The 56,928-nt window shown below is 58.7% G+C and carries 55 protein-coding genes and 1 riboswitch (1 of these 56 running past the window's edge); of the genes, 29 read left to right on the forward strand and 26 right to left on the reverse strand.

Features of this window, described 5'->3' with window-relative positions; translation table 11 throughout:
- Positions 1–232: 232 nt before the first annotated feature.
- From ASU33_RS18190 to tsf, 7 genes are all read left to right on the forward strand, one after another.
- Positions 233–1,150: a LysR family transcriptional regulator gene (locus ASU33_RS18190; protein WP_059072237.1), complete on the forward strand. Its 918-nt coding sequence runs from the start codon at positions 233–235 to the stop codon at positions 1,148–1,150.
- A 79-nt stretch (positions 1,151–1,229) separates the two neighbouring features.
- The gene (locus ASU33_RS18195) at positions 1,230–2,255 is read left to right on the forward strand and encodes a YeiH family protein (RefSeq protein ID WP_434060538.1); all 1,026 of its coding nucleotides are present in this window, start codon (positions 1,230–1,232) and stop codon (positions 2,253–2,255) included.
- Positions 2,256–2,438: 183 nt separating this feature from the next.
- Positions 2,439–3,152 carry an RluA family pseudouridine synthase gene (locus tag ASU33_RS18200; protein WP_059072238.1) on the forward strand — a complete coding sequence of 238 codons (714 nt, stop codon included), beginning with the start codon at positions 2,439–2,441 and terminating at the stop codon, positions 3,150–3,152.
- A gap of 176 nt (positions 3,153–3,328) precedes the next feature.
- Entirely contained in the window at positions 3,329–3,781 is a 453-nt protein-coding gene (rplM, locus tag ASU33_RS18205; protein ID WP_059072239.1) for a 50S ribosomal protein L13, read from the forward strand.
- Between the two features lie 59 nt (positions 3,782–3,840).
- The gene (gene rpsI, locus ASU33_RS18210) at positions 3,841–4,227 is read left to right on the forward strand and encodes a 30S ribosomal protein S9 (protein WP_059072240.1); all 387 of its coding nucleotides are present in this window, start codon (positions 3,841–3,843) and stop codon (positions 4,225–4,227) included.
- A 21-nt stretch (positions 4,228–4,248) separates the two neighbouring features.
- A complete protein-coding gene (rpsB, locus tag ASU33_RS18215; protein ID WP_059072241.1) occupies positions 4,249–5,013 on the forward strand; it encodes a 30S ribosomal protein S2 in 765 nt (254 codons plus the stop codon).
- A 190-nt stretch (positions 5,014–5,203) separates the two neighbouring features.
- Positions 5,204–6,040, forward strand: a complete 837-nt coding sequence (gene tsf, locus ASU33_RS18220; RefSeq protein WP_059072242.1) for a translation elongation factor Ts — start codon at positions 5,204–5,206, stop codon at positions 6,038–6,040.
- Between the two features lie 90 nt (positions 6,041–6,130).
- On the opposite strand, the gene ASU33_RS18225 is transcribed toward tsf, so the two are convergent.
- Genes ASU33_RS18225 through ASU33_RS18240 form a run of 4 tightly spaced genes read right to left on the reverse strand, consistent with a single transcriptional unit; the run spans position 6,131 to position 9,434 of the window.
- The gene (locus ASU33_RS18225; protein WP_059072243.1) at positions 6,131–7,159 is read right to left on the reverse strand and encodes a DUF3089 domain-containing protein; all 1,029 of its coding nucleotides are present in this window, start codon (positions 7,157–7,159) and stop codon (positions 6,131–6,133) included.
- A 25-nt stretch (positions 7,160–7,184) separates the two neighbouring features.
- The gene (locus ASU33_RS18230) at positions 7,185–8,369 is read right to left on the reverse strand and encodes an SHOCT domain-containing protein (RefSeq protein WP_059072244.1); all 1,185 of its coding nucleotides are present in this window, start codon (positions 8,367–8,369) and stop codon (positions 7,185–7,187) included.
- Positions 8,370–8,402: 33 nt separating this feature from the next.
- Positions 8,403–9,146: a hypothetical protein gene (locus tag ASU33_RS18235; RefSeq protein WP_059072245.1), complete on the reverse strand. Its 744-nt coding sequence runs from the start codon at positions 9,144–9,146 to the stop codon at positions 8,403–8,405.
- 36 nt (positions 9,147–9,182) lie between these two features.
- A complete protein-coding gene (locus tag ASU33_RS18240; RefSeq protein ID WP_059072246.1) occupies positions 9,183–9,434 on the reverse strand; it encodes a hypothetical protein in 252 nt (83 codons plus the stop codon).
- A gap of 128 nt (positions 9,435–9,562) precedes the next feature.
- Here ASU33_RS18240 and ASU33_RS18245 point away from each other — a divergent pair, with 128 nt between their 5' ends.
- Entirely contained in the window at positions 9,563–9,748 is a 186-nt protein-coding gene (locus tag ASU33_RS18245) for a hypothetical protein (RefSeq protein WP_059072247.1), read from the forward strand.
- A gap of 58 nt (positions 9,749–9,806) precedes the next feature.
- On the opposite strand, the gene ASU33_RS18250 is transcribed toward ASU33_RS18245, so the two are convergent.
- The 4 genes from ASU33_RS18250 to recA all read right to left on the reverse strand — a co-directional run bounded on the left by ASU33_RS18250 (position 9,807) and on the right by recA (position 14,154).
- Positions 9,807–10,892 carry a sensor histidine kinase gene (locus ASU33_RS18250; RefSeq protein WP_059072248.1) on the reverse strand — a complete coding sequence of 362 codons (1,086 nt, stop codon included), beginning with the start codon at positions 10,890–10,892 and terminating at the stop codon, positions 9,807–9,809.
- A 183-nt stretch (positions 10,893–11,075) separates the two neighbouring features.
- Positions 11,076–11,792 (reverse strand): response regulator transcription factor, encoded by a 717-nt coding sequence (locus ASU33_RS18255; RefSeq protein WP_059072249.1) that lies wholly within the window; start codon positions 11,790–11,792, stop codon positions 11,076–11,078.
- 151 nt (positions 11,793–11,943) lie between these two features.
- The gene (locus tag ASU33_RS18260; RefSeq protein ID WP_059072250.1) at positions 11,944–12,771 is read right to left on the reverse strand and encodes a DUF3108 domain-containing protein; all 828 of its coding nucleotides are present in this window, start codon (positions 12,769–12,771) and stop codon (positions 11,944–11,946) included.
- A 294-nt stretch (positions 12,772–13,065) separates the two neighbouring features.
- A complete protein-coding gene (gene recA / locus ASU33_RS18265; protein WP_286130649.1) occupies positions 13,066–14,154 on the reverse strand; it encodes a recombinase RecA in 1,089 nt (362 codons plus the stop codon).
- 259 nt (positions 14,155–14,413) lie between these two features.
- Between recA and ASU33_RS18270 the strand changes: the two genes are divergently transcribed.
- Positions 14,414–15,460, forward strand: a complete 1,047-nt coding sequence (locus tag ASU33_RS18270) for a lipid A deacylase (protein ID WP_059072251.1) — start codon at positions 14,414–14,416, stop codon at positions 15,458–15,460.
- Here the strand turns inward: ASU33_RS18270 and ASU33_RS18275 are convergent.
- A complete protein-coding gene (locus tag ASU33_RS18275; RefSeq protein ID WP_160328237.1) occupies positions 15,457–16,014 on the reverse strand; it encodes a GNAT family N-acetyltransferase in 558 nt (185 codons plus the stop codon). The genes ASU33_RS18270 and ASU33_RS18275 overlap by 4 nt on opposite strands.
- A 186-nt stretch (positions 16,015–16,200) precedes the next feature.
- On the opposite strand from ASU33_RS18275, the gene ASU33_RS18280 reads away from it, so the two are divergent.
- Positions 16,201–17,085, forward strand: a complete 885-nt coding sequence (locus ASU33_RS18280; RefSeq protein ID WP_059072253.1) for an SDR family NAD(P)-dependent oxidoreductase — start codon at positions 16,201–16,203, stop codon at positions 17,083–17,085.
- A 71-nt stretch (positions 17,086–17,156) separates the two neighbouring features.
- Here the strand turns inward: ASU33_RS18280 and ASU33_RS18285 are convergent, their stop codons facing one another.
- The 9 genes from ASU33_RS18285 to ASU33_RS18325 all read right to left on the reverse strand — a co-directional run bounded on the left by ASU33_RS18285 (position 17,157) and on the right by ASU33_RS18325 (position 28,361).
- Positions 17,157–17,618, reverse strand: a complete 462-nt coding sequence (locus ASU33_RS18285; RefSeq protein WP_059072254.1) for a hypothetical protein — start codon at positions 17,616–17,618, stop codon at positions 17,157–17,159.
- 142 nt (positions 17,619–17,760) lie between these two features.
- Entirely contained in the window at positions 17,761–18,726 is a 966-nt protein-coding gene (locus ASU33_RS18290; RefSeq protein ID WP_059072255.1) for an AAA family ATPase, read from the reverse strand.
- Positions 18,727–18,826: 100 nt separating this feature from the next.
- Positions 18,827–20,200 (reverse strand): peptidylprolyl isomerase, encoded by a 1,374-nt coding sequence (locus tag ASU33_RS18295; protein ID WP_059072256.1) that lies wholly within the window; start codon positions 20,198–20,200, stop codon positions 18,827–18,829.
- A gap of 260 nt (positions 20,201–20,460) precedes the next feature.
- Positions 20,461–22,827 carry a peptidylprolyl isomerase gene (locus ASU33_RS18300; RefSeq protein ID WP_059072257.1) on the reverse strand — a complete coding sequence of 789 codons (2,367 nt, stop codon included), beginning with the start codon at positions 22,825–22,827 and terminating at the stop codon, positions 20,461–20,463.
- Between the two features lie 108 nt (positions 22,828–22,935).
- Positions 22,936–23,346 (reverse strand): ATP-binding protein, encoded by a 411-nt coding sequence (locus ASU33_RS18305; protein ID WP_059072258.1) that lies wholly within the window; start codon positions 23,344–23,346, stop codon positions 22,936–22,938.
- Positions 23,347–23,367: 21 nt separating this feature from the next.
- Positions 23,368–23,697 carry an STAS domain-containing protein gene (locus tag ASU33_RS18310; protein ID WP_059072259.1) on the reverse strand — a complete coding sequence of 110 codons (330 nt, stop codon included), beginning with the start codon at positions 23,695–23,697 and terminating at the stop codon, positions 23,368–23,370.
- A gap of 20 nt (positions 23,698–23,717) precedes the next feature.
- A complete protein-coding gene (locus ASU33_RS18315) occupies positions 23,718–25,799 on the reverse strand; it encodes a GAF domain-containing SpoIIE family protein phosphatase (protein WP_059072260.1) in 2,082 nt (693 codons plus the stop codon).
- A 184-nt stretch (positions 25,800–25,983) separates the two neighbouring features.
- On the reverse strand, positions 25,984–27,462 hold the full coding sequence (gene guaB, locus ASU33_RS18320) for an IMP dehydrogenase (RefSeq protein WP_059072261.1): 1,479 nt from the start codon (positions 27,460–27,462) through the stop codon (positions 25,984–25,986).
- A 95-nt stretch (positions 27,463–27,557) separates the two neighbouring features.
- On the reverse strand, positions 27,558–28,361 hold the full coding sequence (locus ASU33_RS18325; RefSeq protein ID WP_078063236.1) for a DUF2490 domain-containing protein: 804 nt from the start codon (positions 28,359–28,361) through the stop codon (positions 27,558–27,560).
- Between the two features lie 229 nt (positions 28,362–28,590).
- On the opposite strand from ASU33_RS18325, the gene ASU33_RS18330 reads away from it, so the two are divergent.
- Positions 28,591–29,433, forward strand: a complete 843-nt coding sequence (locus ASU33_RS18330; RefSeq protein WP_059072263.1) for an FRG domain-containing protein — start codon at positions 28,591–28,593, stop codon at positions 29,431–29,433.
- A gap of 14 nt (positions 29,434–29,447) precedes the next feature.
- On the opposite strand, the gene hrpB is transcribed toward ASU33_RS18330, so the two are convergent.
- Positions 29,448–32,000 (reverse strand): ATP-dependent helicase HrpB, encoded by a 2,553-nt coding sequence (gene hrpB, locus ASU33_RS18335; protein ID WP_059072789.1) that lies wholly within the window; start codon positions 31,998–32,000, stop codon positions 29,448–29,450.
- 40 nt (positions 32,001–32,040) lie between these two features.
- Positions 32,041–32,367 carry a rhodanese-like domain-containing protein gene (locus tag ASU33_RS18340; RefSeq protein ID WP_059072790.1) on the reverse strand — a complete coding sequence of 109 codons (327 nt, stop codon included), beginning with the start codon at positions 32,365–32,367 and terminating at the stop codon, positions 32,041–32,043.
- 137 nt (positions 32,368–32,504) lie between these two features.
- Between ASU33_RS18340 and pnuC the strand changes: the two genes are divergently transcribed.
- Genes pnuC through ASU33_RS18360 form a run of 4 tightly spaced genes read left to right on the forward strand, consistent with a single transcriptional unit; the run spans position 32,505 to position 35,037 of the window.
- The gene (gene pnuC / locus ASU33_RS18345) at positions 32,505–33,140 is read left to right on the forward strand and encodes a nicotinamide riboside transporter PnuC (RefSeq protein ID WP_059072264.1); all 636 of its coding nucleotides are present in this window, start codon (positions 32,505–32,507) and stop codon (positions 33,138–33,140) included.
- Positions 33,140–33,718, forward strand: coding sequence for an AAA family ATPase (locus ASU33_RS18350; RefSeq protein ID WP_059072265.1), 579 nt, complete (start codon positions 33,140–33,142; stop codon positions 33,716–33,718). The genes pnuC and ASU33_RS18350 overlap by 1 nt, the downstream gene beginning before the upstream one ends.
- Positions 33,719–33,728: 10 nt before the next feature.
- Positions 33,729–34,610, forward strand: coding sequence for an aldose 1-epimerase family protein (locus tag ASU33_RS18355; RefSeq protein ID WP_059072266.1), 882 nt, complete (start codon positions 33,729–33,731; stop codon positions 34,608–34,610).
- Entirely contained in the window at positions 34,597–35,037 is a 441-nt protein-coding gene (locus tag ASU33_RS18360) for a GNAT family N-acetyltransferase (protein WP_286130651.1), read from the forward strand. Before ASU33_RS18355 ends, ASU33_RS18360 begins: the two co-directional genes overlap by 14 nt.
- A gap of 5 nt (positions 35,038–35,042) precedes the next feature.
- Here ASU33_RS18360 and ASU33_RS18365 read toward each other — a convergent pair whose 3' ends face one another.
- On the reverse strand, positions 35,043–35,288 hold the full coding sequence (locus ASU33_RS18365; protein WP_059072267.1) for a hypothetical protein: 246 nt from the start codon (positions 35,286–35,288) through the stop codon (positions 35,043–35,045).
- 335 nt (positions 35,289–35,623) lie between these two features.
- Positions 35,624–35,725: riboswitch (TPP riboswitch) on the forward strand.
- Between the two features lie 60 nt (positions 35,726–35,785).
- Between ASU33_RS18365 and ASU33_RS18370 the strand changes: the two genes are divergently transcribed.
- The 3 genes from ASU33_RS18370 to secDF all read left to right on the forward strand — a co-directional run bounded on the left by ASU33_RS18370 (position 35,786) and on the right by secDF (position 42,015).
- A complete protein-coding gene (locus ASU33_RS18370) occupies positions 35,786–38,278 on the forward strand; it encodes a TonB-dependent receptor (protein WP_286130652.1) in 2,493 nt (830 codons plus the stop codon).
- 196 nt (positions 38,279–38,474) lie between these two features.
- Entirely contained in the window at positions 38,475–38,819 is a 345-nt protein-coding gene (locus tag ASU33_RS18375) for a hypothetical protein (protein WP_149867298.1), read from the forward strand.
- Positions 38,820–39,009: 190 nt separating this feature from the next.
- Positions 39,010–42,015, forward strand: coding sequence for a protein translocase subunit SecDF (secDF, locus tag ASU33_RS18380; RefSeq protein WP_059072270.1), 3,006 nt, complete (start codon positions 39,010–39,012; stop codon positions 42,013–42,015).
- A gap of 256 nt (positions 42,016–42,271) precedes the next feature.
- On the opposite strand, the gene ASU33_RS18385 is transcribed toward secDF, so the two are convergent.
- The 3 genes from ASU33_RS18385 to ASU33_RS18395 all read right to left on the reverse strand — a co-directional run bounded on the left by ASU33_RS18385 (position 42,272) and on the right by ASU33_RS18395 (position 45,926).
- Positions 42,272–42,895: a NifU family protein gene (locus tag ASU33_RS18385; RefSeq protein ID WP_059072271.1), complete on the reverse strand. Its 624-nt coding sequence runs from the start codon at positions 42,893–42,895 to the stop codon at positions 42,272–42,274.
- A 142-nt stretch (positions 42,896–43,037) separates the two neighbouring features.
- Positions 43,038–44,117, reverse strand: a complete 1,080-nt coding sequence (aroC, locus tag ASU33_RS18390; protein ID WP_059072272.1) for a chorismate synthase — start codon at positions 44,115–44,117, stop codon at positions 43,038–43,040.
- Between the two features lie 72 nt (positions 44,118–44,189).
- Positions 44,190–45,926 carry an APC family permease gene (locus tag ASU33_RS18395; RefSeq protein WP_059072273.1) on the reverse strand — a complete coding sequence of 579 codons (1,737 nt, stop codon included), beginning with the start codon at positions 45,924–45,926 and terminating at the stop codon, positions 44,190–44,192.
- Between the two features lie 228 nt (positions 45,927–46,154).
- On the opposite strand from ASU33_RS18395, the gene ASU33_RS18400 reads away from it, so the two are divergent.
- Both ASU33_RS18400 and ASU33_RS18405 read left to right on the forward strand, forming a co-directional pair.
- Positions 46,155–47,387, forward strand: coding sequence for an acyl-CoA dehydrogenase family protein (locus tag ASU33_RS18400; RefSeq protein ID WP_286130654.1), 1,233 nt, complete (start codon positions 46,155–46,157; stop codon positions 47,385–47,387).
- A 69-nt stretch (positions 47,388–47,456) separates the two neighbouring features.
- A complete protein-coding gene (locus ASU33_RS18405) occupies positions 47,457–48,185 on the forward strand; it encodes a hypothetical protein (RefSeq protein ID WP_059072274.1) in 729 nt (242 codons plus the stop codon).
- Positions 48,186–48,214: 29 nt separating this feature from the next.
- On the opposite strand, the gene ASU33_RS18410 is transcribed toward ASU33_RS18405, so the two are convergent.
- On the reverse strand, positions 48,215–48,676 hold the full coding sequence (locus ASU33_RS18410) for a DUF4268 domain-containing protein (protein ID WP_059072275.1): 462 nt from the start codon (positions 48,674–48,676) through the stop codon (positions 48,215–48,217).
- Positions 48,677–48,816: 140 nt separating this feature from the next.
- On the opposite strand from ASU33_RS18410, the gene ASU33_RS18415 reads away from it, so the two are divergent.
- Positions 48,817–49,158, forward strand: coding sequence for an HIRAN domain-containing protein (locus tag ASU33_RS18415; protein ID WP_160328238.1), 342 nt, complete (start codon positions 48,817–48,819; stop codon positions 49,156–49,158).
- 3 nt (positions 49,159–49,161) lie between these two features.
- Here the strand turns inward: ASU33_RS18415 and ASU33_RS18420 are convergent, their stop codons facing one another.
- Entirely contained in the window at positions 49,162–50,355 is a 1,194-nt protein-coding gene (locus ASU33_RS18420; protein WP_059072277.1) for an MFS transporter, read from the reverse strand.
- A gap of 183 nt (positions 50,356–50,538) precedes the next feature.
- Between ASU33_RS18420 and ASU33_RS18425 the strand changes: the two genes are divergently transcribed.
- The 8 genes from ASU33_RS18425 to ASU33_RS18460 all read left to right on the forward strand — a co-directional run.
- Positions 50,539–51,462 (forward strand): helix-turn-helix domain-containing protein, encoded by a 924-nt coding sequence (locus ASU33_RS18425; RefSeq protein WP_059072278.1) that lies wholly within the window; start codon positions 50,539–50,541, stop codon positions 51,460–51,462.
- A 70-nt stretch (positions 51,463–51,532) separates the two neighbouring features.
- Positions 51,533–52,303, forward strand: coding sequence for a DUF8737 domain-containing protein (locus tag ASU33_RS18430; RefSeq protein WP_059072279.1), 771 nt, complete (start codon positions 51,533–51,535; stop codon positions 52,301–52,303).
- 158 nt (positions 52,304–52,461) lie between these two features.
- Positions 52,462–52,893: a hypothetical protein gene (locus ASU33_RS18435; protein WP_059072280.1), complete on the forward strand. Its 432-nt coding sequence runs from the start codon at positions 52,462–52,464 to the stop codon at positions 52,891–52,893.
- A 105-nt stretch (positions 52,894–52,998) separates the two neighbouring features.
- Entirely contained in the window at positions 52,999–53,436 is a 438-nt protein-coding gene (locus ASU33_RS18440) for a DUF2267 domain-containing protein (RefSeq protein ID WP_078063238.1), read from the forward strand.
- A 218-nt stretch (positions 53,437–53,654) separates the two neighbouring features.
- Positions 53,655–54,704, forward strand: a complete 1,050-nt coding sequence (gene ruvB, locus ASU33_RS18445) for a Holliday junction branch migration DNA helicase RuvB (protein ID WP_059072281.1) — start codon at positions 53,655–53,657, stop codon at positions 54,702–54,704.
- 67 nt (positions 54,705–54,771) lie between these two features.
- Positions 54,772–55,896, forward strand: a complete 1,125-nt coding sequence (locus tag ASU33_RS21965) for a DUF4256 domain-containing protein (RefSeq protein WP_078063239.1) — start codon at positions 54,772–54,774, stop codon at positions 55,894–55,896.
- 401 nt (positions 55,897–56,297) lie between these two features.
- Positions 56,298–56,825 (forward strand): DUF2975 domain-containing protein, encoded by a 528-nt coding sequence (locus ASU33_RS18455; protein WP_078063240.1) that lies wholly within the window; start codon positions 56,298–56,300, stop codon positions 56,823–56,825.
- Positions 56,826–56,828: 3 nt separating this feature from the next.
- Positions 56,829–56,928: the 5' end (the start) of a helix-turn-helix domain-containing protein gene (locus ASU33_RS18460; protein WP_059072283.1), read on the forward strand. It continues 101 nt past the right edge of the window; 100 of the gene's 201 nt are visible here — the first part of the coding sequence; the start codon lies at positions 56,829–56,831; its stop codon lies beyond the right edge, outside the window.

The raw sequence follows: 56,928 nt of genomic DNA on the forward strand, positions 1-56,928 counted from the left end.
CGGCAACGGTTGCCCGCATGAAATGGATTTCTGGCCGCGAAACTAATTAGAGTGATTCTAAACAACGAAATTAAATAGAATTAATCTAAATAGTTTTTGATGCACACATGCCACAGTCGTTGAGACTCATCTCTGTACAGCACTGATCATCGCAGCTACAGCAGCACCCTAGGTGCTCTGGTGGATAAGACCGAACTACCAGCGGAGGCAGCAAGTCATTTACCTTGCGCCCATGTCCGATTTCCGCCTTCAAGTGTTTCAGGCAGTGGCCCGCCACCTCAGCTTTACCAAGGCCGCGCAAGAGTTGTTCATCACGCAGCCGGCCGTTACCAAGCACATTCGGGAGTTGGAGCGGAGTTATGATCAGCGTCTGTTCGAGCGGCGAGGCAACCGCGTTAGCCTTACCGAAGCTGGCCAATTGCTGCTGCGCTATGCTAACCACATAAGCGAGCTGCACCACCAACTGGCCGAGCAACTGCATACGCTGCACGATACCACTGCCGGCCGCCTACGCCTCGGGGCTAGCTCCACGCTGGCGCAGTACGTTATACCGCCTATTCTGCCGGGGTTTCAGGCCCGTTATCCGCGCGTCGAGCTGACCATGCACATTGGCAACTCCGAGCAGATTGCCGACGCCTTGCTGCGCGGCCAAATCGACCTAGGCTTTGTGGAGGGCCAGGTTAAAAACCGCGACCTGCACTACGAACTGCTGCTCCACGACGAGCTGGTAGCCGTGCGCTGTGCTTCGGCCGGCAAAGCGCCTGTTGCGCCGCTCTCTCTCGAAGCGGTGCTGCAACATCCGCTGGTGCTGCGCGAGCGGGGCTCGGGTACGCTCGAAGTGCTGGAGTTTGCCCTGCGGGCGCAAGGCATTCGGCTGGCACAATGCCGCGCCGCCATTTACCTCGACAATACTGAAGCCATTAAATCCTACCTAGGTGCCGCGCCCGAATGCATTGGGTTTGTGTCGGTGCGGGCCATCAGTAAAGAGGTAGCTGCAGGGCAGCTTGAGGTTGTGCCCGTGCAGGAGCTGCACCTAGCCCGCCATTTCGAGGCCGTGTGGGTTCAGGGGCAGCCGCTAATCAAAGCGGCTCAGCGTTTTCTGAGCTACGCGCACCTCGAGTTCGGTACACCTGTCAATAACTTTAAGTAATTGCTGATAAATATTATTGATAACTGTGGGGCAGGGGAGGAGCGTATTTTTGCATACACACTCCTGCTCCCGCCCACCCGTGAAATTCTCCTCAGCACACCTACCTGCGGCCCCAGCCGAAGAAGATTGTAGTAGCACCGTTCGCTTTTGGCACCGCCCACTGCGGGTTTGGCAGTGGTTAATTACACCGCAACAACTATTATTTGGCTTAGCACTGCTGCTGTGCTTAAGCCCGTGGGGCTCGGCCCCGCTTGCGCTTGCCTTAGGTCTGGCAGTGGCCTTGCTTGTAGGCAACCCCTTTCCGGCGCAAAGCAAGCGCTACACCAGCAAGCTGCTGCAGTGGTCGGTGGTCGGGCTGGGTTTCGGGATGAACGCCCATGCCGCTTGGCAAGCAGGCCAGGAGGGGCTGCTCTTCACCGTGGCTTCAATCCTGAGTACGCTGGTAGTAGGCTACTTCGTAGGGCGCTGGCTGGGCATTGCTCGTAATACCTCGCACCTGATTGCCAGCGGCACAGCTATTTGCGGCGGCAGCGCCATTGCGGCGGTGGGCCCAGTAGTAAAAGCTTCCGACGAAGAAATGTCGGTAGCCCTAGGTACGGTGTTCGTGCTCAATGCCATTGCCTTGTTTGCCTTTCCCATCATCGGCGAAGCGCTGGGCCTTTCGCAAAACCAGTTTGGTCTGTGGGCCGCCATTGCCATCCACGATACCAGTTCGGTGGTAGGTGCCGCCAGCCATTACGGCGACGAAGCTTTGCAAGTAGCTACCACCGTGAAGCTGGCCCGTGCCCTGTGGATTATACCCGTTGCCCTAGGTACCGCTGCGCTGTTTCGCACCCCGGGGGCCAAGGTTAAGCTTCCGTATTTCATCCTAGGATTCGTGGGTGCCATGCTGCTGGCTACTTACGTGCCGGCGTTGCAGCCTTTTGCCGGTGTAGCAGTCAAACTCTCGAAGCTCGGGCTTACACTAACCTTGTTTCTAATCGGCGCCAGCTTATCCAAGCAGGTTCTCAGGGCTGTAGGGCCCAAGCCCTTTATGCAAGGTGTGCTGCTATGGTTGAGTATTTCGGCCGCTTCGTTGTGGGTGATTTTGCACGCAGTTAGCTGATACAGCTCTTCGCACGGCTTCGCTACTGCAATTGCGGACTTTTTCTGATTCGCCAGGTGTTGGTAGCTGATTGCCGCCGGGCTTCGGTTCAACCCCGAAGCCGTACCTTCGTCGGCCTTTCTCCTTTCGTTGCGTACTGCCTCAAGCAGCCACGGCAGCGAAACCCGTCTGACTCAGCTATTCATGAAGCTGCCCGCATTCAAAGACCTCATCATCTACGAAGACGATAACTACATCGTCATCAATAAACCGCCGTTCCTGGCTACGCTCGACGAACGTATTGGCACCGCGCCCAACATCTTGCGCCTCGCCCGCGAGGAGTATGACGACGTGCAGGCTTGCCACCGCCTCGATAAGGAAACCTCCGGCGCTTTGGCATTGGCCAAGAACCCCGACGCTTACCGTCACCTCTCGATGCAGTTCGAAAACCGCGAGGTGAAGAAGGTGTATCACGCCGTAAGCTGGGGCGTACACAACTACGAAGGGCTGCGCGTTGAGCGTAACATCGAAACCACTACCAAGGGCAAGGCCCGCTTGGCCGTGAGTGGCAAACCCGCCGAAACGCTTATCCGCACCCTCGAAACGTACACCAAGCATACGCTATTCGAGTGTTTGCCCGTAACGGGCCGCATGCACCAGATTCGTTTGCATCTGATGTACCTCGATGCGCCCATTGTGGGCGATAAGATGTACGGCGGCGACGATTTCTACCTGTCTTCGCTCAAGCGCAAGTTCAATATGAAGCAGGGCGAAGAGGAGCAGCCGTTTATCAAGCGTTTTGCCCTGCATGCCCGGCAACTCACCTTTACGGGGCTGGAAGGCGAAACCATCAGCGTGGAGGCCGAATACCCAAAAGACTTCCGGGTGCTGGTTGAAAACCTGCGGCAATACAGCTAGATAGGTATCTCGAGTAATGCAATGGGGCTGCGCCAATCATACAAGCTTTCAGCCACTGCATTGCATATCAAGGAAAAAGCACTAATTTTGTGTCCGTTTTTCCCGAGCCATATGCTTTCAGCGGCTGGCTCGGGACTGACTTGCAAATACTTACCCAACCCACAAGAAACTGATCCATGGATCATCTGAGCTTTAAAACGCGCTCGGTGAACAAAGCCTCGGCCGAGAAGGCCTGGGTTATTGTTGACGCTAGCGCCGGCACGCTCGGGCGAGTAGCCAGCCAGATTGCTAACATTCTGCGCGGCAAACACAAGCCCTCGTTCACGCCGAACGCCGATTGCGGCGACAACGTCATCGTCATCAACGCCGACAAACTGCGCGTTACTGGCCGTAAGATGACCGACAAAATCTACCTCCGCCACACCGGCTACCCCGGCGGTCAGCGCAGCATCAACCTGCGCGACAAAATGGCGAAGAACTCGGCTTCGGTTATCGAGCACGCTGTGAAAGGCATGCTGCAAGGCAACCGCCTTGGCCGTGAGCAGTTCCGCAACCTGTTCGTGTACGCCGGTGCTGAGCACCCCCACGAGGCGCAACAGCCCACCGAGCACAAGCTCACCAACCTGTAAGAAACGACGTCGCCCTTCATCCATAAGGGCCGCGTTTTCATCGATTGATTGTTCAACTCATGGAAATCACCAACACTTCTGGTAGAAGAAAAACCTCGGTGGCTCGCGTGTATGTGCAAGCCGGGCAAGGGAATATCACTATCAACGACCGGGACGCGAAGTCTTACTTCAGCAACGAACTGCTAGAGGCTATCGTTAACCAGCCCTTCACCACGCTTGATGCCGTGGGTAAGTACGACGTGCGCGTAAACGTGCGCGGCGGAGGCATCAGCGCTCAGGCCGAAGCAATTCGCCTGGCTATTTCGAAGGCCTTGGTTGCCGAAAACGCCGAAGTTCGCCCTGCCCTCAAGAAGGAAGGCTTCCTGACGCGCGACCCCCGCATGGTGGAGCGCAAGAAGTACGGCAAGCGCAAGGCTCGTCGTTCGTTCCAGTTCTCGAAACGTTAATCTACCAGAAGAGCTCAAGTTATGGCATTGCCTACCTATAAAGATCTGCTGGATGCTGGTGCCCACTTTGGTCACCTCACCCGCAAGTGGGACCCGAAAATGGCGCCGTACATCTTCATGGAGAAGAACGGCATCCACATCATCGACCTGAACAAGACGCTGGCTTCGCTGGACCAGGCCTCTTCGGCCATCCGCAACATCGCCAAGTCGGGCCGCAAAATCATGTTTGTAGCCACGAAGAAGCAGGCTCAGGAAATCGTTTCGGACGAAGCGAAGCGCCTGAAAATGCCCTACGTGACCGACCGTTGGTTGGGTGGCATGCTCACCAACTTCGCGACCGTTCGTAAGTCGCTGAAGAAGATGAGCACCATCGACAAGATGGTAAAAGAAAACACGGCTTACGCTGCTATTGCAAAGCGCGAGCGTCTCATGCTGTCGCGTGAGCGTGAGAAGCTGGAGCGCGTACTGGGCGGCATCGCCGACCTGAGCCGCCTGCCTGCTGCTCTGTTCATCGTTGACGTGAAGCGCGAGCACATCGCCGTGAAAGAAGCTCAGAAACTGGGCATCCCGGTGTTTGCTATCTGCGACACGAACTCGAACCCCGAGCTGGTAGACTTCCCAATCCCTGCTAACGACGACGCCTCGAAGTCGGTGCAGCTGATCATCAACACGATCGGCAAGGCTATCGAAGAAGGCCTGTCGGAGCGCAAGGTTGACAAGGAAGACGCCGACCGTAAGCAAGCCGAAGAAGAAGGCATCCAGGAGAAGCAGAACGCCGACGAATAGTCCCGCACTGCCCCTGATTTGAGAGGAGGGAACATTCGAAGCACTAGGGCTCCGGTGTTCCCTTCTTCTTTAGTTGCCAAGTGTGAGATGTCGGCAGCCAAAGCCTAGGTGCTGTGTGCATTCCCGACAACCATCAGCTGGCAACTGCCCCTACCGAGAAACACTCATCAACCTCCCTAATTTCACAGCAATGGCAATTACCGCCCAAGACGTGAACAAGCTGCGCGCTATGACTGGCGCTGGCATGATGGACTGCAAGAAGGCTCTGACCGAAGCCAACGGTGACTTCGAGCAAGCAAAAGACATCCTGCGCAAGCAGGGTCAGAAAATTGCCGACAAGCGTTCTGAGAATGCTACTGCTGAAGGCCTGGTACTGGCAACCGTTAGCGAAGACGGCACCAATGGCAAACTGGTAGCTCTGGCCTGCGAAACTGAGCCGGTAGCGAAAGTTGCTGACTTCAAAGCTCTGGCCCAACTGGCCATCGAATCGGCTGTGAAGAGCAACGCTGCTACCAAAGAAGATCTGCTGGCTGCCACGCAAGAAGATGGCCGTTCGCTGCAGGAGCACATCACCGACCTGATGGGCAAAATCGGCGAGAAAATCGATGTGGTTGCTTACGAGTCGCTGACGGCTGAGAAAGTAGCTTCGTACATCCACTCCGACAACAAGAAGGGTGTACTGGTAGCCCTGAAGAACACCGGCGGTGTTGACGTAGCTGGCGTAGGTCGCGACGTGGCGATGCAAATCGTAGCCATGAAGCCCGTAGCCGTTGACAAAGACGGTGTTGATTCGGCTACCGTTGAGCGCGAAATCGAAATCGGCAAAGAGCAAGCTCGCGCCGAAGGCAAGCCGGAGGCTATGCTCGAGAAAATCGCTCAGGGCAAGCTGAACAAGTTCTACAAAGAGAACACCCTGCTGAACCAGGAGTTCGTGAAAGATAGCTCGGTGACCATCGCTCAGCTGCTCGACAAGACGTCGAAAGGCATGACGGTAACCGACTTCAAGCGCGTTGCTATCGGTGCTTAATTCGCTTGCAAGTGTGTAAAAAAGCCTGCTGGCGCAATGCCAGCGGGCTTTTTTGTTTTGTTCTTCAGGAGTAGCCTAGGTCAATAATCCTTATTGTGCTTGCTGCCGCTGCCAGGCTTGCACCCGCGCTACAGCATTGCGGCGCACGTTTAGATAGTATAAGCCGTAGTCGACGACGTGGAAGGAATGACGTAACTCGGCCCGGCCCGGTAGGTAAAAGCGCACATAGCCTTGTGGCTTAGGGGGGTGTACCCACAAAATGCCGTTGTGCACCTTGGCATCGGCCACGTGCGCATCAACTCTATCGAAGCCATAGGGCACGCTGCCACGATTTACCGCAGCCGAAGCTTGGGCCGTGTCGCTCGTCCAGGTTAGGGGGTTAACAACTGTGGCACCAGCGTACGGAGGGTAATCGATGCCCCACTCCGCGGCATTCCAACTTACGTAACAGCCGGTTTGCAGCGAATCTTGGCACGGACGAATTACCTGGTACGAACTAGGCTGAACCTTCAGGCCGACTAAGTAGGCCGCCACGAGGCGTTTGCGCAGCTCCGGATCTTTATCGAAGAACTCGCGCAGCAGGCGTTGCGCGTGGTAAGTGCCCTGGCTGTGCCCGGCTAGAATAATCGGCCGGCCTTGGTTATAGTGCTTGAGGTAGTACTCGAAAGCGGCCTTAACATCGGTGTAGGCAAGGGCTAATGCTTGCTTGCCATTGGCCGTGCTATCGAAGAACGCGTACAGAGCCGCCTGGCGGTAGCGCGGGGCATACACGCGGCCCGCCGCATTAAACACCGATGCCTGCTTGCGGATGCTAAACTGATCGGTAAAACGGTTGAGCTGCGCGTCGCCTAGGTCGCCATTCCACGCTTTGGGCTGAATGAGCGTGGTTAGGTGCACGAAGAACACATCGGCAGGGGCAGTGGCTTGCCCATCGCGCAGGCCAGAGTTGCGCGGCACGGCGTCGGCAGAATCGAGGCGCGTGGGCAGTGCGGCCCAACTGGTGGGTAAACTGTAATCGGGTGCCGCTGCCGGGGCACGCCGCACGTACTCGCCCTGCGGCTTGATAACTTTGATACAGCTACCTAGGCCGCTAGCTAGCACAAGCAGCAGAACGACCAAAGACCGGGTAAGGGTATGCACGCGACTACTCTTGGGGCGGAGTGGTTTCGGGGGAGGCAGGGGCCGCAGCCGGTGCTGCATCGGTAAAGGTGTTTTCGAGCAAGCGCTCCTGACGGAAGTAGGTAAGCTTGCCGTTGCGGTCGATGCGGGCTCGTACCTGCGCCAAAGTTTGCTGGTACTGGTTGCGCGATTTCCGCAGCGAGCGGCCACGTTCGTTGTAAGTCACCGTAACGGTGCCATCTTCGGTTACGGGGCTGATCTGGAGCGAAGCTGGATCGAAGCTGATTTGGCTTTCGGTAAACTCCGGAAAGTGGCTGCGGTTCAGCTCGGCCTCAATTGCACTGGGCGTGGTGTTTTGCAAGGTGTAAAAGCGCTCCACTTCGGAGGCGAAATGCTGGCTGGCATTGAAAGGAGCTGCCTGCATGTCGTTGTACAAGGCCGTGAGGGCGCGCTGTACGCGGCTACGAATAGCCGCCTCAGATGCGGCCGGGTCGACAACCGCATCTGAGGCGCTAGCACCAATTGGCGTTGTGGCCGAATCGGTGGGTTGGGCAGTTACCGGAATGTTGGGTTGTACCCGTATGGTTTCGGGGGCAGCGGCCGGCGGCAAGTCTAGCTGCTCGGCTTGTGGTCCTTCTTCAATTTGTACGGCCGTGGTATCGGCAGCTGTAATGGAGTTGCTGGTTAGGCGCTCCGATTCACGGTTGCCGAGCAACAGGTAGCCAATGATAGCTAACAAGGCAAGTACCCCAACTACAATAAGAACCGTGGCGAGCGGCTGACGACGTGGTTCGTCGGCGGGGCCGTCCAGCACTTCATCGTCAGCGGGTGGCACGCTGGTGTTGGGCGGAGTAACAACGGACTCGCGGCGGAAGTAATCTTCCTTAAGCACCACGGGCTCTACACGAGTGGCAGGCTCGTCGGTTACCACAGGCGGCAACAGTGGGTCATCTACCGGAGGCGGCGTAACATGGTGCTCAACGGTTGGCGGCACAACAGCCGCTGCAGGAGGCACGATGCTCGGCGTAGGCGGAGTTGCCGGAGCTACCGGCTCGGGGGACGTCGGTAGGCTAGGTGGCGTAGGCGAGTTTTCGCTGAAGAGGAGCTTGCGTTTAAGCGTCTCGAACTCTTGTGGCGTAATAGTACCCGCATCGAGCCATTCTTTGAGCTGGCGTAGGGTATCGAGCGGAGAAGCGTCGTTGTTATCCATTGGTAGAGCAGAGGAGTAGCCTGCGGATCAGTGCTACTTACTACGATCGAGAGCCGAAAGCCGGTCGCGGCGGCGTTGCAGTATTACTTTGCGGCGCTCGGTTTCGGTGGCGTTTTGCACCAGTTTTTGCTGGTTTTCCTTAATGTGGGTAGCGTGTTGCACGTTTTGCTCCTGCAGCTGTTTGATGCGGGCAATGTTGCTCACGGTGTCGGCAGCCAAGGTTTTGATTTCCTTTTCGAGGCGAAGCTTTTCTTTTTCGGCCTCTTGCAGCTGCTTTTCGGCTTGCTCAATGGCCATGCGCGCGTAGCGTGGGCGGTAGGCTTTAGCGTAGCCCTGCACCATGGTGCGCAGTGCCGAAAACTCCGAAGCGGTTTTGTCGGGGTCGAGCCAAGTAGTGCCATTATCAAAAGCAGCAAACACTTGCACCTCGGCGGTGCTATCGGAGGGCGCTACCACGTTGGTGTACAGATCGAGCAGTTTGCCCGAAATGCTCGAAACGGGCGTTTGCTTGGCCAGCATCACTTCTTTGTTGCCGCCAATGCCCAGTACCCCGCCCGATTTAATCCTGATGTTGTAACTCTCCTTCAGGTACTGCTGCCAGTACTCGCGGGCTTCCTTGGCGCTGCCTTCTACTTGTACCTTCAGCGCGGGTCGTTCGCGCTTATCAATATTGATGGTGCTGGTGCGCACATCGTAGAGCTGAGCATGGGCGCTACCTAGGGGCAGTACGAGAGCGGCCACGCACACCAGCAGCCAACGGGTAAGCAGATTAAGCATAATCAAAGCTGGAAGAGGGGGGAAAGCAAACGGCAGCTATACCAAATCCTGTCGCTCAAGCGCGGCGGCAAAGTCGGCGCGCATTTCGGCAAAGCGGCGCAGCACGGCTGCCACAAAAGCGTCATCGAGCAGCTTAGGTAGTTCGGCATCAGAGCCCAGCAGGTCCATTTCGCTCACCTTGTAGGTTTGCTCCAACGAGCCCTGCTCGCACTTCAGCAAATACTTGCCGTTCCACGCCAGCAGCGTGAGTTTCATGTCGGGGTGTGGGATGTCGGCAACGTGGCGCATAAGCAGCAATTATGAGGCGAAGATACCACGCCGTCGCTGAGTTGCCCTAGGTACTACAACTTGCTTGCGGCCCTGGCGTAAAAAGCATAGCCGCATACCTGTATGTCTCATCACCAACACCTACAGCCATGCCACAAGGAGATAAATCGAAATACACCGATAAGCAAAAGCGCCAGGCCGAGCACATCGAGGAAAGCTACGAAAAGAAGGGCCTCTCGGAAGACGAAGCCGAGCGCCGGGCCTGGGCTACCGTGAACAAGCACGACGGTGGCGGCAAGAAGCCGGGCGGCTCGGGTCGCCAGACCAATAAGTAAGCCTAGGTAATTTGGGCTTGAAGCGCAGCGGCCACCCACATTGTGGGTGGCCGCTTGCTTATGCCTGCTCGTGTTCGGGTAAGGCGTTTTTGGCGCGAGGCAGCTTAAACTCGAGTGTGGTGCCTTCGCCCACTGCGCTGCGCACTTTGATGGTGGATTTGTGCGCCTCTACAATGTGCTTGCTGATAGCCAAGCCTAGGCCTGAGCCCCCCGCATCGGCCGCGCCGCGCGCCCGGCTTTTGTCGATGCGGTAAAAGCGCTCAAAAATGCGGTTTTGGTGCTCCTTGGGTATGCCCTCGCCATCGTCTTGCACGGCAATGCGTACGGCTTTGGCCGAAGTACGCAGTTGCACCGTAATGTTGCCCTGCTCGCGCCCGTACTTAATAGCATTGTCGATAAGGTTGATGAGTACCTGCCGAATGCGGTTGCGGTCGGCTAGCACCTGCACGCCCTCAACGGGCAAGTCGTTGGGCAGCAGGTGCAGCGTCATTTGCCGTTTGGTGGCTTTCAGCTCTAGTTGGTCGAAGATTTCGTGCACGAGCAGCACTAGGTCGAAGCGTTGCTTGCGCATACGCACCACGCCTTTTTCGAGCTGCGAAATGGTAACAAGGTCTTGCACCAAAGCATCGAGCGCATCGAGGGCCGAGGCAGCCTTCAGCAAAAACTTCTCGCGGATAAACTCTTCGTCTTCGCCGGCATCGAGCACGGTATACACGAAGCCTTGCGCCGCGAAAATGGGCGTTTTCAGCTCGTGTGATACGTCGGCCAAAAAATCGGAGCGCAACTGCTGCAGGCGCTTCAAATCGTCGAGCTCCTTTTGGCGCCGCACGGCCATGTCGAGGATTTCCTCCCGAATGCGCTTCAGTGGCTCGGGCCGAAACAAAAAACGGTTGGAGAGCTTCCGAAACTCCTTGCGCTTTACCAGCTCGAGGCCCGCGTAGATGTTGTTGATTTCGCGAAACAACAACGCCTCGAACGACAAATACAGCAGCAGAAAGCAAGCCGCAATGGTTACGCCGCCCGCCAGCACGGCCTGCTGAAAGGGCAGGGTAGGGGCCGCAAAGGCAAACGTAGTAAGTACCCCCGCCACCAACACGGCAATGATGATGGCAATAGTGCGGGAGGAAAGATTAAGGTTGAACACAAACGGAAGCGCTGATTCCCGAGCAGAAAACAACGCGCCTTTGCGCTGGGGTTCAGCGGAGCCGGCAACTGCAGCTGACGCAGCTCGGTGGTTGTTTTTCACCGCTAAGATGGCAATTCCGATTGGGTTGGCTAAGAACGCAGCCGCCACGAGGCACCTAGGGCGCCCACGCCGCCTACAATCTTAATTATCGAGGTTGAACTTGTAGCCCACACCCTTGATGGTTTGGATGTGGTGTTCGCCCACCTTTTCGCGCACTTTGCGCACGTGCACATCTACGGTGCGGGCCAGCACAAATACATCGTTGCCCCAGATGTTCTGCAGCAGTTCGTCGCGGCCAAACACTTTGTGAGGTGAAGCGGCCAGGAAGGCCAGCAGTTCGAATTCCTTTTTGGGTAAGCTGATTTTGCGGCCGTCCTGGTACACGGCAAAGCCTGTGCGGTCGATGCGCAAACCGTTGATGTCGATAACGTCGGAAGTGGGGGCGCCGGTAGGCTCCAGGTCGCGCCGAACCACGGCGGCCAAGCGGCTCATCAGCGCCCTAGGTTTGATGGGCTTGCTGAGGTAGTCGTCGGCGCCGGCATCAAAAGCGGCCACCTCCGAAAACTCCTCCGAACGAGCTGTCAGGAACAGGATGTAGGTATCCTTGAACTTGGGCATGGCGCGCAGCTCGCGGCAAGCGGCAATGCCGTCGAGGTGCGGCATCATCACGTCGAGCAGCACGATATCGGGCGAAAACTGCTGCGCTACTTCCAGGGCCTTGCGGCCATCGGGGGCGGTAGCTACGTCGTAGCCTTCCTTGCGCAGGTTATACTCGAGCAACTCCACGATGTCGGGGTCGTCGTCCACTACCAGAATTTTGTAGGCAGTAGTGGCAGCAGAAGCGGCGGGCTGTTGCACAGGAGTAAAAGGCTAAGTGAATACCAAACGCATTACGGCTGCAAAAGTACCGTTTGCATCAACAGGCGGCGTATTACCTTTTTGTGAAGCACCAAGGCCTTAGGTAACAGCCCCTAAAACAACAGCGCCGCCCTAGGTGGGCGGCGCTGCGCTAGTTTTTGGCGACCATGGCCAGCTTATGTTTCAGGCCGCTATACTTGTACATGTCAATCTTCACCGAGCCCACAAACATTTCGGCCTCGAAGAGCACCGGAATCTTGTTGCGGTCGTCGGAGAAGTACACCGAAATGGCGTCTTCGCCACGGAAGAGCTTGTTTTTGGGCATGCGGGGCACTAGCCGAATGGCCCGTACCACACCGGATTTGGTTTCCACGTTCTGGCGGCCTTTGTAGGTCACCGTCATGTCAAATACCTCGTCGTCGAAGAAGCCCTGCACCTTAATCTGCTCGCCTACGCGGCGGTTGCTGAAGTCGACGGTACGCAGGAAGTAAAAGCCGCTTACCAAGTCCTGCACGTTGTCGGGCACTTTGTAGCTGCCGCGCTTTACGTCGTTCTTGTTCTTCTTGTGCGATTCTACAGCGGCCATGTCGCGGTAGTGGTCGAAATCGATGGTTTCGCGCTTGCGGTAGCTGTTTTCCTCGATGTTGCGGTAAAAGCGCTGCGGCAAAATGCTGGCCGTGTCGATGTAAGAACGCCAGGTGTCGCGCACCTTCAGAAACATATCAAATGAGCCGTTGGTACGGCCCGTAACAGTGGCACGGTAGCAGGGCCGGTCGTTTACGCGGTGGATATCGTCGGATACCTCAATGGTAGCCTCGGCAGCGTTGATGAGGCCGTAGTGAACTTTGTATTGCACCACCTCGCCGCGCCCAAAGCTTTCGTTACGCACGGTACGCGGCGCCTCGGTGGGCGCAAAAGCCGTAAGCCCCACGCTCAGCAGAACGGGCAAGGAAAGCAAAAGCCAGCGGCGACGTTTCATGTGAAGTAAAAAGAAATCCAATAAGAAGGGTGCTAACAGGTTACTACGCAAAGCGGGTGCCAAGCAAATATACCAAGCACCCCGAGCTAAGAAAAGAGCTCCATAGGCTTACGGCCCGAGAAAGTATGTAGCGTAACGGCAGGCGCCAAGGTTATCGTTCGAGCTGTGCGCAAATTGCTGTTTTAGTGCAAGTTGCTCTGTAATGGTAACAAACACCTAGGCTTTGGGTGCAACAAAAAAGCCCGCTGCAAGGGCAGCGGGCTTTTTCAATTTAATGGGCAGAACAAGCGCGGCTTAGAGGGTGTCTTCGCCGTCTTCGGGGCCGCTCATGTCAACCGGAATAGCAGCTTCCAGTGCTTCGGGCTCGCCCTTAGCCATGGCGCGTACTTTGGCTTCGATTTCGTCGGCCAGCTCGGGGTTGTCCTGCAGGATGGTTTTCACACCCTCGCGGCCTTGGCCCAAGCGGTTGCCGCCGTACGAGAACCACGAGCCCGACTTTTGGATGATGCCCATGTCGGTGGCGAGGTCGAGGATTTCGCCCACTTTCGAGATGCCCTCGCCGTAGATGATGTCGAACTCAACCACCTTGAAGGGCGGTGCTACTTTGTTCTTCACCACCTTCACCTTGGTGCGGTTACCGGTTACGTTGTCTTTGTCTTCTTTGATCTGGCCAATGCGGCGGATGTCGAGGCGTACCGAAGCGTAGAACTTCAGGGCGTTACCACCGGTGGTGGTTTCGGGCGAGCCGAACATTACGCCGATCTTTTCGCGCAGCTGGTTGATGAAGATGCACAAGCAGCCGGTTTTGTTAATAGTACCGGTGAGCTTACGCAGGGCCTGGCTCATCAGGCGGGCGTGCAAGCCCACTTTCGAGTCGCCCATGTCGCCTTCCAGTTCGCCTTTCGGCACCAGGGCAGCAACGGAGTCGATTACGCAGATGTCGATGGCACCCGACGAAATCAGCTGGTCGGCGATTTCGAGGGCTTGCTCACCGTTGTCGGGCTGCGAGATGATCAGGTTTTCGGTGTCGATGCCCAGCTTTTGGGCGTAAATGGGGTCGAAGGCGTGCTCGGCGTCGATGAAGGCCGCAATGCCACCCTTTTTCTGGGCTTCGGCAATAGCGTGCATCGTGAGCGTGGTTTTACCCGACGATTCCGGACCGTAAATCTCAACGATACGGCCTTTGGGCAAACCGCCAATACCCAGCGCAATGTCGAGGCCAAGCGAACCGGTGCTGATAGCGGGGATGTCGCCCACTTTGTTGTCGCTCAGCTTCATCACAGTGCCCTTGCCGTAGGCCTTGTCGAGCTTGTCCATCGTGAGCTGAAGCGCCTTGAGTTTCTCGGCGTTCTGGTTCACCGTTTTGTCAGTGGTTGCAGCCATTTGTGCGTGCTTTGTGGAGATATGATGTAGGTTTGATGTCGCTGTTGGGCGATGCCGCCACTTCAGTTACTAAGACTGGGAAAACCCCGCTAGCGTCCGTTGCAGGCAGCTTTTTCTAACACAGCCGAACCCCGTTTTGTGCCGACTTGGCAATAAATATATGAGAAAATATTTGCTAAAACTATTAGCCACTGGGGTTCTGTGTTTTATAAACTTATTAGCATGGGCGCAGCTAGATAACCGAGCGTTTCAGTACCGTATGACTGTACGTGCCGAGCACAATAGTCAGTTGCGCTTAGCGGTTCAGGCATTTCTTTTCTCCAAGGACAACGAGTATTTCAACAAGATATTCGAAGGCCGCACGTACTACGGCACGCAATTGGCGCCGCGCTTGGTGTACTACCCAAGTCCGAAGCTGAGGCTCGAGGCCGGCATCTTTCTGTGGAAAGATTATGGCACTCCACGCCTGCGCCAGGTACGGCCATTGTTTACGGCGTTGTACCAAACGGGCCCGCACCGCTTCTTGTTCGGCAATATCGAAGGCCACCTGAACCACGGCTACATCGAGCCCATCTTCGATTTCGAGCGTGTGATGCTAAACCGCTTGGAAGAGGGCATTCAGTACCAGCTAAAAACCCACCGCTTCAACGTAGATGCCTGGGTGGACTGGCAACGGCAGCAGTACCGGTTTAGCAACTTTCAGGAGGAGGTAGCCGGCGGTTTGGTGGCCGATGTAAACGTGGTGCGCGATACCACCGCTGGTTGGTTGGTGCGCGTGCCGCTGCAGTTTTTGGCTACCCACCGCGGCGGACAAATTGATACCATCGAAAAACCCCTGCAAACCTTGTTTAATGTAGCCAGCGGTTTGCGCGTGCGCAAAGAGCTGGGCGGTTCGTTTCTGCACAGCCTCTACGCCGATGGCTACGGAGTTTACTTTCACGATTACTCTTTCACGCGTGAGCTGGCCTTCAAGCGTGGCACGGGTTTGTACCTCAACCTAGGTGCCGATACCCGTCTGAGCAAAGTGCAGGTAAGCTACTGGCGTGGCAACGGGTTTGTGGCCCCGCAGGGCGGGCCGCTGTACCAGTCTATTTCTTATACTGTAAACGATGCCGATTACACCGAGCGCAACCGGCAGCTACTGATTCTGCGCTTTTTCAGCGACTACAAGCTTACCGACGGGCTAACGCTCTCGACGCGCTTCGAACCGTTTTATGACTTTACCAGCCGACAAGTAGAGTTTTCCTTTGGGGCATACATCAACTTCAACCGCGAGTTTTTCATCGCAACCCTGCAACGCGATTAGAACGCTGCGTGCCCTAGGTAACTCGTGCGGCTAAGGGTGTAGTGCCAAATGCTGGCGTCGATGTCGGCGGCGCGGCGGAAGCCGATGGCCTCGGCCGTGGCTTGGCTACGTACGTTGGCCGCACGGCAACGCAGCGTGAGCTGGCGCGCCTCGAGTTGCTCAAAGGCATAATCTACTACGGCACGCAAGGCCTCGCGAGCGTAGCCAAAGCCCTCGGCTGCGGCGGCCAGGTAGTAGCCAATTTCGCCCGAACGAATGCGGGGCGAATCGGGCTGCAGGCTGATGTCGCCTAGGTAGCAAGTGGCCGTGCTGTTCCAGATGCCCCACACCAGCAGGCGCCGCTGGCGCCAATTGTCGTGAAAGGTGCGCAGCGTACGTTCGGCGTCGGCCAGGGTACGAACCGACGTAACCCGACGCGGAAAGGCCGGCTCGAGGCGGTAGCGCTCGGCATTAAGCAAGGCAAAAAACGCCGGGGCATCGGAAAGCACATAGGGGCGGAGCAAGAGCCGCTCGGTGCGCAACGACGCCGGTGCGAGAGTGGGCAGCAAACTCATAGGCAGCAGAACTCTTTGCCACACGCAAGCCGCCCCCAAACGGTTGCACTGCGCAGCCCGCATCGGCGCAACTAGGGCAACCCCGTAGCTAATGGTTCGTTAGCCTGAAGCACTGCGCTAGCTATGCCTGCTCGGGCACCTAGGGCGGCGTGTTCTACTACATCAACCACACCAAAACACCACATTATGAACCGACTGCAAGGCAAAGTTGCCATTGTTACGGGCGGCGGGGCCGGTATCGGCGAGGCCATTTGTAAGAAGTTTGCCAACGAGGGCGCCGCCGTTGTTGTGTGCGGATTTCCGGAAGACCCCGTGCAGGAAGTAGCCCAGGAAATAATAAAAGCCGGCGGCCGGGCCGTAGCTTTTGCGGGCGACATCTCGAAGCAGGAAGAAGCAGAAGCCTGCGTAAAGCGGGCCGTGAAAGAGTTCGGCCAACTTGATATTCTCATTAATAACGCCGGCGTGTTTCCGGCTACCGCTACCATTGATGAATATCCCGTAGAGGCGTTTCAGTACATGGTGAAGAATAATATTTACTCGTGCTTCATGATGACGCGGGCTGCCATTCCGCAACTACAAAAAACCCGTGGCAACATCGTGTCGGCAGGTTCGGAGGCAGGCTGGATGGGCATTGCCGAAAACACACCCTATGGCGGTACCAAGGCCTTTATTCATGCGTTCATGAAAGGCGTGGCTACCGAACAAGCCAAGGAAGGTGTGCGTGCTAACTGCGTGTGCCCCGGCCCCGTTGACACCGCCTGGACACACAAGGAAACCGGCCCGATGTCGGCCAAAATGGAAAAGCAAACCGTGGAGGGCACCCCCATGGGCCGCCGCGGTACCCCCGAAGAAGTAGCCAACGTGTACCTGTTCCTGGCATCCGACGAAGCCAGCTTCGTTACCGGCGCGCTGTACTTCGTAGATGGGGGCGTAACCAACTCCAAAGGCCCGCACGGAGCCGAGGTACCGAGCAAGCTCAAGCAAGAACCCGAAGGCGAGCTTGACCTGCGCCACGACATGGACGGACACGCCGAAATACGGAAGCAAGATCAGTGGCAGCACCTAGGGTAGCATTGGTATACAACAGAAAGCCCCGGCTGCGCAGTGTGCAGACGGGGCTTTCTGTTGAAATCAAACTCGCACTAACGCTGTACCGGCAGCGTCGAGATAAGAGCGGCCTCCGAGAGGTGCGGGTGGCGGTACTGCGCCGGGCTACCTAGGGATTGTTGCGTGCGCATCACGTTTACCTGGCGAGCAGCTTCGTTGAAGAACTCGAGGCGGCGGATTAGCATTTCTTTGGTGAGCACGCGGCCTTCGGGCGTAAGCATGTAGGATTTCCAGTCGTCGAGAAAACGCTGCATAATGGCGTTGGCCTGATCAAAGCTGGCTTCGTACTGCTGCTTGAACTCGGCTACGCGCTGCAGCCCATCGGTGGTGAGCTTGATGGCAGCGCCGCCTTGGTTAAGGATTTCGCTGAGCACGTACACCTCCAGCGGCAGCGAGGTTTCGAGCGCCGTGGTGCGCAGGTCGAGGCCGGCGCGCAGGGCGTCGTCTACCATGTGCAGGTTGCGGGGAAAGCTTTCGTAATAGCCTTGAACTTCCATGGGGGTAGGGCAAAATAGCGCGGCGTGCCGAGTGCCACCTAGGCCGCTCGCGTGCCGACTTCAAGTAGCAAAGGTACTACCTAGTTACACATGCCAAATGCAGCGGCTACACGCGGCACAGCTTTTGGGCCGAATTAGCTGCCTACAGCAGTTCTTTTACAATCTGGTCGACGGTAATGCCTTCGGCTTCGGCCTTGAAGTTGCGCACCACGCGGTGGCGCAAAATGGCCGGCGCTACGGCGCGCACGTCTTCGATATCGGGCGAGTACTTGCCGTTGAGCAGCGCATTGCACTTAGCACCTAGGATGAGGTGCTGCGAAGCCCTAGGCCCGGCACCCCACTCGAGCAGTTGCGAAGCCCGTTGGGCAGCGCGCTCGGTGTTGGGGCGCGTTTTGTGCACCAAGCTCACGGCGTACTCAATCACGTTGTCGGTTACGGGTACGCGGCGCACCAAGTGCTGGAAGGCCTCAATCTCATCGGCGTGCAAAATCTTTTGCACGGTGGGCTTAATGTCGGCCGTGGTGTTCTTCACAATCTGCAGCTCGGCCTCGTAGCTGGGGTAGTCCAACGTGATGTTGAACATGAAACGGTCGAGCTGGGCCTCGGGCAGCGGGTATGTACCCTCTTGCTCGATGGGGTTTTGCGTCGCCAGCACAAAGAAGGGGCGTTGCAGTGGGTAGCGGCGGCCCGCTACCGTAACGGCGTACTCCTGCATCGACTCAAGCAGCGCGGCCTGCGTTTTGGGCGGCGTGCGGTTAATCTCATCGGCCAGGATAATGTTGGCGAAGATCGGCCCCTTCACAAACTGAAACTCGCGCTGCTGGTTCAGCGTCTCCGAGCCGACAATGTCGGAGGGCATCAGGTCGGGCGTAAACTGTATGCGGTTGAACGATAGATCGAGCGCGTTGCTGATGGTTTGCACCAGCAGTGTTTTGGCCAGGCCCGGTACGCCAACCAGCAACGCGTGGCCTTGCGCAAACACGGCCGTCAGCAGCAGCCGCACTACGTCGTCTTGTCCTACAATTACTTTTCCGATTTCCTGCCGCAGCGTGCGGTACGATTGGGCCAGCGCGTCGGCGGCTTCCTTATCCGATGAGTATGTGCGCATGCTTGCTTGTATAGTGAGACAGAAGACGTAATAAGTGCGGGGAGGTTGTACGGCCCAGCCGCTTCAACCTCCCCGCACTCGTTATACGTTGCTCGCGCGGTTACTCCGCATCCAGCACTTTGCAGCCGGCGTATTCTGGGTCGACCTCGATAAATACGGTGCCGCGGTTACGCAAAAACCACTCATCCAAGGCTTTGTTCTTTTTCTGGTTGAGTGCCGCCGTGGCAATCTTCTGGTAGTCGTCCTTCAGGTTGGCTTGGTGCGGCGGCGTATTCGATTTCAACCAAATAATCCGCACGGCATCCTTGCCGTCGTCGGTACGGTAGGGCAGGGGTTTGCTGATGCTGCCCACCTTCATGGTATCGATGGTGAAGAAGATGGCCGGGTCGAGCTGATCGAGCGGCAGGTAAGAGCTGCCGTCGCGGCGGTTTTGCAGCAAGCCGCCGTTGCCCGCCGATTCTTTGTCTTCGGAGAAGTCCTTAGCCGCCTTCGCAAACGTGATGCTGTCCTGCTGAATGCGCGTGCGCAGCTTGTTCAGCTCAGCCGTAGACGCATCCACATCAGCTGAGCCCGAGGTAGGCTTCATCAGGATGTGGCGCGAGTTGTAGCTGTCGCCTTTCCGCTCGATAAGCTGAATAAGGTGGTAACCAAACTGCGACTTAACAATGGGCGAAAGACCGCCGGGCTGCAAACGCAAGGCCGCGGCTTCGTACTCGGGCACCAGCTCTTTGCGCTTGAAAAAGCCTAGGTTGCCGCCATCTTTAGCCGATACGGGGTCTTCGGAAAACTGCTTGGCCAGCGTAGCAAAGTCTTCACCGGCCAAGATGCGCGCCCGTAGGTCGTTCATTTTGGCCAGGGTAGCCTGCTCGGCCTTTTGGTCGGGCTTGGCCAGCTTTACAATTTGGCCTACTTCAACCTCGGTGGAGTAGTAGGGCAGCGAGTCTTTCGGAATTTTGCTGAAAAACTGGCGCACCTCGCGGGGCGTCACCGTCACCTTGCCCGAAATCTGGTCCTGCATTTTCTGCTGAACCAGCTGCTCGCGCACCTGCACGCGCAGTTCTTCTTTCAGCTGCCGGATGGACTTGTTGTAGTACTCCTCAAGCTTCTTCTCCGAGCCAATTTGCTGGATAAAGTAGTTCATGCGGCGGTTTAGCTCGCCGTTTACCTGGTCGTCGGTTACGGTTACCGAGTCGGTTTCGGCTTTGGCCAGCAGCAGCTTGTTGAGCGTGAGCGACTGCAGAATGCGGCAACGCAAATCGGGCGGCAGCGGCTTGCCTTCGGCTTGCTGTTGCTGCTGCAGGTAAATATTCTCCAAATCAGAGCGCAGCACAATCTGGTTGTCCACCTTCACCAAAATGCCATCGGCCACGGGCTTGCCCGTGTTGCGCGATAGGCCGGCTAGCGCCTGGGCTTGGGCACCTAGGGTGTGAAGGGCCAGCAGCACCAAGGCCGCCAATCGAAGTAAGTGAGTCATGTCGGATAAAAAAGCAGCTACGGAGCAGGCTTGCCGGGCACTACGGCCCTAGGTGCGCACCTACCGCTCCGCTAGGCAAACGCTAAACGCGGCCGGTAAATTTCAGCATAAATAGCCGAGCGGGCAAAAAGCCTTCGAATTAGGCGCTTGCCAAGAGCAAGAGCCACCTAGGGGCCAATTGGGTTGCATGCCGCTTGGCAAGTAAAAACCCTGACCTAGGCCAGCCTAGGTCAGGGTTTCGGGAGTAGGGCAAGGAGCCGCTACTTGGTTACGAGTTTGTTTACCTCGGCTTCGTTCACCTTCACCGGGTACTTGGTGCGCAGTTCCTTAATCCACTCCTGCTCCAGGTAGTTCTGGTAATCGGAGGTGGCTTGACCGCGGGCTTCGTTCAGGCTCTTGGGGCCAGCGGGCAGTACTTTGTCGATGATAACGGCGTAGTAGCGGCCATCCTGTTGCACGTTGTAGGTGCCGGGCTGCTGCGGTACGCCATCCACCACTTTGCTGTCGCCTTTCGGGAAAGCGCGCTGCTGAATTTGCACTGCCAGCGGGTTGCTACGGTTCAAACGCTGCTCGATAATAGCAGGGTTGCGGGTGGAGCCTCGTAGGAATACGCCATTAACAGCAGCAGCGGTGCTGGCTTCTTTGCCGCCCAACTGCTGGCCTGCTAATACGCGTTTGGCCGGTACGCCTTTGCTGGTGAGGAAAGTGCGCACCTGCGTAGCGCGTTGGGCCGCCAGCGGAATGGCAGCGTTGGTTTTGGCGTAAGCCGTAGCCGTAATGCTCAGCGTGGTGTCGGCCAGCATTTGGTTGGCTAAGCTTTCAAGAGCCGACATGCCAGCCGCTGTGAGGGTAGCCGATTTGGCGTTGAACGCCACCGTAGCTGGAATGCCCTGGTCGGTAGGCATCGATGCCTCGGCAATGCCTTTGCCAGTGGGCTTGCTGAAGTACGTAACGGCCTGGCTGCGCAGCTGGGGCGTTGCCGCGCTGATGAGGGTGGCCTGCACGCGGGGCTCCCACTGATACTTAGCCTGATTGGCGGCGAAGTACTGCTTCAGGCCCACCGTATCCTCGATGGCTTTCGACCACACCTTCTCGTCCATCAGCTGGAACAGCAGAATACCATCGCGGTACTCCTTTACGAGCATGCGGTAGTCTTCGTACTTGGTTTCGAGGTTGGCGCGTTCGTAGTCCTGCAGGCTCTGATCGACGTACTGATCGTAGAGCAGCTGCATGGCGTGCTGCGGTGTAGCACCGGCGCGGGGCTGCTGGCGCTGCTCGGCAAACGTCAGGAGATCTTTAATGGTGTAGGGCTTCGCTCCGATGGTGAACAGTGGCGCTGTTGGCATCAAGGCAGTGCTCTTCTTGCCTTTGGCTGGTTGGCTAGCAGCCACCCGGTTCATAAAAGCATCGGCTTTCAGAGTGCCTTTAGTAACCGAGGTATCGGCTTGGGCAAGCAGTGCATCGCGCATGGCGGGCACTTCGGTAAAGCGGTTTTCGGTGCGGATACGCTTCAGGAAAGCCGTGCGATTGAGCTCGGAGCGCGAGTCGCGGGCTACCTTCTGCTTCAGGCTGGCTTCCATCTGCTCAAACGACGGAACCGATTGTTTCTCGATCAGCCGGATAATGTGCCAGCCGTACGGCGTTTGTACCGGAGCCGAAAGGTCGCCGGACTTTTGCAGCCGGAAAGCGGCCTCCTCAAACGACGGAATCATGCGGCCGGTGCCAAAAGGCGGTAGCTCGCCGCCACCCGAGGCCGAGCCCGCGTCCTCCGAAAACTGCGCTACCAGCTTTTCCCAGTTTTCGCCTTTGCGCAGGCGGCTGTACAGCTCGTCTACTTTTTTCTTGGCTGTCACCGAATCCGCTTTAGGCATGCCCGGCGTGGCCCGAATCATCAGGTGCGCTACTTTGATTTCGCCCTGCGCGGGGCGCATATCATTTACCTTGATGACGTGGTAACCAAACCGCGTACGCACCGGCTGCGATACCTGGCCAACCGGGGTTTTGTATGCTGCGGCCTCAAAGGGGTACACCATTTGCAGGGCCGTAAAGTACCCTAGGCGGCCGCCATTTTCGCGCGCCGAGGGGTCCTCGGAGGCTTCGCGGGCTACCTTCTCAAAGTCCTCGCCGCCGGTTACGCGCTGGCGCAGCGCCGTAATGCGCTGGTAGGCCGCAAGCGTATCCTTCGGGTCGGCTTCGGGCGTAATGCGCACCAGAATGTGCGAGGCGTTTACCTCCTTCTGCATGTGCTCGTAGGCCTCGCGCACCAACTGGTCGGTTACGCTCTTCTCGGTGAGGTAGGGCTGAGCCAACTGCTGCTTGTAGCCGTCCAGCTCACGCTTGAAGGCTTGCGTGGTATCGAGGCCGCGTTGTTCGGCCTCCAGCACCTTCAGCTTAAAGTTGGTGTACAGATCGAGGTACTCCTGCACGTTTTCGCGCGAGCCGGCATCAGGGGCAGAGCTGTTGTTTTTGCGGTATACATACGCAAACTCCGAAGCAGGCACCTCCTGGTTGCCGAGCGTCATGAGCACCGGCTGTTTGGTAGAAGCAGTGGGTTTAGTGCTTTGGCACGAAGCCAGAAACGCAGCCGCTAGTGCGGCGCCGGAAAGCAGAATGCGGTTGTTACGCATACAAAGTAAATGACACAAAAAAGCCGTCCGCATCCTGGTCGCGCCAGTTGCGGACGGCTGCTTGTTGCAATGTTAAGCAATTTTCGGATGCCGCCGAGGGGCTGAGGATCAGGCCAAGCGCTTGCGCAACCGACAGAAATTGCGGTTGCCAATGGTTGCGAATTCTACCTGATCCATTATGCGGTTGACGAGGGCAATGCCTACGCCTCCTTTCTTACCCATGCGGATGTGCTCCTGAATGTCGGGGTCTTGGTAAGCTGCGGGCGAAAACGACTGCCCATCGTCTTCGGCCTCAAACCGGAATTCGTCGTCGTCGATGGTCACCCGAATGTCGAGGTGCTTCGATTCGTCCTCGTGGTTGGAGTGGATGATGAGGTTGGCCACAATCTCATCGACGGCCAGAATAATCTGGTTTTGCAGAATATCCGACAGCTTATAAGCGGCTAGTACGCCAGCCACGAAGTCGCGCACCGTCTTCAGGTTACGGCGGCTGCAACTGATGCGGATGGCGTGCTTCATGGGCTCGATGGTGCTAGCAAACTAAATAGCCGTGGCTTCTTGCTCGGAGGGCACAATCGTCATAAGCGAATCCAGACCTAGGATTTCGAACACGTTGTGTACTTTCTCCTGCATGTTAAAGAACACCAGCTTCACGCCGGCATCCTGAAAGCGCTGCAAGTGCGAGATAAACACGCCGAGGCCCGCCGACGAAATGTAATTCAGGCGTTGGCAGTCAATCATCACCTTGCGGTAATTCAGAATTTCGGGCTTTGTGAGCTCGTTGTCGAGCAACACGGAGGAGCTGGCGTCAAGCTCGCCGTCGAGGCCGAGCGTTAAGGTATCGTTGGCTGCGTTCTGTACAATTTTCATAGGATATGTCTACGAGGCAGCTACGCCATGGGTTGAGCGTTCTTAAACTTGATGATCAGTAGCGTCTGGTCGTCGAAGGGCGGCAGGCCCCGGCTGAACTGTTCTAGATCGTTGATAATGGCTTGTTTAATGTCCTCGGCCTCCAGGTAGTGCGAGCGAGCCAATAGTTGGCGTAGGCGCGCCTCGCCGTACTCCTCGTCCTCGGCATTACGCGCCTCAACAATGCCGTCGGTGTACATCACCATTACGTCGCCAGGGTTGTAATCGTAGTACATATTCTTGATGCGCTTCTCGTACGAAGCGTCGCGAATGATGCCCAAGCCCAGGCCTTCGGTCTGGAAATAGAAGGTTTCCTCGGTAATGGCGTTGTAGTACAGCGTATGGCAGTGCCCCGCGCGGGCAAAGGCAAAGCCGCGCTCTTTGTAATCGATGATGTAGAACGAGGCCGTAATAAACGAGCTGCGCTCGAGGCAGTGGCTCAGGGCCTGGTTGGCCATGGCCATAAACTTGCTGGGCTGCAGCGGCTGGCCCTTTTCGGGGCGGTCGAGCAGCATCAGCGAGTGGAAGATACCTTTCATCTGGGCCACGTGGAAAGCCGCCGTGGTGCCTTTGCCCGATACATCGCCGATTATGATGGCAATACGCGACGAGCTTAGCTGCAAAAAGTCATAAAAGTCGCCTCCTACTTCGCGGGCCGGCAGGCTGTGCCAGCGAATCTCAAACCAGCTGTCGGCGGGCAGCGTCTTCGGAATAAGGCCCTCCTGCACCAAACTGGCAATCTTGAGCTCCTCTTTCACGCGCTCGTTTTGGAGCGAGTCTTCGAGCAGCCGCAGGTTTTCAATGCTGAGTACCGTTTGGCTGGTAAAGATTTGGAGCAAGCTCAGGTTTTCGCGGTCGAAACCCTGGCGGAAGCGCTTGAGCAGGTACAGCGTGCCGTAGTGGTGCTTGCTCGAGCGCAGCGGCATCACAATCAGCGAGCAGTACCCAAGTCCTAGGGCCCTGAAGCCCGCGCTGTGGGGGAGGTCGTTGTTGAGGTACTCGATGTGGCCGATGTTGTAATCGGATAGCAGCTGGCAAATGCCCTGGCGGGTATCGGCATCTACTTGGTACTCGAGCAGGGGGGTGGGGTTATCATCGGCAAGGTCAAGCCAAGCAGCATCGGCCTCCACGGTTTGCACCGACGAATCGAAGAGCAGGTTGTAAACCTCTTGCTCGCTTTGGCCCTTCTGAATAAGCTGGGCCAAGCGTTGCATGCTGAGAATTTCCTCGCGCTTTTGCTCAAACACACCAGCTGTGGGCAGGTTAAACAGCGTTACCAGCAGGCCCATTACGGCATAAAAAGCCGCAAAAAAACCAGTTAGTAACAGGAAAGCATGTTGCGCCAAAGGTCCGGCCAAGCTGGGCTCACGCTGCAGCCGCAAGAAGTACACTAGGCACACCGCCATACCCCCCAAAATGGCCGCTTGCAGAAATACCACTTCCCATTTCTGCCGGCGGTTGAGGTAGGCCACCCATTGCTGATGGGCACTGAGGTAAACGCCCAAACCTGCCAGCACGGCCATTACAGGGAGCAAAGGCCAATGCAGCTCGCGGCCCTGCACCAGCCTAAACAGCAGCGTGGCACCTAAGAGCAACTCAAACCACTCCCACTCGCGGCGGGTAGAGGGCTGTGCCCGGAAGTGCACCAACGAACGCCACGTGTAGCACGTGCGGGCCAGAAAGTAAACAAACAGCCCTAGGTTAATGGTATAGAGCGTGTTGAGCAGGATTGGTTGATTGCCAATGGTTTCGGGTAGCAACCAATGCCCCGCCAGGTGTAAGCCAACCACCGCAGTGGCCAACAGGCCAGGTCCAAGTAGCAACTGCCGCAGCAAGGGTACAAATTCGGCCCCGCGCAGGCGGTCGGGGCGGGAGCGTTCGTACACAAACACACCGGCCGCAAAGGCCGCTTGCGTAGCCAGGATAAGCCAATCGGGCGGGGTACCCCATTGCGCAGCAGCCGGCTGATGAGCCCGCAACAACATGCAAACCAACAAAGCCAACCAGCTCAGAACCGCGAGGGGCAATGCGGCTGGAAGAAGCTTTTCGCGGAATGCAATCATGCAAGAGGGGAGAAGAGAAAACCAAGCCGCAGGCCAATAGCAGGAAGGCCAAACGGATGCCCAAGATACGAACGCCACGCAAAACCCGGACAGTGGAAGCTGCCCCGAGTATGGCAAAACACAGCCGCCGCCCTAGGTGGGCGGCGGCTGTGGGCTATTAACAGCAAACAGGCCGGGGAGGTTGCTAGCGCGAGCTGTAGTTGGGGGCCTCCCGCGTGATCTGAACGTCGTGGGGGTGCGACTCGCGCAGGCCAGCACCCGTAATGCGCACCATCTGGGCCTGTTGCAAAGCGGGCACATCGGCGGCGCCTACGTAACCCATACCGGCGCGCAGGCCGCCTACCAACTGGTACAGCACCTCGGCCACACCGCCCTTAAAAGGTACGCGCCCTACAATGCCCTCCGGCACCAGCTTCTTCACGTCGTCCTCGGCGTCCTGGAAGTAACGGTCCTTCGAGCCTTCTTCCATGGCTTCTACCGAGCCCATGCCGCGGTACGTCTTGAATTTGCGGCCTTCGTAGATGATTACCTCGCCCGGCGCTTCTTCGGTGCCGGCCAACATCGAGCCAATCATTATTGAGGAGGCACCGCCAGCCAGGGCCTTCACCGCGTCGCCCGAAAATTTAATGCCGCCATCGGCAATAACGGGTACGTCGGTTCCTTGCAGGCCGCGCACAGCCTCCATCACGGCCGAAAGCTGTGGCACGCCAATACCGGCAATAATGCGGGTGGTGCAAATGGAGCCCGGGCCGACGCCTACTTTCACCGCATCGGCACCAGCGTCGGCTAGGGCGCGGGCGCCGGCGGCAGTGGCTACGTTGCCAGCAATCAGCTCGAGGTTCGGGAACTGCTCTTTCACGCGGCGCACCATATCAAGCACGCCTTTGGAGTGGCCGTGGGCCGTATCGATGCTGATCACGTCAACGCCGGCATCAACCAAGGCTTTCACGCGCTCCAAAGTATCGGGCGTTACGCCCACGGCAGCGCCTACGCGCAGGCGGCCAAACTCGTCTTTGCAGGAGCGGGGGCGCGAGCGGCGCTTGCGGATGTCGCGGTAGGTAATGAGGCCTTGCAGACGACCATCGGCATCCACCACGGGCAGCTTCTCCACGCGGTTGTTCTGCAAAATGGTTTCGGCCTGTGTCAGGTCGGTGCCCACGGGCGTGGTGATAAGGCGCTCGGCCGGCGTCATGACGGCGGTTACTGAACGCGTGAAATCCTTCTCGAAGCGCATGTCGCGCGAGGTAAGGATGCCGCGCAGGCGCCGGTCGCCGTCGACAATTGGGATGCCACCAATTTTGTTGTCGCGCATCAGCTTTTGCGCATCGGCCAGGGTGGCCTGCTCGCTAAGCGTGAGCGGATCGAGCACCATGCCGCTTTCGGAGCGCTTAACGCGGCGCACCAGTTCGGCCTGCGCCCGAATGCTCATGTTTTTGTGAATGATGCCGATGCCGCCCTCCTGAGCCATGGCAATGGCCAGCTCAGCTTCGGTTACGGTATCCATGGCAGCCGAGATGAACGGAATGTTCAGCTGAATGCGGCGGGTGAGGCGGGTACGGGTGTCGGCGTCGCGGGGCAATACCTCCGAGTAGGCAGGTAGCAGCAGTACGTCGTCGTAGGTCAGCGCCTCGAAGGCAATCTTGGCGGCAGGTTCGGCGGCCATAGCAAAAGGCTGGTTACGTGGTTGACTCCTTTTGCCACGCAAAGCTACGGCGAATTCCTGATTAATAAGCTGACCTAGGCCGGCATAACCAAAACCTAATCCGATGTTCCCTCAATCACAGGAGCTGGCGTGGGGGCCGCTGTGCCGGAGCGCAAATCTAGGTTTAGTACCACGCTGAGTTGCAGCGTATGATTATGCTCGAGCACGCGGCCGCTGCCCTGTTGTACCAACTGGTGCAAGTAGCCGCCCTCGAGGGTAAGTAGCTTGCTGGCCTGGTAGCCAAAACCACCGTACAGGCGGTTTTGGTCGAAGATATTACTGCGTACATTTTTGCCGAACGCAACAAAAATTTCGTCGGAGGCAACCAAGTAAGGCATACCGGGCTTCATCTCGCGGCCGAACAGCGGCAAGGCCAAACGAAGCTGGTAGCGGGCGCGGTTGGAATAAGTAAAATCCGATTCGTTGGGGCGCCGTATCCAGCGCTGCTCGAGGCGGTAGCGGTGCTGTACTTGCACGCGGCCATCGGTGTCGCGCAGTACTACTTGTTGGTAAATGCGGTTTTCGGGCGAGCGGCCAGCAGCCGGAAAGTCACCGTACGGAAACGACTTCTGGTAAGCGTAGCCGCCACTCAGCATCAGGTTTTTCGAAACATGATAATCGACAGCACCGCGTATGAGGTTTTGCTGCGGGTTGCTGCCAAAGCTGGCGCGGCGTATTTGAGCCTCCGTGTATACTCCCCAACGCTCCGACAAACGTACGCTGCCATTGTACACCAGCCACAAATGCCGGTTGTTATCGGCAATACGGCCGTCGGGCACTTGCGCATAAGCCGGAAGCGCACCTAGGCAACAGAGCGCCAGGCCAGCAAATAAGCTACGAAGGAAGGGGCGGGTAAGCACTGCTAGGTGGGGTAGTGTGTTAAGGGAAGGTTATCAAATATCGTCTTATGTTACCGGAATGTTACGCTAGGGCTTATTAAGTTTTTCGAACAGAAGGGTTAACCAACTGGCACGCAAGCCTAAATCAGCAGGGAGTGGCCCGCTACACTACTCGGGCTGCAGGACGGGCAGCATAGCAGGGTGTTTTCGCGTATGTACCGAGCCGCCCAACTTCTCCTAGCTTGCACTTGTGGAAAACACCGAAAACGAAATCGTGGTCAGTTCGTGGGAAGAGCTGCAGCACGCCTTGTTTCGCGACACCTGGGATGGCCGCATTGGCCGCTTTCGCTCACCGTTTGTGTACCGGGGCGTGCGCTCCACCAATTACAACCTGAGCACCAGCTTGCAGCGCCTAGGTGGTAACTACCACGAGCTGGAGCACCACCTGCTGCGCAACTTCCGGAAGTACGCCCACGATACTTCCATCCCCGATAAAGCCTCGGTTTGGGACTGGCTGGCCGTAGCGCAACACCACGGCTTGCCTACGCGCCTGCTCGACTGGACGTACTCGCCCTACGTGGCGCTCCATTTCGCTACCGACGACCTCGATGCTTTTCACGAAGACGGCGTGATATGGGGGCTGAACTACGTGAAGGCCGCCGAGTACATGCCCGCCCGCCTGCGCGATGCGCTGCGGGCCGAAGGCTCCAACGTGTTCACGCCTGAGTTGCTCGAGCCTGTGTGCCGCAACCTGCGCGAACTAGCCGACATGCAGCCCGACGAGCCGTTCCTGCTATTCCTGGAGCCTCCCTCGCTTGATGCGCGCATTGTGCACCAATACGCCTTGTTCGCGCTGATGTCGACGGCGCAAGCCTGCCTCGACGATTGGCTGAAGCACCATCCCGAGCTGTGCTTCAAGATTATTTTGCCGGCGCGACTTAAGTGGGAAACCCGCGACAAACTCGATCAAGCGAACATCACGGAGCGGGTGCTGTTCCCCGGCCTAGGAGGCCTGAGCCGCTGGCTGCACCGGCACTACAGCCCCGCCGAAAGCCACGACCCGCGCACCAAAAAACTGCCCGGCGACGATTAAGCCGGCGGTGCTGGCTACTGCCCGTTGCTTTGCTCGAAGCGCTTTTTGGTGAGCTTGGTGGGCACAGCCGTAAGCGGGTCGTCGGGCCAGGGGTGCTTGGGGTAGCGGCCGCGCAAATCTTTACGTACCTCAAAGTAGCCCGACTGCCAGAAGCTGCGCAAATCGCGGGTAACCTGCACGGGGCGCTGGGCCGGCGAAAGCAGGTGCATGGTAAGCGGCACGCGGCCGTTGGCAATGCGCGGTGTATCAAGCAACCCAAACACTTCCTGCAGCTTTACGGCCAGCACGGGTGCCGCCGGCTCGCCATAGTCGATACGCACGTGCGAGCCGCTGGGTACCTCGAGGTGCGAAGGAGCCAAGCGGTCGAGTTCCTGGCGCTGAGCCCAGCCGTTGGGCAGGCGCATGAGCAGCAACTCTGCTACATCGAGGCGTGCTACCTCACCTAGGCTGCGCAAACCTGCCAAATGCGGAGCCAGCCATTCGTCGGCGTCGGCGAGCAGGGCTTCGTCCGAAACATCGGGCCAATCGGCGGAGAAGTGCAAGCGCAAAAAGCCCAGCCGCTCGCGCAAGTGTTGGGCGTTTTCCGTCCAGTTCAGGTTGCGTAGGTCGGCGGCTTTCAGCGCTTCGAGCAACGCAACGGCAATTACTGCCGGGTCAGGGTTAGGTTGGTTTGTTTCGCTGAGCACCAAGGCGCCTAGGCGGCGCAAACGGCGGGCAAGTACGCGGCCGGTAGCTGCATCGAAGCGAACCTCGCTTTGCTCCTCCATTTGCTCAGCAAATAACTCCTCTACTTCGGCGCGGCTGAGCGGCGCGGCCATAGCCGCGCGAGGCGCGGCGGCGGTGCCATCGAGGTAAGCTGCGGCGAAGAAGGTGTCGTCGGCGGCGAAAAACTCACTTGGCAAAGCCACGCGTTGGCCCGTAACCAGCCGCAGCCGCTCGCCGCCTTCCCGCTGGCCTAGACGGTCGGGGTAGGCGAGGGCAGCCAGCAGGCCAGCGGTGTCGGGCTCGAGGTTGGCGGCTTTTACGCCAGCCCGGTTGCGTAGGGCTTGCGCGGCCTCACGTACGCGGCGCACACCGCCGGCATCGGCTACGAGGCCGGGCAGCGGAGCGCGGCCACTTTGCAGGGCTTCGAGGCGCAGGCGCAAGTCGGGCGGGGCGGGTTGGCCATCGGTAGCGCGCAGCACGTCGCGCTCAGCCAGCAGTGCGGCCAAAGCGCAAGCCGTAGGGCCGTGGCCTAGCTCGCGGCCGCGCACCACCAAATGCCCCAGGCGTGGCGGCAAACCCAAGCGGGCTAGCTCGCGTCCGTGAGCGGTGGGCTGCCCCGCGGGGGTAAGGGCACCTAGGCGCACCAGCAGCTCGCGGGCTTGCGCCAGGGCTGGGGCGGGCGGCACATCGAGCCACTGCAGCGCCGTGGCATCGGTAGCGCCCCATAAGGCCAGCTCAAGCGTAAGGCTGCTGAGGTCGGCGGTAAGGATTTCGGGTGCTAGGTGTGCCGGCAGCTGGTCGTGGTCGGCTTCCGTCCAGAGGCGGTAGCAGGTGCCCGGACCTAGGCGGCCGGCCCGGCCCCGGCGCTGGTCGGCAGCGGCTTGGCTAACGGGTACGGTTTCGAGCGTGGTAAGGCCGGTGCGCGGAATAAACCGGGGCACGCGGGCATAGCCGGCATCAACCACTACCCGCACACCCTCAATGGTAAGGCTGGTTTCGGCAATGCTGGTGGCCAACACCACTTTGCGGCGGCCCGCAGGCGCAGGGCGCAGGGCGGCATCCTGCTTATCGAGCGGTAACTCGCCGTGCAGCACGTGCAAATCCACTTCGTGGGGCAAGGCCGACTCGAGCCGTTCGCTTACGCGGCGCTGGTCGGCAAGGCCCGGCAGAAACACCAGCACGTCGCCGTCGTGCTCGGCTAAGGCTTGTCGCACGGTGGCGGGCGTTAGCTCGGCCATACGTTCGGCCGGGCGGTTGGGTAAGCCAGCGGCGCGGCGCGGGCTGAGGTAGTGCGTGGCTACGGGATGCATGCGGCCTTCGCTGGTAACCACGGGCGCCTGCAACCAAGTGCCCAGGCGTGCCGCATCAAGCGTGGCCGACATCACGAGCAGGCGCAAGTCGGGCCGCAGCACGCTTTGCGCATCGAGCGTAAGCGCCAGCCCTAGGTCGGCTTGCAGGCTGCGCTCGTGAAATTCGTCGAAGAGCACGGCGGCAATGCCTTCCAACGCCGGGTCGTCTTGCACCAGGCGCGTCAGGATGCCTTCGGTTACTACCTCAATGCGTGTTTGGGTTGATACTTTGTTTTCGAGGCGCACGCGGTAGCCTACGGTTTGGCCCACCGGCTCGCCCAGCAGTTGCGCCATGCGCGTTGCGGCTGCCCGGGCAGCTAAGCGCCGCGGCTCCAGCATCAGAATCTTGCCCTCCTGCCGCCAATCAGCCCCAAGCAGAGCCAGCGGTACCAAAGTGGTTTTGCCGGCGCCGGGCGGAGCTTGCAGTACCACCCGGTTGTGGGCTTGCAGCGCGGCCGTAAGCTCGGGCAAGGCAGCCCGGATGGGCAGATCGGGGAGGAAAAGCGAAGACACAGAAAGCAGGTATAAAGCAGGCGGCGCTCGGTCGCGCAAATCAGTAGATCGGTACCGACGGATCAACCTTAACCGACCAGGCGTGGATACCGCCGCGCAGGTTAAGCAAATTGGTTAGGCCGTGGCGGTGCTGTAGGTAGGCCAGCGCCTGCATTGAGCGCACGCCGTGGTGGCAGATGAGCACCACCGGCTCGTCGGCTTCAATCTCATCGGCACGGCGGGCCAAGTCGCCTAGCGGGATGAGCGTGCTGCCCTCAATGCGGCAGTAAGCGTACTCCTCAGGTTGGCGCACATCCACGAGGTGCAGGGTTTCGCCGGCGGCCAGTCGGTCGCGCAGTTGTTCGGGCGTTAGTTCGGGTAACGACATGGTAATAATTGCGGCCGTGGGCACCGAAACCCTTGGCTGCTTGTACAAAAGTAGCCTACACTACGTAGTTTTGGCCTCTGCCCACGTGCGGGCACCTGTTGATCGGTTTCATCTGCTTGGTTTATTGCTCCTAGGTTTTGTCGTGGTTTGAACTCTGGACGGCCGTAGCTGGCACCAACCCCACCGAGTGGGTAGCCTTTGCTACGGGCCTGGCCTGCGTGGCGCTAGCAGCAATTGGCACCATCTGGAATTTCCCGGTAGCTATTGTTAGCTGCGCGTTCTACGTGGTGGTGTTTCATCGGGCGCAGCTGTACTCCGACCGCAACCTGCAGTTCGTGTTCATTGCCATGAGCCTGTACGGCTGGTACGAATGGCTGCGCGGCGGCAAAAACCACTCGGCCTTGGTAGTTACCCGCACGCCGCAGCGCGAGTGGCCGCTGCTCGCCTTGGCCGCGGCAGCCTACACCGGCGGTTTTGGCTACTACCTGCACCAGCACACCGATGCCTCGTTTCCGTACCTCGACAGCTTTACCACCGCCATCAGCCTGGTGGCGCAGTACCTGCTTACCCGCAAGCGCCTCGAAAACTGGCTGCTCTGGATTGGCGTCGATCTGATTTACGTGCCGATGTACTGGGCCAAAAGCCTGCACGCTACCAGCGGCCTGTACGTGCTGTACCTAGGGCTGGCTGCCTACGGCTACTGGGAGTGGCGCCGCCTGATGCGCCAAGCCTCCATTGCCGAACTACAACCCGCTAACTCTGCCGCCCGCTAATGCTTCGCGTCGCGCTAACCGGACCCGAATCGACGGGCAAAACTACCCTCAGCCAAAAGCTAGCCGAGCACTACCACACCGCGTGGGTGCCCGAATACGCCCGCGAGTACCTCGAAACACGCCAGCTTGGCCTAAGCTACACCCTAGCCGACCTCGAGGACATTGCCCGGGGCCAGCTAGCTACCGAAGATGCCGCCGTGGCCGCCGCCGAGCGCTGCCGCCGCCCCGTGGTGTTTTGCGATACGGAGCTGCTCGTGATAAAAGTATGGGCCGAACACGCCTTTGGGCACTGCCCCGAGTGGATATTGCAAGAAATTGAGCGGCGCAGCTACGACCTGATTCTACTGTTGGGCATCGATTTGCCTTGGGAGCCCGACCCCTTGCGCGAGCACCCGCACCTGCGCCAGTATTTCTACGACTTGTACCGCAGCGAGCTAACGGAGCGCCTCTCCAACTTTGCCGAAATCGGCGGCACGTTCGAGCGCCGCCTCGATCAGTCCTGCTTCCTGATTGACGAGCTGTTGCGTAGCCATGGGTACGTGCCCGCCGCGCAAGCCGCCGCCGACCCCCAATCCTAACCTGCCCGCTATGAAAGCCTACTTCCTCGAAAACAGCCGTTGCCGCGTACAAATCAACGAACACGGCGCCGAACTCAGCAGCTTTGTGCGCCACGACCTAGGCGGGTTGGAGTACGTGTGGCAGGCCGATGCCGCCGTGTGGGCCCGCCATGCGCCGGTGCTGTTTCCGATAGTGGGCCGCCTGCCCGAGGACACTTACTACCACCTAGGGCAAACCTACAAGTTGCCGCAGCACGGCTTTGCCCGCGACCGGGCCTTTGCGCTAGTGGAGCAGTCGAGCACGGCCCTGCGCCTGCGCCTCACCGACGACGAGCAGAGCCGGCAACAATACCCCTTTGCGTTCGAGCTAACCATTGGCTTCCGCCTGCACGAAACTACCCTGCGCGTAAGCTGGGAGGTGCGCAACCCCGCCGCCAGCGAGGAGCTGCTGTTCAGCATCGGTGCGCACCCGGCGTTTCGGTGCCCGCTGTTGCCCGACGAGGCGTTCGAGGATTACGTTTTCCGCTTCGATCATGCGGTACAACTCGAGCGGCATTTGCTGCAAGGCGGCCTGCTGGATGGCCAAACCGAAACCGTGCTCGACAACGCCAACGAGCTACCGCTCACTTACGAGCTGTTCAGCCAAGATGCGCTGGTGCTCAAGCACTACGATTTTACGCGCATAGCCCTGGCGAGCCGCCGCTCGGAGCGGGCCGTGCAGATGCAGTTCGACGGCTTTCCGTACCTAGGGCTTTGGACGAAAGGCCCCGGCGCGCCGTTTGTGTGCATCGAGCCGTGGCACGGCATTGCCAGCTCGGTAGGCGGGCCCGTTGAGCTGCGCGATAAAGAAGGCATTCTGACGCTGGCGCCGGGCGCCGTGTTCAAGGCCAGCTACACCATTGAGGTGCAGTAGCATACAGGCCGAAATTCGCCGGATTAGCGCGGCCGATACCTACCCGCTGCGCCACCAAGTGCTTTGGCCCGATAAGCCGCTGGAGTACGTGCACGTACCCCACGATGCCGAAGGCTACCATTTCGGGGCTTACCGCCACGGCGAGCTGGTAAGCGTGGTATCATTATTTGTGCAGGGCCGCGAGGCGCGCTTCCGCAAGTTCGCTACCCGCCCCGATCAGCAGGGGCAGGGCATAGGCTCGGCGTTGCTGCGGCACCTAATGGCCGAGGCAGCGCGCCTGGGTGCTGAGGAGCTGTGGTGCGATGCCCGGCAAGAGGCAGCCGGTTTCTACCAGAAGTTTGGGTTTGCTACCGAGGGCAGCACGTTCTACAAGGGCACCATCCCGTACGTGCGCATGCGCTGCGCTTTGCCGCAGCCCACGGCCTAGGTGCGCTAGAGCAGCACCGGCTTGTGGGGCCGCACGGGGCGGTTGGGGCGCCGGTTGTACTCGGGCTCCCAGTCGTTGATGGGCCGCGAAATTCCCGGCGGCAAGTCGAGGTCGGGTAGGCCATCGTCGAGCGGTTCGCCGCCGTCGTCGTCGTTGTCGGCCGAGGGCGGGCGGGTAGCTGTGCGGCGCGGCATCACCATAAAGTAGGCCAACAAGGTGAGGACCACGAGCGTGTATACGAGGCTGATCATGGCGGTATTTGGCTGGTTGTGGGCTGGCCTTTGCAGGCCTGCTGCAGAAGAAGGTAACGGCACAAAGCCCGGCGTGGTTTTGCTCGAGCGCAGCTTTTTTCAACGGGGTTGCTTCTACAGTAATATACTTAACTGTAAGTGGTTAAGCTATGTTTTTGTGGGCTGATTGCCTGTTTGCTAAGGGCTGCTTTAGGTGCTGGCGTCGGTACGTTACGGGGCAAGCCAAGCCGCTTAAAATGGCCTTTTGGCACCCCGGTACCTAGCAAACTCGTGCATTCAGCAAGGGGCTTTTGCGCCCAACTGATTGCGTGCTGCCAAGAAGCGTTTTACTTTTGCCACGCGTTTAGGGGTGCTAGGCTTTCAGACCTAGCTGAGATGATACCCATTGAACCTGATCCGGCTAGTACCGGCGAAGGGAACAAACGGTCCGCGAACGGTAACACCATGGCTCCGACCCCTGGGGCTTGGTCTCGTTCCACTTTTTCCTACCACTTACCTTGTTTAAGTCTCGGATTTTGCCGGGGGCAGCGCTGCTAGCGTGGCTGCCCGTTGGCATGGCATGGGCGCAGGCGCCCGTGTCGGGTACCCTCACCGATGCCCGCAGCGGGCAGCCGTTGCCCGGTGCCACCATCGCCCTCGATGGCACCGCCGTAGGCACTACTGATGCCAATGGCAACTTCAGCCTGCCGGCCGTAGCCGCTGGCGCACACGAACTGCGCTTCACGTTTGTGGGCTACCAGCCGCTGGTGCGCCGCCTTGCCGGCCAGCCCACGGCGCAGCAACTCAGCGCCGCCTTGCAACCCGCCGATGTGCTTACCGGCGAGGCCGTAGTGACGGCCACCCGCGCCAACGAGCGCACCGCTACGGCCTACACCAACGTAAGCCGCGAGGAGCTGCAGCAGCGCAACTTTGGGCAGGATTTGCCTTACCTGCTCGACCAAACCCCCTCGGTAGTGGTTACCTCCGACGCCGGCGCGGGCGTGGGCTACACCGATATTCGTATTCGGGGCACCAGCAACACGGGCATCAACATGACCATCAACGGCGTGCCGCTGAACGACCCGGAGTCGCACGGCTCGTTCCTGGTAAATCTGCCCGATCTGGCTTCATCCATCAGTTCGCTGCAGGTGCAGCGCGGGGTGGGCACCAGCCAAAACGGTAGCGCTGCATTTGGGGCCAGCATCAACATCAGCACCCTCGACAACCGCCGCGAAGCCTACGCCGAAACGCAGAACTCGTATGGCTCCTTCAACACCTGGAAAAACAACGTGCAGTTTGGCACAGGGCTGATTGCGGGCAAGTTCACCTTCGACGGGCGCCTTTCGCGCATCGCCACCGATGGCTACATGAACCGCGCCTCTTCGGACCTGAAGTCGTACTACTTCGCGGGCGGTTATCAGCAGAAAAATACCCTGCTGAAGTTCATCACCTTTTCGGGCCGCGAGAAAACCTACCAAGCCTGGAACGGCGTGCCCGAACCCGCCATTACTGGCGACCGGGCCTTGCTGCAAACCTACGTTGATAACGGTGAGCTGTCGGAAGCTGATGCGGCGCGCGTGTTGCAAGAAGGCCGCCGCTACAGCTACTACACCTACGACAACCAAACCGACAACTACCAGCAGAACCACTACCAGTTGCACCTCTCGCAGGGCTTTGGGCCGAACTGGAACCTAGGGGCCGCCCTGCACCTTACGCGCGGCTTTGGCTACTACGAAAGCTACCGCGCCAACCGGCGCCTCTCGGCCTACAACCTGCCCAACGTGGTGCTCGGCGATACCACCATCCGGCGGACCAATCTGATTGACCAGAAGTGGCTCGACAATTACTTCTACGGCGGCACTTTCGCGCTTAACTACCAGCCCGCCAACAACGACCGCCTGCAGGCCACGGTGGGCGGCGGCTGGAACCACTTCGACAACGACCACTACGGCGAGGTAATTTGGGCGCAGTTTGCCTCCACGGGCAACATGCGCCACCGCTACTACTTCAACACGGCCGATAAAACCGACTACAACACCTACGCCCGCGCTACCTGGCAGGTGCTGCCGCGCCTAGGTGTGTACGGCGATGTGCAAGTGCGCCACATCGATTACCGAATCAAGGGCGTGGAGGACGACCAAAACGACGTGACCACCAGCGCCAGCTACACCTTCTTCAACCCCAAGGCCGGTGCTACCTTCGCGCTGGGCGAAGGCCAGCAGCTGTATGCCAGCTACGCCGTTGGCCAGCGCGAGCCCGTGCGCTCCGACTTTACCGACCGCCCCGCCGGCGACACCAGCGCCAAGCCCGAGCGCCTCAACGATTTTGAGGGTGGCTACCGCTTGTCGTTGCCGAATACTGATTGGCTGGGCCGCAACACGGCCGTGCGTTTCGAGGCCAACTACTTTTTCATGAACTACCGCAACCAGCTGGTGGCTACTGGCCAGCTGAACGATGTAGGAACGCCCCTGCGCACCAACGTGGCCAGCAGCTACCGCACTGGCGTGGAGCTAACAGGCTTTGCTTCGGCCAACAACAAAGTAAGCCTGAGCAGCACCCTTACCCTGAGCCGCAACCGCATTCGCAACTTCCAAGAGGTCAGCTACGATGCTGATTTTAATCGGGTAGTAGGGGAGCGGCGCACCTCCACCATTTCGTACTCGCCGGCGGCCGTTTCGGCCCATACGCTGGAGGGACAACCACTGCCGGGCTTGCGTGTGGCGCTGCTCTATAAAACCGTGAGCCGCCAATACCTCGACAACTCTGAGAACCGCCGCCGCAGCCTTGACCCATACCAAGTGATGGATTTGCGGGTGCGCTACACCATTCGCCCCGCATTCGTGAAGGAAATCGAGTTAGGCTTATTAGTAAGCAACCTGCTCAATCACCGTTACGAAGCCAACGGCTACACTTACAGCTACGTGGGGGCCAGCGGCCGCCCCGAAACCTTTAACTGGTACTACCCGCAAGCCACGCGCAACTTCCTGGCTTCGGTGGGCGTGAAGTTCTAACCAAGTCTTTCTGAGCTATTGAAATCCTTAACCCGGCGCCGCCAACAGCGGCGCCGGGTTTTTTGCGCCGTTCCGGAACGGTAAGCCCGATAAGTCCTGTTTGGCCCTGCTGAATGGAATGCGGCCTTTCTCAACGCATAGGGATTAACTATATTTGTAGCTCCCACTTTCTATTGTGCTGTTTTTCACCGCCATATTGCCTCGCCTTCGCTTTAGCCTGCTAGCGGCCACTTTGCTGCTGATTGTAGGGCTAAACAACCAGGCTGTGGCCACCTTCCGGGTGCCGGTAAAAGCCGCGACTACGCGGGTTGCTGGTGCGCCCAAAGGCACGGTGGTGAAGCAAAAAGTAACGCTGGAAGCTACCGCGCAGCTTGGCCCCTGGCTGCTGCCCGTGGCCGAAGCCTGGGAGCCCTCTGTTCCTGCACAGTACCCCCGAATTGCCAGCCATCGGGACGCTGCCCCCGCTGTACGGCCCTCCGCCGTACCCGATTGGTTTCGCACACGCTTGCTGGTAGCAGCGTTGTCGCCGCACGCGCCCTAGGTAGCGGGCGTGCTGGCTAAGGCTGGCAGCTACGGCTGCCACTTTTAGTCGAGCCCATCGGAAGCAAGCCCGCCCGTAGGCTTGCGCAAAACCACACGGCGGCCCCAGGTCCGCGACCCTACCTCACTGGCCCGCACCTAGGGCTGTGCTACGGTAGCCCCTCAACAGCAATTCATTTTTTCCTTTTTCAATGCGTAATAAAGGTTTAGTCATTACGCTGACGCTTATCGTGTCGGCGTTGTGCGTCTACTTCCTCTACTTCACGTTCGTGTCGAGGCGCGTGCAGGACGATGCCGTCCGCTACGCCTCGCGCAACGGTGTGGTCGATCAGGCCAAGCGCCAGCGCTACCTCGACTCGGTGTGGCGCGCCCCGGTTACCAACGTACTTGGTGCCGAATACACTTACCGCGACGTGCGCGCTTCGGAACTGGGCCTTGGCCTCGACCTGAAAGGCGGTATGCACGTAACCCTGGAAGTATCGCCGGTGGAGATTGTGCGTGCCATGTCGGGCAACTCCAAAGACCCGAAGTTTAACGAAGCCCTGCGCCGCGCCCAGGAATTGCAGCGGCAAAACCCGAGCACCTCGTTCACGGCCCTGTTTGCGCAGTCGTTTCGCCAGGTTGCTCCCGGCGACCGTCTGGCCCGCATCTTCGCCAACACTACCAACCGTAGCCGCGGCATCGATGCCAGCTCGACGGATGAGAAAGTGCTGCGCGAAATCAACACCGAAGTGGAAGAAGCCATCGAGCGCGCCTTCCGCATCCTGCGTACCCGCGTCGATAAGTTCGGTGTAAACCAGCCCAACATTCAGCGCGTAAAGGGCACCGGCCGCATCCAGATTGAGCTGCCCGGTGTGGATAACCCCGACCGCGTACGCAAACTGCTCCAGGGCCAGGCTAAGCTCGAGTTCTGGGAGGTATGGCGCCAAGATGAGTTCTTCCCGTACCTGCAGCAGCTCGACGAAGTGCTGAAGGCCAAAGAAGCCCTAGGTGGCAAAGCTGCCACTACGGCTGCTGCCACCCCGGCCGCCAACGACACGGCTGCTACGGCTGCCGCTGCTACCCCCGCCGACACTACCTCGCTGGCTAGCCAGCTGGCCAAGAAAAAGCCTGCCGGCGCTACTGCCGACTCGGCCCAGAGCGCACAGCAAGCCGGTTCGGGCTTGGCTAAGCTCTTCACGATGCCTGGTGCCCTGGGCGCCAACATCCGCGATACGGCCCGCGTGAATGCCGTACTCCGCTCGCCCGAAGTACGCGCCGTAATGCCCGCCAACCTCACGTTCCTGTGGGACGTGAAGCCCACCGTTATCGAGGGCCAGGAATACCTGCAGCTGAATGCCATCCGCAAATCGGCTGAAGGCACCGCGCCCCTAGGAGGCGAAGTAGTATCGGATGCCCGCCAAGACTACGACCAAGGTGGCCGCCCCGAGGTATCGATGCAGATGAACCCCACGGGTGCCCGCAAATGGGAGAAGCTGACCGGTGCGAACATTGGCCGCCAGGTGGCCATCGTGCTCGACGATTACGTGTACTCGGCGCCGGTGGTGCAGTCGGAAATTGCCGGCGGCAACTCGAGCATCTCGGGAAACTTCACCATCGAAGAAGCCCAAGACTTGGCCAACGTACTGAAGGCTGGTAAGCTGCCCGCCCCTACGCGCATCGTAGAAGAAGCCGTAGTAGGTCCGTCGCTTGGTCAAGAAGCCATTAACCAAGGCTTGTACTCGTCGCTGGCTGGCCTGTTGGTAATCATGATCTTCATGGCCGTGTACTATGGCCGTGCTGGTTTGGTAGCCGACGCTGCCCTGCTCTTCAACATGTTCCTGATTCTGGGTGTATTGGCCCAGTTCAGCACAGCCCTTACGCTGCCGGGTATTGCCGGTATGGTGCTCGTAATCGGTACTTCGGTTGACGCCAACGTACTGATCTTCGAACGCATCCGCGAAGAACTCAGCCACGGCCTGCAGGTGAAAGACGCCATCAACAAAGGCTACGCACGCGCTTTCTCGGCCATCTTCGACTCCAACGTTACAACGTTGATCGTAGCCATTATCCTGGGCTTCTTCGGTACGGGCCCGGTGCAGAACTTTGCCGTAACGCTGGGTATTGGTGTATTCACCTCGTTCCTGTCGGCCGTATTCGTGTCGCGCCTCATCATCGAGTGGCTCACGAAGGGCAAAGAGACCTCGGCCATTACCTTCTCCACGTTCCTGTCGCGCAAGCTGTTCCAAGGCGTGAATTTCGACATCGTGGGCAAGCGCAAGATTGCCTATATAGCCTCAACGCTTTACATCGTTATCGGCTTTGTGCTGATGGCTGTGCAAGGCGGCCCCAACCTAGGGGTTGACTTCCGCGGTGGTCGTGCTTACATCGTCAATTTTTCGAAGGTTGTGCCTGCCGACGAGGTGCGTTCTGCCTTGCTCGATGATTTCCAGAATGCAGGTACCGAAGTAAAGACGTACGGCGCGTCAAACCGTCTGCGCATTACCACAGGTTACCTCGCCGAGGATGAGTCGGTTGAGGGTGATGCCAAGGTGAAAGCAGCGCTTTTGCAAGGGTTGAAGCCTTACAACATCACGGCCGACAATATTCCTAGCGAATCGAAAGTGGGCGCAACCATCGCCGACGATATCAAGAAAACCTCGATCCTGAGCCTTGGTCTCACGCTGCTGGCCATTTTCGTGTACGTACTGTTCCGCTTTGAGAAGTGGCAGTACTCGATGGCGGCGGTAGTGGCCCTGTTCCACGATGCGCTGTTCATCATTGCTACTTACCCCATTGTTCGTGCCCTAGGTGTGAACTACGAAATGGACCAGGTATTCGTGGCGGCAGTGCTTTCGGTGCTGGGTTACTCAATGAACGATACCGTAGTTATCTACGACCGTATCCGCGAGTACCTGCACGAGAACCCCAAGCTGACGTTTGCCCAAGTGGTAAACCCAGCTCTGAACAGCACCTTCTCGCGTACGATGATTACGGCAACCACCGTACTGCTGGTGGTAGTGGTGCTGTACATCTTCGGTGGCGAAACGCTGCGTTCGTTCTCGTTTGCCATGATTGTGGGTATGGTTATCGGTACGTACTCGTCGCTGTTCATCGCAGCGCCGCTGATTCTCGATACCTATGGCCGTAAGGAGAAGGACCGCCTAAGCGAAGGTTCGGAAGCTGGCGCTCCGAAACTCTCGACGGCCGTGCAGTAATCCTACGGCATAAGCGTCATGCAACAAGGCCCGACCTGTGTAGGTCGGGCCTTGTTTTTATATATGGGTTAGCGTTCTTGGTTGGCCTGCCCATTTGAGGGACCTAGGTTTTTCTGGCGTGAGAAGGTCCTTCGGCTAGCGCCTCAAGATGACAACCAGATCGAGCCATAAAACAAACGGCCCGGGGCGCAAGCCCGGGCCGTTTTATCGTTTACAAAATCCGCGAATTCAGAAAATTCGCTTCAATGCAAGGTTTTTAGAAACCGCCGGTTACGCCTTCGGCTACTACTTCTTTTACCTCGGGTACCATGCGCTTCAGCAGGTTCTCGATGCCCGATTTCAGCGTAACAGTTGCCGAAGGGCAGCCCGAACATGAGCCTTGCAGGTTCACCGTCACGATGCCGTCGTTGTAGCTTTTGAAGGTGATGTTGCCACCGTCTTGCTCCACAGCGGGGCGCACGTAGTTATCAAGCAGGTCGATGATTTTTTGCGACGTAGCCTGATCCTCGGCCGAGCCTTCGGCACCGGCTGCAACCTGGGCAGCACGCTGCTCTTCGGCTGGGTCAACGGTGAAGATGGGGCCACCGGCCTCCACGTACGATTTCAGGAAGGTGCGCAGCTCCGGGATGAGCTGCGTCCAGGTGTGCTCGGTGGTTTTGGTTACGGTTACGAAGTTGGCGGCGATAAATACGCGGCCCACGTAATCGAACTTAAACAGCTCCTGAGCCAGCGGCGAGTGGGCAGCGGCTTCGGCATCGGGGTAGTCAACGCTCACACCCTCGCGCACAAGCTGCGAGTTGAGCACAAACTTCATCGACTCGGGGTTGGGCGAGGCTTCGGCGTAGATCGAAACCGAGCCGGCGGGGGCAGTAGTATTCATGGTGATACAGTGCTTCTTAGTACAAGGGGAAGGCCGCGCCGGAGCGCTTATGTTGTATAACCGCAATGGGCCGCCTACGGTTGCAAAAGTAGAGGTTTGCTGGCAGTTGCCGATGCCTGGTAACCCTGCTGAAACCTAGGAGCTACACGCGGCTGGCGCGGGCACGCAGCAGCATATCGGCCAGCACCAAGGCTGTCATGGCATCCACGATGGGCACGGCGCGGGGCAGCACGCAAGGGTCGTGGCGGCCACGGCCGGCCAGCTCAACGGCCTCGCCTTGGTTGTTGATGGTTTGTTGCGGCTGCAGAATGGTGGCTACCGGCTTGAAAGCTACCCGAAAGTAAATATCCTGCCCGTTGCTGATGCCGCCCTGGATGCCGCCCGAGTGGTTGGTGCGGGTGCGCACCTGCCCGGCCTCGTCGGTGTAAAACGCATCGTTGTGCTCCGAGCCGAACAAGAGTGTGCCCGCGAAGCCCGAACCGTACTCGAAGGCCTTTACGGCGTTGATGCTCAGCATGGCCTTACCCAGTTCGGCGTGTAGCTTATCAAATACCGGCTCGCCCAGGCCAGCCGGCACACCCGTGGCTACACCTGTAATAATGCCGCCCACGGTGTCGTGCCGGTCGCGGGTTTGCCGGATAAGCTCGGCCATGCGCTCGGCGGTTTCGGGGTGGGGGCAGCGCACCAAGTTCGAGTCGATCAGCCCTAGGTCGAGCTGCTCGTAGCCAACCGGCACCGCCACGGCACCCACCTGCGATACATAGCTGCGCACCTGTATGCCGTAGTGCTGCAGCAACTGCATGGCTACGGCGCCGGCCGCCACGCGGGCGGCCGTTTCGCGGGCCGAGGAGCGGCCGCCGCCGCGGTAGTCGCGGTGGCCGTACTTCTGATCGTAGGTGTAATCGGCGTGCGAAGGCCGGTAAGCGTTTTGGATGTGCGAGTAATCGTGGCTGCGTTGGTCGGCGTTGCGGATAAACAAGCCAATAGGCGTGCCGGTGGTTTGTCCCTCAAAAAGGCCCGATAGCACCTCCACTTGGTCGGCTTCGGAGCGCGGCGTAGTCAGCTCGGATTGGCCGGGCCGACGCCGATTGAGCGCAGCCTGAATATCGGCTACGTTTACCGCCAGCCCTGCCGGACAGCCATCGATAACCACCCCGATGCCGGGGCCGTGCGATTCGCCGAAGGTACTGATGCGGAACAGGGTGCCGAAAGAGTTGCTCATAGCGCGCAAAGGTAGTGCAGGGCTGTTGCTCCGCAGTAGCAATGGCCCTGTTGGCACCTAGGGCAGTGGGGGTCAGATAATGAGGCGCACGCCCCCTAATTCGGAAATCTGGTATGGAAAACGGTCGCCGGGAGAGCCGATGAACATGAAGTTCTTCGGAATGCCCCATTCCTGCGATAGTTCATCGATTAGTTGCGGGCCAAAGTGACCTTGGCGGATGACGAAATCAACCACAATTTCGGTGTACGCACGGTCAAGCACCCGCACATCGTTCAGCAATTGCTGGGGCACTTGCTCATTGCCCTCCACGAGCGTCACGATTTTGAGGCGGTTGGTAAATTCGTTTTCCACCACGTAGATCATGACTTTGTTGAGGTTGGAAACATTGTCGCCTTTGGTAAAAAACACGAATTCCTGCCGGTTCAACGCGTGCAGCATGCCCCGAATACGCTGCTGCGTAATGCCGAAGAAAGAGCCGTGCTTTTTGGAGTAGTTGCGTACGGCATGCAGCACCAATTTCAGAATAGCCACGCGCTCGAGCATTACTATCACCAGCAACATGGTGGGTACAAAGTATTGCAGAAACACCACCAGGTACTCGGGGTGCAACTTGATGTTGCCGTACAAGCCCATAAGTACCCCCAGCAGAGCGAGCGTAACGGTGAGCACCGAGGCGTATACGGGGCGGGGCAAGCGTGCACGCTTATTCTTCAGCAGGAAGTTGCCAATGGCGAAAAACGCCATTACGGCCAGGAAGGAAATCGTGTATACCCCGGCCAGCGGGCCTAGTTCGCCGCGCGTAATCAGCAGAATGCTCATGCACAGCAGAAAAAAGGCAATCAGGATGATGTAGTTGCTACCACGGCGGTTTTCCCGCAGAAACGACTGCGGCCAGATGCGGTCGAGTGCCATGCGCTTCATCAGTCCGCTCACGCCCACAAACGACGTGAGCACTGCGCCGCTGAGCACAGCTACCGCATCGATGGAAATTAGTGCGGCCAACCATTGCCCGCCGGCCACCTCGCCTAGGTGCGCCAGTATGGTAGCGGCATGTTCGCCCACCTGCACCAGCGGCAGCACGGCAATAAGCAAAAAGGCCAGCAGTGGGTTGAAGAAGGAAACCACCACCCACATGTTGCGCAGTGTTTTATTGAACACGCCCCCCGCTTGCTCCTCCACGAAGTTGGCCGAGCTTTCGAAACCCGAAATACCCAGCATGGCCGCGCTAAATCCGTAGAAAAGCGCCGCCGCAATACCGCCTTTTACCGGAGCCTGAAAGTTGAGCGAGAGTGTATCGGTGCCGTGCGTGGCTAAGTACCACACGGCTGCTCCGCTCAGCAGCGTCAGCGAGGCCAAGTGTACCAGGAATATGATGACGGCCACCTTGGCTGACTCGGACATGCCTAGCAGCGTGAGCACCAAAAACAAGCCCAGCAAGCCTACAGTAGCCGGCAGCACGGGCAGGCTGTGCCACAGCGTATGCAAGTAGTGCATGGCTTCGGAGGCCGATATAACGGCCGTGGCCATGTACGAAAGGATGGTAAGCGCCGCGGCCAGCGCCGCGTTGTTCTTGCTGGTGGTGTTGAGCAGCACGTTATAAGCGCCGCCGTTGAGGGGCAGCGCTCCTACCACTTCGCCGTAAATTTTGCGGAACAAGAACAACACCGCCCCCACCATAAGCAACGCCAGCCAGGCGTATTGCCCGGCGTAGGTAATGGCCAACCCCGACACGTACAGGCACGACGAGGAAATGTCGTTGCCGCAGATGGCGGTAGCTTCCAGTTCGTTGAGTTTCTTGTGGGTGCTCATGGCGGGTGGGGTTGAAGCAGCCGTAATGTAGCATTTGCACGCGGGCTGCAGTGCGGCTAACAGCCCTACGCAGAACCGACCAGCCAGGATGAGCAAACCCTAGGTGCCATTGGCGGAACCGCATCGGCGGCAAGGTGTTGTAGGTATGCGGCACGCGGCACAGGCCAAGCCGTTGGGCACACCCCGAAATCTTTATCTTTGAGCTTCCCACCCAATCCGTTTTCGCATATGTCCTCCCAAGCCGACGTACTCTCCCCGAAAGCGCAGGTACAGCAAAACAAAGGCTCCCTGAACGCCGCCGGTTTCACCGATTACTACGACATCGACGGGCTGCTCACCGACGAGCACAAGCTCATTCGCCAAACCATCCGCGACTTCGTGAAGCGCGAGATTTCGCCCAACATTGAGAAGTGGGCGCAGGACGGGCACTTCCCATCCGAAATCGTGCGCAAGTTTGGCGAGGTGGGCGCGTTTGGTCCCACCATCCCTACGGAGTACGGCGGCGGCGGCCTCGACTACATCAGCTACGGCCTGATTATGCAGGAAATTGAGCGCGGCGACTCGGGCATGCGCTCCACGGCCTCGGTGCAAGGCTCGCTGGTGATGTTCCCCATTTACCAGTACGGCTCCGAAGAGCAGCGCAAAAAGTACCTGCCCAAACTGGCCTCGGGTGAGTGGCTGGGTTGCTTTGGCCTCACGGAACCCGACCACGGCTCGAATCCCGGCGGCATGGTTACCAACATCAAGGATATGGGCGACTACTACCTGCTCAACGGCGCCAAGCTGTGGATCAGCAACTCGCCCGAGTGCCAGGTAGCCGTGGTGTGGGCCAAAAACGAAGAGGGCCGCATCAAGGGTCTCATCGTGGAGCGCGGCATGGAAGGCTTCACCACCCCCGAAATCCACAACAAGTGGAGCCTGCGCGCTTCGTGCACCGGCGAGCTGGTGTTCGACAACGTGCGCGTGCCCAAAGAAAACCTGCTGCCCAACGCCGATGGCCTGAAAGGCCCGCTGTCGTGCCTCGACTCGGCCCGCTTCGGCATTGCCTGGGGCGCTATTGGTGCCGCTATCGACTGCTACGAGTCGGCTCTGAAGTACTCGCTGCAGCGCGAGCAGTTCGGCAAGCCCATTGCCGCCTACCAGCTGCAGCAGAAAAAGCTGGCCGAAATGATTACCGAAATCACCAAAGCCCAGCTGATGGCCTGGCGCTTAGGTGTGCTGAAGAACGAAGGCAAAGCCACCTCGGCCCAGATTTCGATGGCCAAGCGCAACTCCGTTGACATGGCCTTGCACATTGCTCGCGAGGCCCGCCAAATCCACGGCGGCATGGGCATTACCGGCGAGTACCCCATTATGCGTCACATGATGAACCTGGAGTCGGTAATTACCTACGAAGGCACCCACGATATTCACCTGCTCATCACGGGCGCCGATATTACGGGCATTCAGGCGTTTAAATAAGCCGATCAATAAGTAAGAGAAACGGCCGTTCTTGCAGAAGAACGGCCGTTTTCTGTTTTGAGCTCAGCAATGATTTATCGGTACCTGGCCCTTGCATGTTTAAGTGCACTACTACTAGGATGCTCTGGCCGTAAGCCGCAGGGTAATGCTTGGTGGAACGGCACCAACAAAGTCGAAGAAAAACCAGCGCAACCTAAGTGGTTAAAGTGGGCTGAATGTAGACTGCTAGTACCCGACACAACGATTCACCACTTCCTGCGCGAGTTACTAGAGCAGGGCGAGGACGGCAAGGTGTTCATGGTAGGTTGGCCGCTGGGCAAGGTGTTAATCGACAAGCGTTCCTTATTTCTTCCTCTGTGGCCCGGACGCCCTAGACCCTGGAACAATCCGGAGCTAGGTGACAGTGCATTCATAGCGCTGGTTAGCCATGATCATCTGCTGACTGCCGCCGACACAGTGTTCATGCATCAGCAGATGGCAACATCTTCGGGGTTCAGGCTAGATGCTAAGTTGTTACCCGGCTATCTGGTAATACCTGAAGACACTCTGACGGAAACAACTAGGCGTTTGAGAGCCGTCGGTCAGAGGCCCGATATATTGGATGAAGTAAATAAGAGATACGGCGTATACGGGTACTCTTCCATCTCTATGCCGTTGTTCTCGCGCGATTATTCCACTGCCATAGTAGACGTGTGGCATTCCTGTGGAGGGTTATGCGGCAGGGGCGAAACGTTTGTTGTTCGTAAGAAGAATGGCAAGTGGAAAGTTATGAAGGTGATTACGGGATTTGTGGCCTAGGCATTCAGGGCAGATGTAACTCTTAGCCCTCACCGCAGCTCATCAAACGCGTACTGCGCGGTGCTCCAGAACTCATCCAACGCTACCAGCCGGGGTTTGAAAAACGAAATCAGCTCGGGCCAATGCTCGCGGTTGTACATGTTCACGCCGGGCAGCTCTTGGTAAATGCGGCTAAGCGGCTGCCCGTACTCGTCGGTGGCCTCCAACTTCCACACCCACGGTTCACCTAGGGTTTCCTCCAGCATCAGGCGCAGCTCCTTAAACTGCTCGAAGAACAGCTCGCGCAAGCCGGCGTCGGCGTGGGTTATTTCGATGCCGATGCTGGCCCGGCGCGTGTCGGCGTGCATGCGGAAGTACACGTTTTTGAGGCCGGTTTTGTAGTTTATCCAGGTCACGGGCAAGCCTTCCGACGACAGAATAGGGCGCATGTACTGGCCTAAGGCGGTCCAGAATGCTTGGCGGAGTTGAGCGGCTTCGGTTTTGCTGTACATAGACTAAGGGTGCGCCGAGCACCTAGGGAAACAAGCAAGCCCGGCAGCGGCGCAAAGAAACATACGTATGCCGAGGGCTACGCAGCGGTGCGATGAACCGCCGCGCCGCGTTACTTTGCAACTCGCTAGCCCTCCGCCACATGCCCACTAATACTTCTTCTACCGCGCCGCTGGTTATTCTGGAATGCTTGGTTGCGGGTACTTCGCACCGCGAAAACCTGGCTCAGTACGAGCCGCAACTCCACGAAGGCCAGCCGTTGGTGCTGCACCGCGAAGCCGACAGCCCCTACGACGATTGGGCCGTGCAGGTACGCACCCGCCCCGACGCCGGCGACGTGTGGCTGGGCTACCTGCCCGAAGGCCGCAACGAAACCGTAGCCCGTTTGCTCGATGCCGGTCGCAACATCACGGCGCAGCTCACCTACAAATCGTGGGAAGAAGATTGGCTGTACCTCAACATTGAGGTGCTGCTGCACGAGTAAGCACTAAGGCTTAGCGGCAGCAGTTTGCGGCACAATTTGGCGTTGGTTGGCTACCTGTGCAAGCAACCCCGCCGCCGGACCTAGGGCCAACACCAGGTACACGTTGTGCGGCCCTAGGTAGTCCACCAGCCCGCTAGCAACCTGAATGCTTACTACCGTAATGGCGAAGCCCAGGCAGTTGACGATGGTAAGCGCTGTGCCACGCGTAGCCTCCGGCGCGCTCTGCGCTACCAGGGTTGAGAACAACGGCGAATCGGCTACTACCACCAAGCCCCAGAAGAACAAAAAAGCGAACAGCAACGGCGGGTGGCTTACCCGTAGCAGCAGGGGCGAGGCCACGCAGCACAAGCCCGACAACGCCAGCGCACCTAGGGCCACTTTGCGGCCCGGCACCACCTGCGAGAGCAGACCGCTGCCCATGCAAGCGAGTGCGCCCCCGCCGATAATCAGAAACGAAAGCAGCGGCACGGGCAGCTCGGCCCCTAGGTGCGTGCGGTTGTAGGTGCTGAGCATGGCAGGTACAAACGCCCAAAAGGTGTACAGCTCCCACATGTGGCCGAAGTAGCCAAACGCCGCCGCCCGAAAGCGCGGCACCCGAAAGCCCTCCAACATAGCCGTAAAGCGCAGCCGCTGGCCGGCTCGGCGGTGCGGCCCATCGGGCACCAGCACTGCCATGGCCACGCCGCCCAGCGTAGCCAGCGCCGAGGTAGCCACCAGCACGTAGTGCCAAGGCAGCGCGGTAGTAGCACTCCGGAGCAAATGCGGAAAAGCCGTGCCCAGCACCAGCGCCCCCACCAGAAAACCCAACGATTTACCAAGGCCGGCTTGGTAGTAGTCAGAGGCGATTTTCATGCCCACGGGGTAAATGCCCGCCAGGAAGAAACCCGTCAGAAAGCGCAGGGCCAGCAGGTGCACCGGCCCGGTTGCGGCCATCAGTACGCCTAGGTTGCACAAAGCCGCCAGCAAGGCACTTACCAAAAACACCCGCGAGGGCGAAAAGCGGTCGGCAATGGCCAGCACGGCAAAGGCCAGCGTGCCGCTGATAAAGCCCAGCTGCACGGCGCTGGTAAGGTTGGCCACAAAATCCTCGGCCAACCGGAATTGCCGGGCTATGTCGGGCGCCACGGCGTTGCCGGCAAACCAAAGCGAGGTACAGCAAAACTGAGCCAGCACAATAACCTGCAGTACACGACGCATGCGGTGGGAAAAGGAGAGAGGTGTCGCGACCTAGGGCGCAGAAAACGGAGAGCCGCAATAACGCAAATCCTACCGCTGCTGCGGCACCTTAGCGGCTAGGCGAGCTGCAAAACAATTCTTTCCGAGCCGGACAAGAACACCTAGGGGCTGCAGGGGTGTATCTTGGGGCAGCACCCCCGGCCCATGTACCGCACCGATTTTCCCGAACTAGGCTGGCTGAAGCGCGAGGTAAACCGCCGCTTCGCCGATGGCAACGGTTGGCCCAGCGTCGTCATTCAGGCGCGGCCAACGGTGGCGGTGCATCGGCCCGATATCCGTGGGCCGCTGTCGTTGTTCATGAACTTGCGCGGCAGTAGCACGTGCGCGGTGGCGCAGCACCGCGTGCGCATCGAAACCGACACGTACTTTCTCACCAATGCCGCCGAGCATTACACGCTCGACATCGAGGAGCCTGGCCAAACCGAAACTTTCAACATCCACTTCGGCGAGCAGCTGGCCGAAACCGTACTGCGCGACAGTACCACCGCCGAGGCAACGCTGCTCGATGACCCCGCTCGCCCCGGCGCCGCGGTGCACTTCTTCACCAAGCTTTATTCCAAAGATGCAGCCCTGGAGGCGTGGGTGCGGCAGCTGCAGGCCCATGCTGCCGACTTCAACGCCCATAGCCTGCTGCGCGACCAACTACTGCTGGGCTTGCTGGCGCATTTGCTGCAGGTGCATCGCCAAACGCAGCGTCAGGCTGCCGAACTGCCAGCAACCAAGCGCGCCACGCAGCTGGAGATTTTTCGCCGCCTGAGCTGGTCGGTTGATTACCTGCACAGCTACTACCCGCGCGATTTGAGCCTCGAGGAGCTGGCTCAAGTGGCCTGCCTGTCCAAGTTTCATTACCTGCGCCTGTTTCGGGCCTTGCACGGCCAAACTCCCTACGCCTACCTGCGCGAGCTGCGCCTGCGCAAAGGCCAGGAGCTGCTGCGCACCGGGCAGCTGCCCGTGGCCGATGTAGCCAATCTAGTAGGCTTCGAGAGCAGCAGTGCCTTTGGGCGGGCGCTGTACCAAAGCACTGGCCGCTGGCCCATGGCATTTCGGCCCGGCGCCCTCGCGAATTAGCAATTTCGGTCAACGCTTGCGGTAGGATGCCGGGCTACTTTTGGCTATTCTCTCATCAAGCACAAACGCTATGGAAACGAACGCACTGCAGGGCGCCAGCGCCCTGTTCATCGGCTTGGTAGTGGCGCTGTACCTTTTGGTGCTGCGCGGTACTTACCAGGCCTTTCGCCAGCAAGGGCCGCAATCGGCGGCCACTGCCCGCAGCCGTACGCTGGTAGCGGCCGCCGTGCTATTGCTGTGGCTGGCCGTTTGCGCTGCCGTGGCTGGCTCGGGTTTCTTGTCCGACTTCAATGCACGGCCACCTAGGCTGATGCTGGTATTGCCGCTGCCGCTGCTAACGGCCGTATGGCTAGCCCGCTCCGAGGCCGTTGGCCGCCTGCTCGATGCCATGCCGCGCGCGGGCTTGGTTGCCTTGCAAAGCTTCCGGGTGCTAATGGAAGTGGTGCTGTGGCTGCTGTTTGTGGGCGGCGAAATACCCGTGCAAATGACCTTCGAAGGCTTGAATTACGATATCCTGACGGGCCTCACGGCGCCTATTATAGCGTACTTCTGCTTTGTGCGGCGCAGCTGGCCGTGGCAGGTGGCTTTCGGCTGGAACATCGCCGGCCTGCTGATACTGGTCAACATCGTCACCATTGCTTTTTTGTCGGCGCCGCTGCCCATCCGGTACTTCTTCAACGAGCCGGCCAATACCATCGTCGCGCGCTTTCCGATGGTGTGGTTGCCCTGCTTTGTGGTGCCGCTGGCCTACACGCTGCATGTGCTTTCGATGCGGCAACTACTGCGCCGGGCTGCCGCAGCTCGGGTGCCTACGCCGCCTCACGCCGCCAGTTTGGCCTAGGTAGCTCAGGCGCGGTCCTGGGCAAGGCTGCAACCACTCGTGGAGCTGTGGTAAAATGAGGCTGGCTGGGGTAGCCAAAGCAGGCTAATCAGCAGCTCGTCAGTACCTAGCGGGGCGTAGTGGTCGTATAGCATATCTCAACCAAGCACCAAACCACTATGTCGCAGAACGCAGATGAGCGCCGCCAAGAGCGCCGCGAAGGTGATAAAGAAAATTACCGCAACGCCCCCGAAAGCCGCTACCAGCCCGACCGCAACAACCCGTCGCGCCACCACGACCGCAACCCTAACGACGACGGCGACGCCACGCAGGACTTTAATACCATCGGCGACGACGGCACCTCCGATGGCATTGCCAAAACCTCGGCCGGCTCGGGTGCCAACAACCTAGGTTCGGGCGGCTTGGTGCAAGACACCAACACCCGCAGCCGCGACGCCGACCAGGGTGGCACGCAAGGAGGCGGCTCCAAGAGCGATGATCAAAGCCACCTGCGCACGCCCAGCGCCCAAGGCACGCACCGCTCGCAGGGCAACTCGCACGATGGCGGCCAAAGTGCCCAAAAAGGCTCGCGCAGCGGCAACCAAGTGTAGCGCCAGCCTAGGCTAATCAAGCTCATACCGAGCACCTATGCCGCCGGCGGTGCAGCACGCACCGCCGGCGGCCGTGTTGTCACTCCCACGCCAACGTTCAGCTGTATGTCGCTCAACTTCGAAAAGTACGTGGCCGAAGCCAATGCCTGGCTGCATGTGGTAGGTCGGCACCTAGGCATCCAAAACCGGGCCCAAGCCGGCCGTATCTTCAGGGCCGTGCTCCACGCCCTGCGCGACCGGATACCCGCCGAGAAAGCTGCGCACCTAGGGGCGCAGCTGCCCATTATCTGGAAGGGCATTTACTTCGATGGGTATAAGGTGCGGCGCGAGCCCATTGTAGTGCGGCACGCGCAGGATTGGCTCGTGTTCGTGGCCTCTTACGACGCCTTTGCCGAAGGCCACGATTTCCCGACGGCCGAGCACACGCGCCGCGCGTTCATGGGCGTAATGAATGCCTTGGAAGAGTTGCTCTCGCCGGGACAGTATTCGCAGGTAGTCGATGCCCTGCACACCGACATTCAGGAACTGCTGTATGTGCACTAGCGCCTAGGTAGCTCCGCAGCAAAGCCCGGTTCTGGCTTCCAGAGCCGGGCTTTTTTGTAAGCCGATCAGCAGGAACAAGTAACTTGGCTAATTATTTTAGTTGATGATCTGATGGCTACTATTTATTTGCTAAAAATATTGTGCACGCGAAATGTTTTCGCCCCGGCCGATGTTACCTTAGCTCTGAAACTCTGACCGCCGAACTACCTTCGTTTCGTATGCGCGAATCGTACCTGACAGGTGGAAACTCCCACATGGACGCCACCGATAAAGAAATTGACAAGGCCCTGCGCCCCCTTAGCTTCGACGACTTCACGGGTCAGGCCAAGGTGGTGGAGAACCTGAAAGTGTTTGTGGCGGCCGCCAAGCAACGCGGCGACGCCCTCGACCACGTTCTGCTGCACGGGCCTCCTGGCCTCGGCAAAACCACGTTGTCGCACATCATTGCCAACGAGCTCGGTTCGGGCATCAAGATGACCTCGGGCCCGGTGCTCGACAAGCCCTCCGACCTGGCGGGCTTGCTCACCAACCTCGATCCGCACGACGTGCTCTTCATCGACGAGATTCACCGCCTCAATCCGGTGGTGGAGGAGTACCTGTACTCGGCCATGGAGGACTACCGCATCGACATCATGCTCGACTCGGGCCCCAACGCCCGCTCCGTGCAGATTTCGCTGTCGCCGTTCACGCTCATCGGGGCTACCACGCGCTCGGGCATGCTCACGGCGCCGCTGCGCGCCCGCTTCGGCATTTCGTCGCGCCTGGAGTATTACGACGCCAAGCTGCTCACCGACATCGTGCAGCGCTCGGCCGAAATCCTGGGCACGCCCATCCACGAGGATGCGGCCTTCGAAATTGCCCGCCGCTCGCGCGGTACACCCCGTATCTCCAATAACCTGCTGCGCCGTACTCGCGACTTTGCTCAGATCAAAGGCACCGGCACCATCACCCGCGAAATTGCCCAGTTCGCCCTGAGCGCCCTCGATGTTGACTCGCAAGGCCTCGACGATATGGACAAGCGCATTCTGTCGACCATCATCGACAAGTTTAAGGGTGGCCCGGTAGGCATCACCACCATTGCTACGGCCTGCGGCGAAGAAGCCGAAACCATCGAGGAAGTGTACGAGCCGTTCCTGATTCAGGAAGGCTACATCAAGCGCACCTCGCGGGGCCGCGAAGCCACCGAGCAAGCCTATACGCACCTAGGGCGCCCGCTGCCGCAGCACTTGCGTGGCAACGTAGCCGGCGACCTGTTCGCGCAAGAGTAACCTGTGATTTATTGTGCAAAAATGCACCGCCCAACGGCGGTGCATTTTTGCGTTAGGCTGGCTGCATATGCACGCTTTTTCCGCTACGCTCGAGCTGATCGGTGTAAACCCTTTTGTGCAAATGCCTGCCGATGTGTTGGCCGACGTGTTTTCCAAAGCAGGGCGCAGCAAAGGGCCGATACGGGTGCACGGAACTATCAACAACCAGCCCTATGAGCAAACGTTGGTGCGCTATGCCGGCGAATGGCGCTTGTACATCAACCTAACGATGTTGGCTAATTCGCCCCGGCGCATTGGCGAAATACTGGCCGTTACGCTCGACTACAACCCGGTAGGCCCGCCCGTGCTGACGTGCCCCACCTTTGAGCGGGCATTAGCCGAAGCTCCCGAGGCCCAACAAGTTTTTGATGGGTTGTCGGCCTCGCGGCAAAACGAGCTGGTGCGCTACCTGGTGCGTTTGAAAAGCGAGGAAGCCTTGACGCTTAATATCGAGCGCGCCATCGGATTTCTGTTGGGCAAAAACCGTTTCGTCGGCCGCGACCGGCCTAACCTCAATTGCCTTGGGTTTTGCCCATGCCCGCCTTTGCCAAATGTGCTAGTTTCAGCGGTACAAACGAACACCTCGGCCACCATGGGTAGTAACGAAATAGCCCCCGACCAGCAGGAGCAACTGCTTAGCGTACTGGAAAACAGATTCCGCGAAAATTTGCACCGCCATGCCGGCCATTCTTGGGGGGAGTTAAAAGGCCGACTCCAGGCCAACCCGTCGAAATTATGGGCGCTATCGGAAATGGAACGAACCGGCGGCGAGCCCGACGTAATAGGGTTTGACGCCGCAACGGGCGAGTATCTGTTCTGCGACTGCGCGGCCGAAACGCCCCTAGGTCGCCGTGGTGGTTGCTACGACCGCCAAGGGCTGGAGGCCCGAAAGGAGCACAAGCCAGCAAGCAATGCCATGGATATGGCAGCGGCAATGGGCATTGAGCTGCTGACGGAAGAACAATACCGAAGCTTGCAGCAACTCGGCCGGTTCGATGCCAAAACCTCGAGCTGGTTGCAAACGCCTGCCGAAGTTCGCAAGCTTGGCGGGGCGCTGTTCGCCGATTACCGCTACGGCAGGGTTTTCGTGTATCACAACACGGCGCAGTCGTATTATTCCTCCAGAGGGTTTCGCGGGCTGCTCAGGGTGTGAGCCCCTAGGTGCATAGCACCGTACAGGGCGAAGGCACCTAGCACGCCTGCACGCACCTAGGTCGTCCATTTCGCAGCCTCTGCACGGCAACATGGACCGATGAGCCGCTCATGCCGAAACATGTTTTTTACCAAGAACACCCGACGTCGGTTCCTTAAGCTGACGCCGGGTGTTCGTGTATTCAAGTAAACGCAAAACCCTGCTAGCCGCTGGTTACTCTACATCTGCAGGTCGCAATTCTCATTAGGTCAACTTGTCTTAATTGACCCTTACTAGCTATGAGGGCTCAAAAAATATATCTGATTTTTATTGATTATCAATAAAAATTTATCGAAAGTTGTTCAAGCAGAAGTCTGTTGCTGCAAGTACCAGAACTTAATAAACCAACACCCTAACACCCTATGAAAACCAAGTCAACGCTTGTTCTGACCATTATGCACGTCGTGTTCTGGGTCTTGCTTATTGGGTTGTGTATCCAGACCGGAGCCATTTTGATTTCGTTTTTCGTGAGCGAGTTTATCAACCCAGTGGGTGCGCAAAACTTGTACATGGGCTTGAACTTGGCTGCGCTAAAAAATTACGCCGAGGTGCACTACGTGGGTGTGGTATCCTTTATGGTGTACTTCCTGGCGGTAAAAGCATACATGGCTTACTTGGTCATTCAGATTTTCCGAAAAATCGACTTCGCGGCGCCTTTCAGTCCGGAAATAGCTGCGCTGATCACCAAAATCAGTCACGCTGCTTTGGCAGCCGGCGTAGTGGCCATAGTGGCCAACAACTACACTAAATGGCTGCTGAAGAGCGTGTCAATTGACATCCCAACTTGGTCGGGCGATGAGTTCCTGTTTCTGGCCGGCATCATCTTCATCATCGCGCAGGTGTTTCAGAAGGGCACCGACATCCAGGCGGAAAACGCATTGACGGTTTAGCAAATGCCGATAATCGTGAACCTGGATGTGATGATGGCCAAGCGCAAAATGTCGTTAAGCGAACTGTCGGAGAAAGTGGACTTGACGCTGGCCAACCTTTCCA

The organism is Solirubrum puertoriconensis, from assembly GCF_001483135.1.
GTDB classification, from domain to species: Bacteria; Bacteroidota; Bacteroidia; order Cytophagales; family Hymenobacteraceae; genus Solirubrum; species Solirubrum puertoriconensis.

Coding starts and splice junctions, on each gene's coding strand:
- ASU33_RS18190 (WP_059072237.1), top strand. CDS start 233: ATGTCCGATTTCCGCCTTCAAGTGTTTCAGGCAGTGGCCCGCCACCTC.
- ASU33_RS18200 (WP_059072238.1), top strand. CDS start 2,439: ATGAAGCTGCCCGCATTCAAAGACCTCATCATCTACGAAGACGATAAC.
- rplM (WP_059072239.1), top strand. CDS start 3,329: ATGGATCATCTGAGCTTTAAAACGCGCTCGGTGAACAAAGCCTCGGCC.
- rpsI (WP_059072240.1), top strand. CDS start 3,841: ATGGAAATCACCAACACTTCTGGTAGAAGAAAAACCTCGGTGGCTCGC.
- rpsB (WP_059072241.1), top strand. CDS start 4,249: ATGGCATTGCCTACCTATAAAGATCTGCTGGATGCTGGTGCCCACTTT.
- tsf (WP_059072242.1), top strand. CDS start 5,204: ATGGCAATTACCGCCCAAGACGTGAACAAGCTGCGCGCTATGACTGGC.
- ASU33_RS18230 (WP_059072244.1), bottom strand. CDS start 8,369: ATGGATAACAACGACGCTTCTCCGCTCGATACCCTACGCCAGCTCAAA.
- ASU33_RS18235 (WP_059072245.1), bottom strand. CDS start 9,146: ATGCTTAATCTGCTTACCCGTTGGCTGCTGGTGTGCGTGGCCGCTCTC.
- ASU33_RS18240 (WP_059072246.1), bottom strand. CDS start 9,434: ATGCGCCACGTTGCCGACATCCCACACCCCGACATGAAACTCACGCTG.
- ASU33_RS18245 (WP_059072247.1), top strand. CDS start 9,563: ATGCCACAAGGAGATAAATCGAAATACACCGATAAGCAAAAGCGCCAG.
- ASU33_RS18260 (WP_059072250.1), bottom strand. CDS start 12,771: ATGAAACGTCGCCGCTGGCTTTTGCTTTCCTTGCCCGTTCTGCTGAGC.
- recA (WP_286130649.1), bottom strand. CDS start 14,154: ATGGCTGCAACCACTGACAAAACGGTGAACCAGAACGCCGAGAAACTC.
- ASU33_RS18270 (WP_059072251.1), top strand. CDS start 14,414: ATGACTGTACGTGCCGAGCACAATAGTCAGTTGCGCTTAGCGGTTCAG.
- ASU33_RS18275 (WP_160328237.1), bottom strand. CDS start 16,014: ATGAGTTTGCTGCCCACTCTCGCACCGGCGTCGTTGCGCACCGAGCGG.
- ASU33_RS18280 (WP_059072253.1), top strand. CDS start 16,201: ATGAACCGACTGCAAGGCAAAGTTGCCATTGTTACGGGCGGCGGGGCC.
- ASU33_RS18285 (WP_059072254.1), bottom strand. CDS start 17,618: ATGGAAGTTCAAGGCTATTACGAAAGCTTTCCCCGCAACCTGCACATG.
- ASU33_RS18290 (WP_059072255.1), bottom strand. CDS start 18,726: ATGCGCACATACTCATCGGATAAGGAAGCCGCCGACGCGCTGGCCCAA.
- ASU33_RS18295 (WP_059072256.1), bottom strand. CDS start 20,200: ATGACTCACTTACTTCGATTGGCGGCCTTGGTGCTGCTGGCCCTTCAC.
- ASU33_RS18300 (WP_059072257.1), bottom strand. CDS start 22,827: ATGCGTAACAACCGCATTCTGCTTTCCGGCGCCGCACTAGCGGCTGCG.
- ASU33_RS18305 (WP_059072258.1), bottom strand. CDS start 23,346: ATGAAGCACGCCATCCGCATCAGTTGCAGCCGCCGTAACCTGAAGACG.
- ASU33_RS18310 (WP_059072259.1), bottom strand. CDS start 23,697: ATGAAAATTGTACAGAACGCAGCCAACGATACCTTAACGCTCGGCCTC.
- ASU33_RS18315 (WP_059072260.1), bottom strand. CDS start 25,799: ATGATTGCATTCCGCGAAAAGCTTCTTCCAGCCGCATTGCCCCTCGCG.
- guaB (WP_059072261.1), bottom strand. CDS start 27,462: ATGGCCGCCGAACCTGCCGCCAAGATTGCCTTCGAGGCGCTGACCTAC.
- ASU33_RS18340 (WP_059072790.1), bottom strand. CDS start 32,367: ATGTCGTTACCCGAACTAACGCCCGAACAACTGCGCGACCGACTGGCC.
- ASU33_RS18350 (WP_059072265.1), top strand. CDS start 33,140: ATGCTTCGCGTCGCGCTAACCGGACCCGAATCGACGGGCAAAACTACC.
- ASU33_RS18355 (WP_059072266.1), top strand. CDS start 33,729: ATGAAAGCCTACTTCCTCGAAAACAGCCGTTGCCGCGTACAAATCAAC.
- ASU33_RS18365 (WP_059072267.1), bottom strand. CDS start 35,288: ATGATCAGCCTCGTATACACGCTCGTGGTCCTCACCTTGTTGGCCTAC.
- secDF (WP_059072270.1), top strand. CDS start 39,010: ATGCGTAATAAAGGTTTAGTCATTACGCTGACGCTTATCGTGTCGGCG.
- ASU33_RS18385 (WP_059072271.1), bottom strand. CDS start 42,895: ATGAATACTACTGCCCCCGCCGGCTCGGTTTCGATCTACGCCGAAGCC.
- aroC (WP_059072272.1), bottom strand. CDS start 44,117: ATGAGCAACTCTTTCGGCACCCTGTTCCGCATCAGTACCTTCGGCGAA.
- ASU33_RS18395 (WP_059072273.1), bottom strand. CDS start 45,926: ATGAGCACCCACAAGAAACTCAACGAACTGGAAGCTACCGCCATCTGC.
- ASU33_RS18400 (WP_286130654.1), top strand. CDS start 46,155: ATGTCCTCCCAAGCCGACGTACTCTCCCCGAAAGCGCAGGTACAGCAA.
- ASU33_RS18405 (WP_059072274.1), top strand. CDS start 47,457: ATGATTTATCGGTACCTGGCCCTTGCATGTTTAAGTGCACTACTACTA.
- ASU33_RS18410 (WP_059072275.1), bottom strand. CDS start 48,676: ATGTACAGCAAAACCGAAGCCGCTCAACTCCGCCAAGCATTCTGGACC.
- ASU33_RS18415 (WP_160328238.1), top strand. CDS start 48,817: ATGCCCACTAATACTTCTTCTACCGCGCCGCTGGTTATTCTGGAATGC.
- ASU33_RS18420 (WP_059072277.1), bottom strand. CDS start 50,355: ATGCGTCGTGTACTGCAGGTTATTGTGCTGGCTCAGTTTTGCTGTACC.
- ASU33_RS18425 (WP_059072278.1), top strand. CDS start 50,539: ATGTACCGCACCGATTTTCCCGAACTAGGCTGGCTGAAGCGCGAGGTA.
- ASU33_RS18430 (WP_059072279.1), top strand. CDS start 51,533: ATGGAAACGAACGCACTGCAGGGCGCCAGCGCCCTGTTCATCGGCTTG.
- ASU33_RS18435 (WP_059072280.1), top strand. CDS start 52,462: ATGTCGCAGAACGCAGATGAGCGCCGCCAAGAGCGCCGCGAAGGTGAT.
- ASU33_RS18440 (WP_078063238.1), top strand. CDS start 52,999: ATGTCGCTCAACTTCGAAAAGTACGTGGCCGAAGCCAATGCCTGGCTG.
- ruvB (WP_059072281.1), top strand. CDS start 53,655: ATGCGCGAATCGTACCTGACAGGTGGAAACTCCCACATGGACGCCACC.
- ASU33_RS21965 (WP_078063239.1), top strand. CDS start 54,772: ATGCACGCTTTTTCCGCTACGCTCGAGCTGATCGGTGTAAACCCTTTT.
- ASU33_RS18455 (WP_078063240.1), top strand. CDS start 56,298: ATGAAAACCAAGTCAACGCTTGTTCTGACCATTATGCACGTCGTGTTC.